The sequence below is a fragment of the Selenomonas sp. genome, assembly GCF_057272215.1.
The window spans coordinates 47,712-105,382 of the sequence record NZ_DBHIUY010000009.1; the positions used below are offsets into that span (position 1 = coordinate 47,712).

Consider the following 57,671-nt stretch of genomic DNA (forward strand, 5'->3'; position numbering starts at 1 on the left):
GGCATGTTCCTCGGTGTGCGTGCGGTTCGCGACCGCATTGCGGCGGATGTCGATGCGGCGCTTGCTGACGGCAAGGGCAGCGCGGACCTCCAGGCTGCTTTGAAGGACTGGAAGGACAACATGGCAGAGGGCGAAGGCACGCGCGAGCGCGCTGACAAGCTGACGGAACTTCTCGAAAAGGAGAAGGGCACGGACGAGCTTCTGAACAAGATTTACGATGAGCGCGACTACTTCGTGAAGCGTTCGCAGTGGATCTTCGGCGGCGACGGCTGGGCTTACGATATCGGCTACGGCGGCGTCGACCATGTGCTCGCTTCGGGTGAGGACGTCAACATCTTCGTGTTCGATACGGAAGTTTATTCGAACACGGGTGGTCAGGCTTCGAAGTCCACGCCGGCGGCTGCGATTGCAGAGTTCGCTGCGACGGGTAAGAAGACAAAGAAGAAGGATCTCGGCATGATGGCGATGTCCTATGGTTACGTCTATGTCGCGCAAATCAACATGGGCGCCGACCACAACCAGGTCTTGAAGGCGATCAAGGAAGCCGAGGCTTATAAAGGACCTTCGCTCATCATCGCTTATGCGCCGTGCATCAATCACGGCATCCGCATCGGCATGGGCTGCAGCCAGGAAGAGGGCAAGCGTGCCAACGCCTGCGGCTATTGGGCGAACTATCGCTTCAACCCCGAGCTCGTCGGCACGGACAAGAATCCGTTCATGCTCGACTCGAAGGAGCCGGATTTCAGCAAGTTCCAGGAATTCCTGCAGGGCGAAGTCCGCTACGCTTCCTTGAAGCGCAGCTTCCCAGAAGCCGCCGACGCGCTCTTCGAGAAAACGGAGAGCGATGCAAGGGCAAGGATCGAAGGTTACAAGAAGCTCGCCGGCAAGTAAGAAAAGCGAGATTCGCTATATACGAAAAGGAGCTGCCGCACAATTGTGCGGCAGCTCCTTTTCGTGTATAAGCAGTTTTTACAGCTTGAATTTCACTAACACCTGTTCAAGCGCATCGAGTACGTCGTTGATATTTTCTTCCGTGATGATGAGCGGCGGCTGGAATGCCATGACGTTTCTGGCGACGCCGTTTTTGCCGACGATGAAGCCGCGATTCTTGAGCTCTTCGAGCACCATATCAAGCTCATCCGGGGCGGGGCTTTTGTCGCTGTGGACGAACTCGGCGCCTGTCATGAGACCGAGACCGCGAATATCGCCGATGATCGGGTGACGTCTCTGAATCTCCTTTAGACCCTTGCGCAGCTGGTCGCCGCGCGTCTCGGCATTTTCGGCGAGGCGATGCTCCTCGATGTAGTTGAGGACAGCGAGGCCTGCTGTGCTCGAAACGGGGTTGCCGCCAAGGGTCGAGGCGCCGGGTTTCGTGTAGCTGTCGGCGACCCTGGCGCTCGCGATGAAGGCGGAGATGGGCTGCCCGTTGCCGAGCGCCTTAGCGACGCACATGATGTCGGGCACGATGCCTGCGTGTTCGATGGCGAACATCCTGCCTGTACGCGCAAAGCCTGTCTGCACCTCGTCGGCGATGAAGAGACCGCCGTAGGTCGAGATGATTTCTTTGACGCGCCGGAAGTATCCTTCAGGCGGCACGATGATACCGGCGTTGCCCTGAATGCTCTCGGCGATGAAGGCGGCGGGCTTGCCGCTCGTCGCCGTCCGAATGATCGTTTCGACCTCATCGGCACAGGCAAGACCGCATTCAGGATGCGTCTTACCGAGCGGACAGCGGTAGCAGTAAGGGTTCGGTGCGAACTGGATGCCGCCGACGGGGTTCGGATCGGTGCGCCACATGCCGATGCCCGTAAGGCTCATCGTGAGCTTTGTGCGCCCGTGCAGACCGTTTCGGAGCGCGATGAACTCGCTGCTTCCCGTGTGAATGGTCGCGAGCAGAGCCGCGCCCTCCGTCGCTTCCGTTCCCGTCGAGCAGAAGAAGCTTTTCTGCAGGTCGCCGGGCGTGACCTCGGCGAGTTTTTCGGCGAGGTTCACGAAGTTTTCTGTCAAATAGATGTTGCAGACGTGCTGCAGCGTTTCGACTTGCGCGGTGACTTTCGCCGTGATCTCAGGGTTGCAGTGACCGCAGTTGATGACGGAAACGCCGGCGAAACAGTCGAGATACTTCCTGCCCTCGCTGTCGAAAAGGTACTGCATGGAACCGCGCACAATCTGACGCGGTTCTTGATAGAAGTGCCCGAGACAGGGCATGATGTACTTCTTTTTCTTTTCAAGGATGGCGTCAGCGCCGATATATTTTTTCAAACGATTACCCCCTTAGATGGAGTCTTTCGATTCGCGGAAACGATAGATGCCGATGCCGAAAGCGCGCGGACTCTTCGCAGCAAGCGCAGCGAGCGCGGACTCATCGAAAGCCTTTTCCCCGCGTGAGAGCGCATCGAGCGCCGTGCGGTATGTATTTGTGACGAGCGCGACGAGCGTAGGAGCGTAATCCTGCGCCTCGATGCGGTAGGAGGCGATGCCGTTGAATTTCCCAAGGTACGGATAAAGACACAGATCTTTCGCGAAGTATAGATGATTGCGCCCGAACTGGTCGATGCGGATGGCATGAACCTCGCCCGCTCTGTCGCGCAGTGCGTAATGGCGGTCGAGAAATTCGGGATTCTTCAGCGGATCGTAGCTGCCCAGGGACATCTCGGGCAAATTGTGATCGAGGATCATGGATTCGTAAGAGCCGTGCACGACCGTTTCGATGGGGAGTTCCGAGGCTTCGACGAGGCTTCGGAGCTGTTCAAAAGAAAGTTCGAAGGATGATGCCGCCATGACGAGACCGTTTTCCTTGAGGAACTTCGCGGCGAGATGGTTGAAGAGGTTGAACGAGAGATCGGCCTGCACGGGCAGGTTTGTGATCGTCTGGGCGAGGCGCAGGGAGCCGAGGTTGCTGACGAGAATACCGGCGGGCTGCAGGCGTTCAAGCGCCGCGAAGAATTGCTCAAGCTCGCCGCATTCGCGGCGCATCGTCGTGCGCGGCGTATTGACGAAGACCTTTGCGCCCGATCGATTCGCCGTTTCGATGATGGATTCGATGTCCGTGAGCCGCCACGGCTTCTGGGGACGGAAAGCTTCGCCGCCGACGTAGACGGCATCGGCGCCGCTCTTGATGGCAGCGCGTGCGCTTTCTATGTCGCCGACGCGCACCGAGAGACGGCGATGGGGAGCATTCTCGCGTGCGATGGGGCGTTCCGCTTTTAAGATGTCGTCTTGAAATCCCGGCTCTTTCACCGATTCACTGAAGAAACGCGGCTCGCGCTTGCCGTCAAAGCCGATGTCGCGTGCTGTCGTAGAGCCGAGGGCGAACGTCGTCGTGAAGTCGCGCGCACGGTTGTTGAAGAGATCGTGCCAGCCCGCTTCATCGATCCGGTAGCCGAAAGGATCGGCAATGTAGCTGTCGATCGCCCGGCGATAGGTGCGTACGATGCGGCGGATGAATTCCGCCGGACGCATGCGTCCCTCGATCTTGAAGGAGTGGACGCCCGCTTGAATCAGCTCGGGGATGTTGCGGTACATGCACATGTCCTTCAAGGCAAGCTTGTACGGGCCTTCGCTTTCAGCGTCCAAGACTTCGCCCGTTTCCTCGTCGATGAGTTCATACGCCCAGCGGCAGGGCTTCAGACAGCGGCCGCGGTTGCCGCTCTGACCGAAGAGGACGCCCGAATGGATGCATTGACCGCTCTCGGACATGCACATGTCGCCGTGCATGAAGTATTCGACTTCGAGCCCCGTACGTTCCTTGAAGAGACTGAGCTCGGAGAGTGTCATCTCGCGCCCGACGACAATGCGCGTGATGCCGTATTCCTTGAGTTTTTCAATCGCCGCTTCGTTGTGCGTGTTCATCATGACCGAGGTATGCAGCGGTATGTCGATGCCGAGTTCCTTTTTCAGCGCAAGCACGGCGAAGTCCTGCACAAGGATCGCGTCGGGGCGGATCTCCTGTAGGTAGAGCAGATATTCGCGCAGTGCGGGAAGCTCTTCCTCGCTGATGAGATTGTTCAGCGTGATATAGAGCTTGACGCCGTGCTCGTGCGTAAAGTCGACGGCTTTTTTCAGCATCTTGTTGTCGAAATTCGTATCGCCGTGGTGCATGCGCATGTTGAAGTGCTTGCCGCCGAGATAGACGGCGTCAGCGCCCGCCTCGACGGCGGCGACAAGGGCGTCCCAAGTGCCTGCCGGTGCGAGAAGCTCCACGCAATTACGGGTTAATAGCATATTTTATTCTTGCTCCTTTGCTCATAATTTTTCCGTTTAACGTATAGTATACCATATTTCCAGTCTTTCTGGTGAATTTCAGTAAAAGATTTGCCTTTTCTTTGCGAGTGTAATATACTTTTATGGTAGTATTGATACAGTAACAGACGGTTGGGCGCGATGCCGCAAAGTGATTGAGGGGCGGCGACAGGAACCTTCGCCCCTTGGCGGGGGCGGAGGTTTTTGCTTTGCCGTTTTGCAGCTTGGGAGGTCATTTCATTTATGGAAGACAAGATAGCGAAGATTCGCGAGGACGCCGTCAAAGCCATCGAATCGGCAGGCGTGACGCTCGCGGAACTCAACGACATCCGCGTCAGGGTATTTGGCAAGAAGGGTGCGCTTACGGCGATGCAACGCGGCATGGGGCAGCTCGATCCTGCGGAGCGCCCGCGCCTCGGGCAGATCGTCAACGAGGCGCGCGCGGCGATCGAAAGCGCGTTGGAGAAGAAGCGTGCGGCGCTTGCCGAAGAAGCGCTTGCCGCGAAGCTTGCAGGCGAGAAGATCGACGTGACGCTTCCCGGACGGCGCGACCCTCTGGGGCATCTGCATCCTCTGACGGTCACGATGGAGCGCATCAAGAGCATCTTCATGGCGATGGGCTACAGCGTCGAAGAGGGACCGGAAATCGAGCGTGACCACTACAATTTCGAGGCGCTGAATCTGCCGAAGGATCATCCGGCGCGCGATATGCAGGATTCCTTCTACATCACGGAGGACATACTCATGCGCACGCATACCTCTCCCGTGCAGGCGCGCACGATGCAGGCGCACGAACCGAATTCGCCGATCCGCATGATCGCGCCCGGCAGGGTTTATCGCCGCGACGATTACGATGCGACGCATTCGCCGATGTTTACGCAGGTCGAGGGTCTTGTCGTCGACGAGGGCATCCGTTTCTCCGATCTCAAGGGCACGCTCGAAGACTTTCTGCGTCAGATTTTTGATGAAAAGGCTCGCGTGCGCTTCCGTCCGAGCTTTTTTCCGTTCACCGAGCCGAGCACGGAGGTTGACATCTCGTGCGTCATGTGCCACGGCGAGGGCTGCCGCGTCTGCAAGGGCACGGGCTGGCTGGAAATCCTCGGTGCGGGCATGGTGCATCCGAATGTCCTTAAGATGAGCGGCTACGATCCCGAGAAGGTCGCGGGTTTCGCCTTCGGCATGGGGGTTGAGCGCATCGCCATGCTTTCGTACGGTATCGACGATCTGCGGCTCTTCTACGACAACGATGTGCGCTTCTTGCATCAGTTCTGAGGGGGAGGAGAAATTTCATGCAGGTATCGATCGAATGGCTTCATGACTATATAGATTTCAAAGAGACGGCGGAAGAACTCGCCGACAAATACACGATGGCGGGCGTGCCCGTGGAAAATGTCGTGCGTGCGGACAGAGGACTGGACAAGGTCGTCACGGGACGCATCGAAAAGCTTGAACCGAATCCCGATTCCGACCATCTGCTCGTCTGCCAAATGAATGTTGGGCAAAAGGAACTCGTCACGATTCAGACGGGCGCGGACAACGTGCATGAAGGCGACATCGTTCCCGTCGCGCTCGTCGGCGCGCATCTGCCGAACGGCTTGAAGATTGCGAAGGGCAAACTGCGCGGCATCGTGTCGAACGGGATGCTCTGCTCCGCCGGCGAACTGAAGCTCGATGAATCGAAGCTGACAGAGGAGCAAAAGAGCGGCATTTACATCCTGCCGCCCGATACGCCCGTAGGGATTCCGGCGAGCGAGGTGTTGGGACTTGACGGCGTCGTTCTGGAATTCGAGCTTACGGCGAACCGCGGCGACTGCTTCAGCGTCTTGGGCCTTGTGCGCGAAGCCGCCGTGCTCACGGGAGGCGAGGCGAAGTTCCCCGAGATTCGCGTCGAAGAAGACGCCTCCGTCAAGGCCTCTGATCTCATCGAGATCGGCATAGCTGCGCCCGAACTTTGCAGCCGCTTCTCCGCGCGCGTCCTGCAGAACGTCAAGATCGCGCCGTCGCCCGCATGGATGGCGAAGCGGCTGGAAGATGCAGGCATCCGCGCCATCAACAATGTCGTCGACGTCACGAACTTCGTCATGCTGGAACTCGGTCAGCCCATGCACGCCTACGATTGGGCGCAGATCGCGGGGAAGAAGCTCACGGCGCGGCTTGCGGCAAAAGGCGAGGAGCTTCATACGCTCGACGATTCCTCGCGCCGCGCCAAGGGAACGGAACTTGTCATCGCCGATGCGGAAAAGGCCGCGGGTCTTGCCGGCGTCATGGGCGGTCTGGAATCGGAAGTCACCGACGCGACGCAGACCGTCGTCCTAGAGGCCGCCGCGTTCAACGGCGCGAGCATCCGCCGCACGAGCCGCGCCCTCGGGCTTCGCTCCGAAGCATCGGGGCGCTTCGAGCGCGGCGTTGACGTCGCGCATACGGTGCGTGCGCTCGATCGTGCAGCGCAGCTCCTGCAGCAGATGGGCGCCTGCACGGTTGCCTCGGGCGTCGTCGACGTATATCCTGCGCCGAAAGAGCCAGTAGAAGTCACGTTCACGGCACAGGCGGTTAATGTGCGTCTCGGCACGGAGATCGAAGGTGCGGAGATGAAGCGCATCCTCGAAAAACTCGGCTTCGCCGTGCGCGAGGCGGGCAGCTCGTACATCGCACGCGTGCCCTCGTGGCGCAGCGATGTGACCTTGATGGAGGACATCTCTGAGGAAGTCGCGCGCATCCACGGCTACGACAAGATTGCCGCGACGCGCCTGCGCGGCGAAGCCGTGCAGGGACGCCAGAGCGAGCGGCTCGCATTCATCGGCCGCATCAAGGAGATTCTCACAGGACTCGGCATGACGGAAACCGTGTCCTTCAGCTTCACGCATCCGAGCATGTTCGACAAGATGCAGGTGCCGCAGGCGAGCGCCCTGCGCCGCGCCGTGCCGATTATGAATCCGCTGACGGACGAATATCCGCTCGTGCGCACGACGCTCCTTTCCAGCCTCTTGGAAAACGCGCAGCGCAACTTCTCGCGCAAGAATGAAGATCTGCGCCTCTTTGAAGTCGCGCCGATCTTCGTGCCGAAGGAGCTGCCCTTGACGGAGCAGCCCGAGGAAATCGTGAAGCTCGCAGGGCTTCTTGCAGGCAGGCGTCATCCGGTCGGCTGGAATCAGGACAATGAAGCCGTCGACTTCTACGACGTCAAGGGCGTCGTGGAAGAACTCCTCGCGCGTCTTTCCATCGCCAATTATACGGTGGAAAGCGGCGAACACTTTGCGCTGCATCCGGGGAAGACGGCATTCTTTAAGAAGGGCAGGGAGGTCATCGCCGTGCTCGGCGAGGTGCATCCCGCCGTCCTGAAAGCGCTCGGCATCCACAAGAAAGCATATATCTTTGAGATGGACGTCGAGACCTTGCTCAAGTATCGCGCGAAGAACTTCCGCTATGAGCCGCTGCCGCGCTTCCCCGCGATCTCGCGCGACCTCGCATTGATTGTCGATGAAACTATGGAGGCTGCCGCACTCACGCGCACCATCGCGAAAAATGCAGGCAAGTTCTTCAAGGAGCTGCACCTCTTCGACGTTTATACGGGCGAACAGGTCGCCGAGGGCAAGAAGAGCATGGCATTCAGCGTCGACTTCCAGTCGGCGGACAAGACCTTGAAAGATGAAGAAGCCGACGAAGCCGTAGCGAAGATCTTGGCGGCGCTCCAAAAAGAGTGCGGCGCAGAGCTTCGCGGATAAAAAGACAGCGGGTGAGACGATGGAAAAAAATAAGGTAATCGTTGAGATATTCGGCGAAACGTATCCGCTCAAGAGCGATGAACCTGCCGACTATGTGCGCCGGCTTGCCAAGCTCGTAGATGACAACATGCGTGACGTCGCCAAAAAGACCCGTAGCTTTTCCGGCACAAAGATCGGCGTGCTCGCTGCTTTGCATCTTGCCGACGAATATTACAAGCTGAAGAAAGACTATGATGAGCTGCTGGCGCTCTTGGAAGAGCCGAAGGGGTAGAAACGGCAGAATGTGTGTAAACGCTTCGTTCGCTGCCAAAGGTATCGGTGTGCGCGACACGCTCTACGGATCCGAGCGCTTTAGTCTCGGCAACTATGCAAGGGTACAGCTTACATATCGCTTCTAAAAGGGAGATTGGCGAGGTACGCGTTAAGAGACGGCAGACAGCCCGACGGATCATCCGTCGGGCTGTCTGCATTTATCGAGATAGCAGCTGCGTTTTGAGCTTTCGATATGCTCGCGTATAGTATGCGCCGTTTTGTGCTTCTCTGTGGTCGAAGCCGTAGGCGCGGCGGCTGATTGCGAGGATGGGAGGCGCTTGGATGCGCTTGGCTACGGCGAGACCGCTGAAGAGGTTCCACCAGCGTTCGAGGTCGGCGATGAAGTCTTTGGGCGTCCGGAAGCGTTTTTGCACCAGACCTTTTTCACAGCCGATTTGCTGCTCAAGCGTGCCGTTGGCGTACCAGTTGAGGATGTCTTCCGGCGTCGCTTTTTCCCATCGCTCGACGAAAGCGCGGAATAGATAGTCGTGATAAGGGTAGTGCAGGGGATCGCCCTTGCCTTCGTCAACGTTTTGCGCGTCAGACAACTCGGCGCTCGGCACGATGTCTATCGTCGTCTGCGGTACGACTTCGCGGCAGAAGATGTGCTCGTTCATATAGCGTGCGAGGTCATAGATCTGATGTTTCCAAAGGTCGGCGAGAGCGGCGAAAAAACCTGCTTGATCGCCGTAGAGTGTCGAGTAGCCGACGGTCGTCTCCGCCTTGTTCGCGTTGCAAGAGAAGCCGCCGCCAAAGGCTGCGGCGATGGCGGCGAGAACGCGGGAGCTGCGGTCGCGCGCTTGGATATTTTCGGCGAGAAACGAGGATATGGGCAGCGTTTTCTTTTCATCGCCGGCAAGGAACTCGATGGGGGTCGTCTCAATCTGGTCGATGGTGTGCCGCACAGATTCTTCGATGGGGAATACCGCGTAAAAGCAGCCGAGATTTTCGGCGAGCGTGCGTGCCAGATCCTTTGTCGTCTGCGAGTTGAAGCGGCTTGGCATATTGACGAGCAGGACGTTTTTGGCGCCGAGAACGCTCACATAAAGGGCGGCGGCTACGGCGGAATCGATGCCTCCCGAGGCGCCAATGACGACTTTTTCCATACGGATGCTTTCGAGAAATTTTTTGACGCCATAGGAAAGCGCAGCGTAGATCTGGGCGATGTCCGTTTTTTCTTTCTGTACGAGCGGGGGATGCGCGGCGATATCTCTGATGTCGATATGATGCAGATACTCTTCGTAGGCGGGGGCGGCGGCAATACATATTCCTTCTGCGCTGTAGACGGCGCTTGAACCGTCGAAGGTATAGACGGTCTTGCCGTTGTTCTGCAAGCCGACATTGTTGACATAGATGAGCGGCGCACCCGCCTCTTTCGCTTCGGCAGAGAAAAGACGATGGCGCTTTTCCCTTTTGCCGAGCGTGAAGGGAGAGGATGAGATGTTGATGTAGAGGTCAATGCCGCCGTACTCTTTGAGAAGTGCCATCGGCGACATTTCGTAGTTGTCGCTCCATCCATCTTCGCATAAAAGGCAGCCGATCTTCCAGCGCTTGCTGCGGATTTTCAGGGAAACGGGCGAGAGAAGGCTCTTGGGCGTTGTGCCCAGCTCACGTGCGAGCTTCTGCAGACTGAAGAAGTGGCGTGTATCATCGAATTCACGATAGTTCGGCATGAGCGTCTTGATGACGAAGGGATAGGGCGTCGCTTCGGGGTGGCATAACCGCCCTTCGCTGGCGATGAAGCAGGCGTTGTATTTGCGCGGTCTGCCGTCGTTGTTCTTCTTCGTCCAATCGATGGCGACGCTGCCGAAAATGACGGCGATGTCCGTAGAAGCTGCGATGATGTCGTCGGCGCATGTCTCGCAGTCTCGCAGGAAAGCGTTCTGCTCCCATGTGTCGCCGAGCAGATAGCCGGGGATCGCCATCTCCGGGAAGATGATGATGTCGGCGTGAGCCGCCTTGGCTTCTTCGATCCGGCGCAGCATATTTTCGGTATTGACGGCAGGTCGTCCGGGATGTATTTCCATCTGTGCAGATGCGATTTTCAGCAAGGGAAGCACCTCTTTCCAAGCATTCTCTTCAAAGTTTCAGCGATCATGCTGTCCTGGCGTTTTTATTTCATCATATCCCTTTTGCGGATGATCGTCAATCATCATACATATCTTCATGTTAGGAGATAGCGTATGGTATGGATATTTCAGCCATAGGAGTTCTCGTCAACCTATGGTATAATAAGACCTGTATCCGAAGCAGATGCAGGCTTCAGGAATCACTGATAATAAAGCGGACGTTTGTGCGTGTATCGTTTGTCTCCCGGATCGAAGCAGCGCATTTGTGCCAATCCGGGCGGCTTCATTTTATCAGCGCTTCCTTCAATTTGCGGGTGCAGAAACGGTGAGAGATATGAAGGGGAGCAAAAAGACGAATGCGGCACGCATTCTGGACGGATTGGCGATTTCGTACGAGCTGCAGGAGTTTCCTGTCGATCTTGCGGATCTGAGCGCCGTCCATGCGGCTGAGATGCTTGGAATGCCTGTCGAGCAGGTGTTTAAAACGCTTGTTTGCCGCACGGACAAGGCGGGTGTTGTCATGGCATGTATCCCGGGGGCGGCGGAGCTTGATCTCAAAGCTTTGGCGCAGGCGGCGAAGAGCAAGAAGGCGGAGATGGTTCATCTCAAGGAGGTACTGGCGCTCACGGGCTATCAGCGCGGCGGCTGCTCGCCGCTGGGGGCGAAGAAGGAGTATCCCGTATTCCTCGATGCTTCGGCGTATGCGTGGGAGACGATCGCCGTCAGCGCAGGCAGGCGCGGCGAGCAGATCGTACTTGCACCCGCTGACTTGAAGCGTGCCGTTCATGCGGCGGCGGCGCATCTGACGCGCTGAGAGAAGCGGCGCATATCGTTTGAGAGAAATGAATGGAGTGAAGGATTTGAAATACAGCAGTACGAGAGGCGGCGGCGCAAAAGTTGCGTCGGCGGAAGCGATCATTCAGGGGTTGGCGGCAGACGGCGGGCTTTTTGTGCCCGAGGAGATGCCTGCGGTTGATTTGGCCTTTATCGCGGAGTTTTCGCGTCTTTCTTATGAGGAGCGAGCAGCGCGCATTTTGGGGCTTTTCCTTACGGATTACACGGCAGAGGAGCTTGCTGGCTGCATTTCGCGCGCTTATGGCGGTGGGAAGTTCGACGATGTGCGCATTGCCCCCGTGCATATGCTCAAAGATTTTCCGATATTGGAGCTTTGGCATGGGCCGACGAGTGCGTTCAAGGATATGGCTTTGCAGCTGTTGCCGCAGCTTTTGCAGACGGCGCTCAAAAAGACGGGGGAGAGCGCTGAGATTTTGATTCTTGTCGCCACTTCGGGCGATACGGGCAAGGCGGCGCTTGAGGGCTTCGCCGACGTTGATCGGATCAAGATTCTCGTGTTTTATCCGACGGGCGGCGTGTCGAAGATTCAGAACTTGCAAATGTGCACGCAGAAGGGGAAGAATGTCTGCGTCGTCGCGGTCGAGGGTAATTTCGATGACGCGCAGAACGGCGTCAAGGAAATTTTCAGCGACAAGGCTTTTGGTGATAAGCTCGCCGCCAGGAACGTCAAGCTGTCGTCGGCGAACTCGATCAACTGGGGCAGGCTCGTACCGCAGATCGTCTACTACTTCAGCGCCTATGCCGACCTCGTGGAAAAGGGCGCGATTCAGGCAGGCGAGGAGATCGACTTTTGTGTGCCGACGGGCAACTTCGGCGACATCCTCGCGGGATACTATGCCAAACGCATGGGACTTCCTGTCGCGCAGCTCGTATGTGCGTCGAACAGCAATAATGTGCTGACGGATTTTCTGCAAACGGGCGTTTATGACAAGAAGCGCGACTTTTATAAGACGATTTCGCCGTCGATGGACATTTTGATCTCAAGCAATCTCGAACGACTGCTCTACCATGAAACGAACGATGCTGCGCAGATCAAGGACTGGATGCGTCAGCTTGCTTCTGAAGGCAGGTACGAGGTCGGCGCGGCTGTGCTGCAAAAGCTCAAGGAAACGTTCTGGGCAGGCTGGGTCGACGACGCCGCGACGAAGGCAACGATTCGCGAAGTCTACGCGAAGGAGCATTATGTGCTCGACACACATTCCGCTGTCGCGTACCGTGTGGCACAGGTATACAAGAAGGATACGGGCAGCAAGCGTCCGCTCGTCGTCGTCTCGACGGCAAGTCCGTACAAATTCAACGAGAGCGTCTTGGATGCGCTCGGGGCGGCGCGCGAAGGCCTTGACGAGTTTTCTCTGCTCGATAAGCTCGCGTCGTTGAATGAAAGCCCGATTCCGCAGGGGCTTGCCTCTCTGAAAGATGCCGCGATCCTGCACAAGACGACGTGTGAAAAGACGGTGATGCGTGCGATGGCAGAGAATTTCGCGAAAAAATAAGATGAAACAAGTGAAAATATTTATACAGCAAGGATTTGCTGCGGTCAAATATTTTCGTAACTTTTTGGAAAGCCAGTAGGAGGTAAGGGATGAAGGGGACATTTTTTGGCATCGGTGTAGGACCGGGCGATCCGGAACTTTTGACGGTTAAGGCGATTCACGCGATTGAAAAGGCAGATGTGCTTATCGCGCCCAAGACGGAAAAGAAGGATGGCAGCGTCGCACTTTCGATTGCACGCCCGTATTTGAAGAAAGATATCGAGATCGTCTACCAAGTATTTCCGATGGTTGCGAATTTTGCCGAGTCCACGGAAGCATGGGAAAAGAATAAGGCGGAAATTCTTGCGCTTTTGGAAACAGGCAAGAATGTGGCGTTCCTGACCTTGGGCGATCCGATGTTTTACAGTACGTATATTTATGTTTATCGTTTGCTTGAAGATGCGGATGTGCCGATCGAGACGATTCCGGGGGTGCCGGCGTTCTGTGCTATCGGCAGCAAGCTCGGCTATCCGATCGTCGAGGGCAACGATATCCTTTCCATTATTCCGGCGACGGCTTCACCGGAGAAGATTGCCAAGATACTGCCTGTGACGGATAATGCCGTTTTGATGAAGGTATATAAAAACTTTTCGGAAATCGCTGACATGCTTGGGGCGAATGGCTTGGCAAAGGGTGCAGTCATGGTGAGCCGCTGCGGTCTGCCCGATGAGGAGCGCATCGACGATATCGAGGAGCAGAAGAATAAAAGGGTCAATTATCTTTCGACGATACTCACGCGCCGCAGCTCTTGAGGGGGAAACAGAAAATGCGTAGAAATTTTTATATGGTGTTCACCGCTCTTTTCCTGCTTGCAGCTGCTGCACTTTTTGCTGGCTGTGGTGCGGAGAAATCGGCAAAGACGGAGCAAGGTGCGAGCTTTGCTGTGATTCAAGATGATATGGGGCGGGAAGTCAAACTCTCGAAGAAGCCCGAACGCATCGTTGCGCTTTCTGCGTCGTTCCTTGAGCCGCTCCATGCCGTAGGCGGCGACGTCGTCGGTCGTCCCGATTCCAAGACGAAGATGCCTGATTATGCGAAGGATAAGGCAAGCGTTGGTGAGGTTTACCAAATCGACGTGGAGAAAGTTCTCGCCTGCCAGCCCGATCTAGTTCTCATCAATAAGGGGATGAACGAAAAACTTATATCAACGCTTGAGGCAAACAATGTTCCATCCATTGTCATCGACATGAGAAGTTATGAGGATGTGAAGCGCGAGATTAAGACGTTCGCGCAAATCACGGGAGAAAAGGAGAAGGGCGACGCGCTCATCCATGAGATGGATGCGAAGATCGAAGGCGTGCTTGCGCGCGTGCCGCAGGAGAAGAAGCGCGTCGCCATTCTGCACAGTACATCGCAGGGACTCAGTGTGCAGCTCGACGGCAGCATCGCCGGCTCGATTGCCAAGGCGCTTGGCTGGGAAAATGTTGCAGCGGGCATGACGCCGCTGGAGAAGAATCCCGATGCAGCGCCCTACAGTATGGAAACGCTTGTCGAGCAGAATCCGGAGATCATCTTTGTCACAAGTATGGGAAAGATGGATGAGATTAAGAAGAACATGGAAAAGACGATCGCCGAAAGCCCTGCTTGGCAGAGCATTCCCGCGATCAAACAGGGGAAGCTTTATTATCTGCCGCAGGATCTCTTTCTCTTGAGCCCCGGGCTGCATTATCCCGAAGCGTTTGAAATGATGGCGAAACTCATCTATCCTGAGGTATTCCGATGAACGGCGTGGAGCAGGGAAAAAAACAGTCCGGCTCCTTCAAGCGGCGAATATCCATCGTGGTGATATTCGCCGTTTTGGCGTGTATCGGCTTCTTGCTGAGCGTCATGAAAGGCTCCGTCGAGATTCCCGCGGCGGAGATCTGGCAGACGCTTGTCTCGGGCGCAGAGGGGGTGCACGCGCAGATTCTCATGAATATCCGCTTGCCGCGCACGATTGTGGCGGCTCTCGTTGGCATTCATCTGTCGCTCTCGGGAGCCATACTACAGGCGATTATGAAGAATCCGCTCGCCGATCCGCACATCATCGGCATATCGTCGGGGGCGGGGCTTTCCGGCATCTTTATCTTGCTTGTCTTTCCGGGACACGAGGCTTTTGTGACGCCGGCAGCTTTTGTTGGGGCGATGGCGGCGGCTGTTGCCATATACTTGCTGGCATGGAAGAATGGCATTCGTCCGATTCGCATCATCTTGGCGGGTGTTGCCGTGTCGGCTTTTCTCGGCGCAGGCATTTCGGCTTTGATGATCTTTTACAGCGATCGAGTACATAGCGCTTTGATGTGGATGGTCGGCGGACTGTCAGCGCGCAGCTGGCCGCAGGTCGAGATGATCTTTCCGTATACGATTGTAGGTTTGGCGCTGGCGCTCGCTTTTTCGCGTCAGCTCAACATCCTGCTTTTGGGCGATGAGATTGCGAGAAGCCTCGGCCTTCGCGTGGAAGTCTCGCGCCTTTTGCTCACGGCGATTGCGGCGCTTCTGGCGGCGAGCGCCGTCGCTGTCGTCGGGCTTTTGGGTTTCGTCGGGCTTATCGTGCCTCATGCGGCGCGGCTCATGGTTGGCTCGGACTACCGCCTGCTCTTGCCTGCATCCGCGCTCCTCGGGGCGGCGATTGTGACCTTGAGCGATACGTTTGCGCGCACGGCGTTCGCACCTGTCGAGCTGCCCGTCGGCATTCTCATGGCGGCGCTTGGCGCACCGTTCTTCTTGTTTCTTTTGAGGAGGGAGCTTTGATGTCGCTGACGGTTCGCCATCTTTCCGTGGCGCTTGCGGGCAAGAGGATCTTAGAGAATTTGAATGTCGAGTTTCCTGCCGGAAAGCGCACGGCGATCATCGGACCAAACGGCGCGGGCAAATCGACGCTTCTGCGTGTGATTGCCGCTTTGAATCGCAAATATGAGGGCGAAGTGCTCTTGGACGGCAAGGACATTCATGCCATCGAGCGAAAAGCGCTGGCAAAGCGTCTCGCTATCCTGCCGCAGGGACTTGCCGCGCCGCCTGATCTTACGGTGGAGGCGCTCGTTGATTACGGGCGCTATCCATATCGCAGCTGGCGAAGCATCGGTCGTTCGAAGGAAGATCGGGAAGCCGTCGCTTGGGCTATCTCAGAGACAAGGCTTGAGGCGATGCGAAAGCGTCAGGTCATGTCTCTTTCGGGCGGTGAGCGTCAACGCGCATGGATCGCTATGGCGTTGGCACGTCAGCCCGAATATTTGCTGCTCGATGAGCCTACGACGTACCTCGATATTGCCCATCAGCTTGAGGTCATGGAAATCATCAAGCGTCTCAATCGAGAGCATGATATGACGGTCATCATGGTGCTGCATGACATCAATCATGCCTTGCAGTATGCCGATGAGATCGCCGTTATCAAGGACAAGCGCATATTCAGCACGGGGACGCCGCACGATGTGCTGAACATCAAAATGCTTGCCGATGTATTCGGCGTACGTGCCGATATTTTTACGAACAGCCAGGGCGCACAGGTATTGTCGCCTGTTTCACTCGTACGATAAAGCAAACGCCGAAGGAAAGATTTGCCCCAATTTTAACGGCGGTCTGTTTTTTCGACGAATTTCCCCTGTGATATTCCTTGCAGTTATGGTATAATGCCTAAAGAGAACTGGAGGAGGTAATCGCTTGGAAATTCGACAATTAGAGTATTTTTGCACGCTTGCCCATCTTGAAAACTTCACGCGCACGGCAGAGGCTCTCCACGTTTCTCAGCCGTCCGTCACGAAGGCGATCAAGTCGCTGGAATCCGAGATCGGTCTGACGCTTGTCGACCGCAGGCAAAAACATGTGTCCCTGACGCTTGAAGGAAGGGCGTTTCTTCTTCATGCGGAGGAAATCATGCAGGCGGTGGAGCGTGCGGAGCAGGATATGCTGCGCTTTCGTCCCGATGCGAAAAAAACGGTTCACTTCGGCTTGCCGCCGATGCTTGAGGCGTACTTGTTTCCGGATTTTTTTACGAAGTTTACGGCGGCCCATCCGGATATCAACCTCGATGTCTGTGAATACGTCGATTCTGTCGAGGTTCGGGCAAAGGTGGAGGAGGGGCTGCTCGACTTCGGTGTCGTGCTTTCTCCCGTCGCCAAGGCGCATCGCAACGAGCTGGCGGTTTTGTGCGACAAGATGGAGTTGTGTTTGCCGCTTGAACACGCGCTGACGGCGCTTGCGCATGTGGCTGTTGCTGATTTGCGGCGCGAAAAGTTCATCATGCAGCAGCCAAATACGTATCAATACGATACGGTTTATCGAAGCTGCGTGGAAAACGGCTTCACGCCGGAGATCCTGCTTTGTACGTCGCAGCTCAAGACGATCAAGCAGCTCGTTGCGAACAGTCTCGGCATATCCATCCTGCCGAATTTCGTGACGCGCAGCGAGACGATCTTCACACGCCGCCCGCTCGTGCCGGAGATGGGAGTTCAGGTCAATCTTTTCTGGAGTCCGCAAAAGCGTCTGAGTGATACGGGACGCAAGGTCGTTTCCTTTATGGAGGCGTATACGGCTACCGATGAGTTTAAGGAGCGGTTTCGCCAGTGAGGCGATGTACGGTACAGCGCGCATGGGCTGTCAGAATATAGGCTGGTGAAAAAGTTTTGCAGTTGAAACGCCTCGAAGCATACGGCTTCAAATCGTTTGCCGATAAAATCGAAATTGAGTTTCATCCGGGTGTCACGGCGATCGTCGGACCGAACGGCAGCGGTAAGAGCAACGTTACGGACGCCGTTCGCTGGGTGCTCGGTGAGCAGAATGTACGCGCTCTGCGCGGGTCGAAAGCGGAGGACATCATATTCACAGGCAGCGCGACGCGTCGGGCGTTAGGGGTTGCCGAAGCGTCGCTCTTCTTTGAAAACGAGGGGGATATGCCTGTCGATTATCGGGAAGTCGTTGTGACGCGACGTCTTTTTCGTTCGGGCGAGAGCGAGTTCTTCATCAACAAGTCGCGCTGCCGCTTGAAAGACATCAACAATCTCTTTGCGGATACGGGACTTGGGCGCGATGGCATGAGCGTCATCGGGCAGAACCGCATCGATGAGATCCTGAACAGCAAGCCGGAGGAGCGCCGCCTCTATTTCGAGGAAACGGCGGGCATCACGAAGTACCGCAACCGCAAGCGCGAATCGCTGCGAAAGCTCGAGGATATGCAGGGCAATCTTGTGCGTGTCAGCGACATCATGCAGGAGATCGAAGTGCAGCTCGGTCCTTTGGCTGAGAGCGCGGAGAAAACGCGCCGTCATGATGAGATGCAGGCAGTTTATAACCGCTGTGCTTTGACGGAGCTTTTTCAGCGTGAGAGTCTTCTCAAGAAGGAGCGTGAGGAGAGCGCAGGCAAGATGGAAGCGGCACGCGATGAAGCTATTGCCGCTGAAACGCAGGTGCGCTTGACCGAGGTAAAAAAAGAGGAATTGGGGCGGGCGATCCTGCTCTTGGATGAAAAGCTGCAAGAGCAGGCGGAAAAGAACAACGCTCTTCGAACACAGATTGAGCAGGCGAGCAGCGAGATCGCTATTCTGAAGGAACGTGCGCATCAGCACGATGCTCTAAAAGAACGCTTGGAGAAGCAGCGCACAGATTTTGAAGCCGCCGCCAAAGATGCAGGCAAAGAGAAAGAGCGGCTATTTTCTGTGGAAAGGGAACTTCTCGAAAAGCATCAAGCGATGGATGCCGCAATCGCTAAAGATCGCACATCGCTCAAGACTTTGGGTGAAAAGCTGCGCGAGATGAAGGAGACGCATCGAACGACGGTAGAAAAGAGGGACACTGTGCAGCACGATATGCTCGCACGGGAGAATGACCTTCTCTTGATCGAGCATGAGTTGGCGCAGTGCTCGACGAGCGGCGCGGAACGTGTCGATGAGCTGAGGAAAGCGGCGGCGGCTGTCGCCGCTCTTGCCAGTGAAGCGAAAAACGTCGGTGAAGAGCGGCGGCGCATCGAGGAAGAGCAGCGGAAGCTGCAGGAAGAGCGCACGCAGAAAATGCGCGAAAAAGAGCGGCTTTCCGAGAAAGTTCGCACGCTCTCCCTTGCGGAGAGCCGTGCGAAGGAAGAGCTTCGTGCAGATGAAAATAAGCGCAGATTTCTGTGCAATATGCAGGCGTCATACGAGGGTTTCGCGCGTGCGCCGAAAGCTGTGCTGCAGGCGAAGGAGCCGTGGCAAAAGGGCGTCGCGGGAGCCGTCGCCGAGCTGATCTCCGTGCCGCACGATTACATTCGTGCCGTCGAGGTCGCTTTGGGCAGCAGTCTGCAAAACATCGTGACGGAGGATACGGATACGGCGAAAGCTGCCATTGCTTTCCTGAAGCGCGCACACTTGGGGCGCGTGACATTCCTGCCGCTTTCGACGCTCGTCGTGCGCCGTGCGCACGATGAGGCGGCGAAGAAGGAAGCCGGCGCCGTCGGTTTTGCGAACGAGCTGGTCGGTGCGGACGCGAAATATCAGAAAGTCGTCGACTTCCTTCTCGCACGGACGCTTGTCGTCGATACGCTCGATCATGGTCTTGCGATTGAGAAAAAGATGGGCTGGCGGCTACGCATCGTGACGCTCGACGGCGAACTTTTAAATCCCGGCGGATCGCTCTCGGGCGGCGGCAGGCAGGGGCAGGAAACGAGCTTCCTCAACCGCGGCGGTGAGATTGAGCGCTTGGAAAAGCGTGTGGCAGACGGCAGTAAAAAACTCGCGGCGATCTCTAAAGAGCGCGGTCTTGCAGAAACTTCAACAGAGGAGATCGCCGCAGCGCTCGAAGACGCAGTGAGCGCTTGGCAGGAAAAGTCTGTACTGGCGGCAGAACTGCGCGTCAGAGATGAGCGCATGGCCCTGGCGCGCGCGGAGAAGGAAGAGGTACAGCGAACGCTCGAAAAGCTCGCTGAGGAGGCGGATCTGACCTTTGCCGCGGCGCAGGCGAAGAAGAACGACGCTGCACAAGAGGCGGCTGCCGCTCGCCGCCGCTTCGAACAGGTGGAGCGAGAAACGAAGGAAACGGAAGAGGAGCTGGATGATCTTGAACAGGACGTCGATGATCTCAGCAAGTATATCAATGAGAAGGAACTCAAGCGCGCTGTCTTGGAGCAGGAGAAGATTCGTGCACGTGAGCAGGCACTTTTGAAGGAGCGTGAAGAAGCGCGGGCGCACGAGCAGGCGCAGGCGGCTTTGAAAGAAGAAGCGGCTTTGGACGAAGAGCTTGGCAAGGGCGGTGCAAAGCGCGAAGAAATCGCCGTGCGCGTCGCCGCTTGGCAGGAAAAACATGTCGAAGGCAAAACGGTTTACGATAAGCTCTATCAAGAGAAACTTGAGCGTCAAGCGGAAAATCAAGAGAATGACAAGGCGGCAAGAGAAGCCGGACAGCGGCTGAATCAGCTGCAAAACAAGCTGCATCAGATGGAAATTGCCGCTGCCGAAGTGCATGTAAAGATTGAGCAGGTACAGGCGGAGCTTTTGGAGCAGCACGGGCATACATGGGAGACGGCGGCGGCGGAAGCGCTCGATCTGACGCCAGCGGACCTCAAGAAGAAGATGCAGGATGTTTCCCACGCTCTTGCGGCGCTCGGTCCTGTCAATCCCAACGCCATACGCGAGCACGAGGAGCTTTTGGAGCGTCATGAATTCATGGGTAAGCAGGCGGCGGATCTTGAAGCCGCGCGTGAAAATCTCATGGCGATGATTCATGAGATGGATGTGACGATGACGCGTCAGTTCAAGGAGGCGTTCCAAGAGATTCGCGGCTATTTCGCCGATATTTTTGTGCGCCTTTTCGGCGGCGGCAAAGCAGAGCTTTTTCTGACCGACGAGAAGGATGTGCTTCATGCGGGCGTCGAAATCGAGGTGCAGCTGCCGGCGAAGAAGCGGCAGAATCTCTCCGTTCTTTCAGGCGGCGAGCGTGCTCTGACCGTTATTGCGCTGCTCTTTTCCTTCCTGCGCTATCGTCCTGCGCCCTTTTCCGTGCTCGATGAGATCGACGCGCCGCTCGATGAGGCGAATGTTTCGCGTTTCGGCAAGTTCCTTGGCGAATTTGCTGAACATACGCAGTTCATCGTCGTTACGCACCGCAAGGGGACGATGGAGGCTGCCGATTTCATGTACGGCATCACGATCGAGGATGCGGGTGTGTCGCGCGTCCTTTCCGTGCGCCTTGACGAAGCGATTTGAGCACGCGAATATAATAGGAGGTATTATGGGATTCTTTGATCGATTGAAAAAAGGGCTCGCCAAAACGCGTGAGACTTTTACGAATAAAATTGAAAAATTGATCATCGGCTATGCCGACATCGACGATGATCTGCTCGATGAGCTGGAAGAAACTTTAATCATGTCCGATGTCGGCGTCAAGACGACGGAACGGCTCATGGCGGACGTACGAAAGGGCATCAAAAAGAAGGAAATCCATACGCCGGAGGACTTGAAGCCGTTCCTTGCCGAGAAGATTTCCGAAATTCTTTTGACCGGTTCGGACGAAACGCGCATCGCCGTGTCACCGCCGACGGTGCTTCTTGTCATCGGGGTGAACGGCGTCGGCAAGACGACGACGATCGGCAAGCTCGCCGCTTATTACAAGGAGCAGGGCAAGTCTGTCATGCTCGCCGCTGCCGATACCTTCCGCGCCGCTGCCATCGATCAGCTGCAGATCTGGGGCGACCGTACGGGCGTGCCCGTCATTCGTCACGAGGAAGGTTCCGATCCCGCCGCTGTCGCTTTTGACGCGGTCAAAGCGGCGCGTGCGCGCGGCATCGACGTCTTGATCATTGACACGGCGGGGCGGCTGCATACGAAGTCGAACCTCATGGAAGAACTCAAGAAGATCAACCGCGTGATTCAGCGTGAGATTCTGGAAGCGCCGCACGAAACGCTGCTCGTCTTAGATGCGACGACGGGGCAGAATGCGATCAGTCAAGCGGATCTCTTTCAAAAGGCGGCGGCGATCACGGGCATCGTTTTGACGAAGCTCGACGGCACGGCGAAAGGCGGCGTTGTCATCGGCTTAAAATCCGAGCTTGCCATGCCTGTGAAGTGGATCGGCGTCGGCGAAGGCGTTGATGATTTGCGGCCCTTTGTTGCCGAGGACTTTGCGCGTGCGCTCTTTGCGCTGGACGCATAGGATAGTCAAAAGGTATGGAGAACGTATTTTTGCGTTTGACATTACAGTCCATCTATAATAAACTTGTACTGTTATTGACAAGTCGTATTTAGGAGGACATCGGACGAAAATGAGTGTAAATGAAAAGTTGAGGAATATCGCGATCATTGCTCACGTTGACCACGGAAAGACGACGTTGGTTGACGCTATGCTGCGGCAGAGCCATGTGTTCCGTTCCAATGAGCAGGTGGCGGAGCGTGTCATGGATTCGGGGGACTTGGAGCGTGAGCGTGGTATTACGATTCTTTCCAAGAACACCTCGATCCTCTACAATGATGTGAAAATCAACATTGTCGATACGCCGGGTCATGCGGACTTCGGCGGTGAGGTGCAGCGCGTGCTTAACATGGTGGACGGTGTGCTGCTGCTCGTCGATGCTTTTGAGGGTCCGATGCCGCAGACGAAGTACGTTTTGCGGAAAGCGCTTGAGCAGAAGCTCAAGCCCATCGTCGTTATCAACAAGATCGACCGTCCCGATCAACGCGTCGATGATGTCTACGATGAAGTTCTTGAGCTGTTTATGGAACTTGACGCCGATGATGAGCAGCTCGATTTTCCGTGCATCTATGCGACGGCGCGTGAGGGAATAGCGAAGTACAATATGGAAGATGAGAACGACAATCTCGTACCCCTGTTGGAAACGATCATCAAGGATATTCCCGCGCCCTCGGGCGATGCGGACGGTGCGCTGCAGATGATGGTCACGACGCTTGAAGCCGATGAATATGTCGGAAAGGTTGCCGTCGGTCGCATCATTCGCGGCAGAATCAAGGCGAATCAAGGCGTTGCGCTCTTGAGCGGCGACCATGAGGCGAAGGCGCGCATCGGTAAGATTTTCGTCTATCAAGGGTTGAAGCGCGTCGAGGTGCCGGAGGCACAGATGGGCGACATCGTAGCGCTCACGGGTCTCGGCGACGTCAGCATCGGCTATACGGTAGCAGACGCTGAGCATCCCGAAGCTTTGCCGACGATCAACATCGACGAGCCGACGCTTTCCATGACATTTGGCGTCAATACGAGTCCTTTTGCGGGCAGGGAAGGGCAGTTCGTGACCTCGCGCCATCTGCGCGATCGTCTCTTTAAGGAGATTGAAACGAACGTCAGTCTGCGCGTCGAGGAGACGGATTCCGCCGATGTATTCAAGGTATCGGGACGCGGTGAGCTGCACCTGTCGATCCTCATTGAGACGATGCGCCGCGAGGGCTACGAACTGCAAGTCGGCAAGCCGGAGGTCGTCTATAAGACGATCAACGGACAGAAATGCGAGCCGATGGAAAATCTCACGATCGAGGTGCCGCAGGAGTACATGGGCGCCGTCATGGAGTCCTTGGGTACGCGCAAGGCGGAGCTTTCCAATATGACGGAGGTTTCGGGATATATGCGCATGGAATTTGTGATTCCGGCGCGCGGACTCATCGGTTTCCGATCGGAACTTTTGACGAATACCAAAGGCAACGGCATCATGAATCATGTGTTCTGCGGCTATGTCCCCTTCAAGGGCGATATTCCCGGACGCACGCGCGGCTCGCTTGTGGCTTTTGAACAGGGAGAAACGACGGGCTACGGCATATTCACGCTGCAGGATCGCGGTACGATGTTCATTTCGCCGGGACAGCAGGTCTACGAGGGCATGATCGTCGGTGAAAATTCGCGTGAGCTTGACATCGATATCAATCCCTGCAAGAAGAAGAATGTTTCCAATATGCGCACGTCTTCTTCCGATGAGGCGATTCGCCTTGTGCCGCCGCGCATATTGAGTCTTGAGCAGGCGCTTGAGTACATCAACGAGGACGAGCTTGTTGAAGTCACGCCGGAGCATGTCCGCCTGCGTAAGGCGATTCTCGACCGCACAGCTCGCGGACGCGCAAACAAAAATGCGCGAAAGTAAGCGCTGAGACGAGAATTTTCAATGGGCGCATGAATCTTGTGCGCCCATTAGGAAAACTTTTTTTACAGGCTTAATTTTTTTTAGAGGATTTCCGAAGAATATAGCGAAGATAAAGGTATGATTCATTAAGAGTTTTCCAATCGTTTGTTCGGTTTAGTTGTGGCTATCATGGAGTTTTACGCTGGAGGCGGAGTGCGGTGGATTTTTTTAAGAGGGTGACGGATTTCCTTATGCCCGTAGAGGAAGAAGAGGTCGTCAAAGAAGAATCGGCAAGAAATGAGGAGCAGGAACACGTACGCGTGTCGGATATGGAAGCCTATGAAGAGCGCAGGGTTTCCAACGGTGCGCCGATTTCGTATGCATCAGCGGAGCCGCCGATGTATAAGCCTGTGCAGGAGCGGCGTCAGTCCTTTCACGCAGCATCGACGCAGGCGGTGCGTACGCATGTGACGATGCAGCAGGAGCGTCCGAAGCTGACGGTTCATACGACGCAGATTCCTTCGCTTAACGTGAAAATCTATGTGCCGCGCAGCTTTGATCAAGTGCCGGAAATCGCCGACGATTTAAAGTCGGGCAGGGCGGTGCTTGTAAACTATGAGCGTGTTGAGCTTGAAGAGCAGCGTCGCATCTGTGATTTTATCAACGGCGTGTGTTACATCATGAACGGCGAAGTCAAACGTGTTTCCACGGCGATGGTGCTTTATGCGCCGGACGGTGTGAACGTCTACGAGGCAGAGCCGATTCCTTTGCAGGATTGACGAGACACAAGCGCGTTGGAACTTTTCGTTCATGGAGGAATTGCGGAAAATCCTTCGGGCAGGGCAGTCAGGCTTGATTGCCCTGTCTTTTTTTTGGAAAAGAGGAGAATACGATGAAAAACAGTGATATTTTACAGAGTGTGATGAAAGAATTTCGCGCGTTGGCAGTTATTCCACGTCCTTCGGGGCATGAAAAGGCGGTGAGCGATTATCTCTTGACGCATTTGAAAGAGATGGGGCTTATGGTCGTACAGGATGAGCGAAATAATATCATTGCCGACCTTCCTGCAGCATCTGGCAGGGAAAACGCGCCGCGCGTCATTTTGCAGGGGCACATGGATATGGTTTGCGTCGCTGCGCCGGGTGTGGCTTACGAGCCGCTGAAAGATGCCATCAAGCTTGTGGAGGACGGTGATGTTCTGCGTGCGGATGGAACGAGCCTTGGCGCGGACGATGGTATCGGCGTCGCTGTCATTTTGCACATCCTGCGTCATCTGAAGGATCATGGTCCCGTACGGGCGATCTTTACAGTCGATGAGGAGCGCGGCATGACGGGCGCTATTCATCTGGATGAAACGTATTTGAAAGACGCGCAGTATCTGATCAACTGTGACTCGGAAAATTTGGATGAGCTTTGCGTCGGCAGTGCAGGCGGCGTCGATCTGACATTTTCGCGCACGCTGAAACTTGTTGCAGCAGCGAAGGAAAAGGCATGGCGGCTCTCCGTCGGCGGACTGCAGGGCGGACATTCGGGCGAGGAGATCGGTGAGGGGCGCGCCAATGCGCTGCGTCTTTTGTCGTTGTCTTTGGCTGGTTTTAGTGAAGCAGGCGTTGATTTTTCGCTTGCGTCGCTTGCAGGCGGCAAAGCGAAAAATGCGATTGCGTCGGATGCGACGGCAATCATCGTGACGGCTGCGCCCGAAGAGAAACTGCGTGAGGTACTGATGCAGGAAGAGCAGACGTTTCGTCGAACGTACAGCGTGACGGAGCCTGCCCTTCATCTTTCGCTCGTCGAAGCGCCGCCTGCAGATCAGGTCATTGCAGCGGACGATGCGGCGAATCTGCTGCGCATCCTGCGGCTTTTTCATACGGGAGTCTATCAAATGTCTGCTGTCACGCCGGGTATGGTGGAAACGTCATCAAATCTCGGCGTCGTGCGTATGGAAGGCGCTGAGGTTGATATCACCTTTTATCCGCGATCGAGCGTAGAAGGAAAACTCTTTGAATTTTGCCGCATGGCAAAGGATTTGGCGGAGCTTACGGGATTTGCGCTCCATATCGGCACGCTTGCTCCGAGCTGGGATGAGGATAAGGACAATCCGCTTGCGAGGGTCATTACGGAGATTTTTGAACAGCAGCAGGGCAAGCCGATGAAAGTTGAAACGATTCATGCAGGACTCGAATGCGGCTGGTTTTATCGTAAGAATCCGCAGATGAAATTCGTTTCTGTCGGCGTTACGACGCACGATATTCACAGCCCGAAGGAAAGTTTGGAACTGCCGACGGTAGCCCCTTTGGTCGAGCTTCTTTCCGCCGCATTGACAAAACTCGCCGAGCAGTGATGCTCGGCGAGTTTTGCGTATTCATCCTTGCGTTTTTTTCGGCGCTGTAATGCCCAGCGTGAGCAGGTTCAGCATGGGCGCTTTTTCGCCGATGGAGCGAACGAGCACGGCGGCTGCAAGTGAGAATACAACGGTCGCGAGATAAAAGACAATGGCTTTCGGTGCCGTCAAGATGATGCCTTGCTTTTCGAGTATGAGCATCATATAGCCGATGAAGAATGGATGGACGAGATAGACGAAGTATGAGTGTCTGCCGAGAAGAGAAAGCAGACGATTGAGCCCTTTTGGATACTTCTGTTCGGTGAATATGGTGAAGAAGAAAATGGAAGCAGCCAAGGTGTAGACGACGCCGAGCGGGCAAAGTTGGTGCGCCGTATTGATGGCGTCCATTTGCGTGTAGCCGCGAAAGGCGAGCAGTGCATAGTAGTAGCCAAGCAAGCCGGTGAGGGATGCGGCGAAGAAGAGCCGGATGCTTTTCGGATGGCTGCGCATAAACGATTGGAACGCATCAAAGTGTACGGCGAGATAGCCTCCGATGATAAAGATGAAAATATAATGAAGCACCCAGTAGTTGAGACGATAGAGCAAGAAGCTCTTCAGCACGGGATTTTCCATGCCGTAGACCATCGTGTTGAATTCGACATTGAAGCTGGAAAAATAGTTGAAAGCGATCTGTAGTATGAAGAGGAGAAACAGCCCTTTGCCGTTGATCTTCCTTACGAGCGGAATCCAAAGCGGCATGAGAATATAAAACCAGATGAGAAGCACGAGGAAGTAAAGTTGGTATTTTGCATTGCCGAAGAAGAGCAGGGAAGCGAGAGAAAGCGGTGCAGGGAAACCGACCGCATAAAGCCAGCCGTCATGTATGAGATAAAAGAGCGACCATACGAGGTAAGGCAGGACGACGGCGCGTGAGCGCTTTTGCAGGAATTGGCAATAGTTGAAAGGTTTGTCAATATCTATATGATAAAAAATGCCAAAGGCAGAAATGAAGAAGAATATAGGTACGCTGAACCGCGTGGCTATCTCGAAGAGCGCCGTCAGATGCGCATTGGAGACAGGATTCATCAAATACTGCGAGCCGACGTGAATGCCGATGACGCCGAGCATGGAAATGCCGCGAATATATTCGATGGCTGCGAGGTGTTGCTTTGGCATGAGGGAACCTCCCTTTTATGATGTGTATTCTACTATATATTTTTTTTTGCTTCTTGTAAAGGAAGCAGAGGACTTGACGCAGATTCGACGCTCCTGCATAGAATTATTCGCAGTGTATCCGGGAATATGCTATAATGGTAAAGAATTTTTGACGAAAGCGTGCCTGCGGAAATTCCGTGGTGCGATTTATTTTGTATGGCGCGTTGCGTCATGCGGACGAGGAGCAATGAAATGACGAGAAATGATTTGTGCTGGTGCGGCAGCGGCAAGAAGTATAAGAAGTGCCATATGGATTTCGATGAGCGTCTTCGCTCGATGAAGTTCGACATCTATCGCGGGCAGGTGCGCCCGCCGCACAGCATCATCAAAAATGAAGCGGACATCGAGGGTATCCGAAAGAGCGGCGTTGTCAATGACGGGGCGCTCGACCTCATGACAGAGATGGTGCAGCCGGGCATCGATACGGCGACGCTCGATAAGGCGGCGCACGACTTTATCACCGATCACGGCGGCATTCCTGCGTGCCTGAACTTTGAAGGTTTTCCTAAGAGCGTCTGCATCTCGATCAATGATGTCGTTTGTCATGGCATACCGTCGAAAAAGACGGTGCTGAAGGAAGGCGACATCGTGAATGTTGACATCACGACGATTTTGGACGGCTATTACGCCGATGCGTCGCGCATGTATATCGTCGGCGGCAAGACGACGCCGGAGGCGGCGCGGCTTGTCGAGGTGGCGAAGGAGTGCATGAACCTTGGCATTGAGGCGGCAAAGCCGTGGCACTTCCTCGGCGACATCGGTGCAGCGTGCGATGCGCACGCACGCGCCAACGGCTGCTCCGTCGTGACGCAGCTCGGCGGACACGGCGTGGGCAAAGATTTCCACGAGGAACCTTTTGTGCCGCATGTGGGTGAGGTCGACACCGGAATGCTCCTTGTGCCGGGTATGGTGCTGACGGTGGAGCCGATGATAAATGCAGGCAAATACAAGGTGACGGTAGACAAGAAGGATGGCTGGACGGTGCGCACGAAGGACGGCTCCCTTTCGGCGCAGTGGGAAAAGACGATTCTTATTACGGAAACGGGAACGGAGGTACTTTCGAGTTGAACTTTTTAGAACTTCGCTGCCCGGAACATCTGGTCAATACTCTCGCACGCCAAGGCATACGCGAGGCGACGCCCGTGCAGGAGCAGGCGATCCCCGTCGTGCGCGCGGGACGCGACGCCATCGTGCAGGCGCAGACGGGCACGGGCAAGACGCTCGCTTTCTTGCTGCCGCTCGTTGAGCGTATCAAGGGCAATGTGCCGGTCGCGCAGGCGCTCGTCGTCAGCCCGACGCGCGAGCTTGCCATGCAGACGGCACGCGTCGCCAAGACGCTTGCCGATGTTGCGGGCATACGCACGGCGCTGATCTATGGCGGGCAGGACATCGAGCGGCAGAAGGATAAGCTCCGCCAGAGACCGCAGCTCATCATCGCGACGCCGGGCAGGCTTCTCGATCACCTGCGCCGCCACTCGGTCGATCTCTCGCAGGTCAACAAGATCGTCTTAGATGAAGCGGATGAGCTCATGCGTCTCGGCTTTGTCGAGGATGTGGAAACGATGCTCGAAGCGTTGGCAGGCGATCACCAGCTCATGCTCTTTTCGGCGACGATGCCTGAGCGCATACGGGCACTTACACGCCGTTATATGAAGGCGCCGTGTGAGATCACGGTGCAGCCCGAGCGCGTGACGCTCGACAATATTGAGCAGGTCATCGTCGATACGCGTGAAGAGACGAAGCTCGACAAGCTCTGTGAACTTTTGAACAAGTATCAGCCGTACCTGGCGATGGTTTTCTGCCATACGAAGCAGAAGGTCGCGCATGTGACGCTGGAACTCGCGGGGCGCGGCTACCTTGTCGACGAGCTGCACGGCGATCTCACGCAGACGCAGCGCAACCTCGTGATGCGCCGCTTCCGCGAGGCGAAGCTGCAGATCCTCGTCGTCACCGACATCGCGGCGCGCGGTCTCGACATCGAGGGCGTCACGCATGTATTCAATTACGATCTGCCGCAAGACGCCGAATGGTACATCCACCGCATTGGCAGGACGGGCCGTGCGGGGGCGAAAGGGCTTGCCGTCACCTTCGTCAATGCGCATCAGTACGATCAGCTTCGTCGCATCGAGGCGGGCATCAAGGTGCGCATCGCCAAGCAGCGGTCGGAACGGCTCGGCGGCAGCGTGTGCAGAAAGGCTTCGAAGAAGGCAGCGGCAAGACAGGAAGGCGCAGAAAAGCGTGCTGCATCGACGAAAAGCGCTGCACCGCCGCCTAAGCGCGGCAAGGCAGCGCAGCGTGCGCGCCGCGTCGCCAAAAAGCGTGACGGTCGCTCGGCAGCACGTTCCAAGGGCGGTGCAAAAACGAATGTGGGCAAGCGTTCGCATCTCGGCAAACGATAAGAAGAAGGGGAGATATGCCCCGAGCGGCAGCGGAAAACGCTGCCGCTTTTTCGATAGAACTTTCTTTCTTCTGAGTGTCGGCTGTGGCAGGAAAATCGCCTTTTTGACAGAATAAAGCAATATGTTCAATATAAAGCAATAAAGTTCATGCGCAAGATGGAAGAGGGGGCTATTTCTATGATTGGAATCAAGAATGTCATCGCCATTATCTGTGGCGGCGGACCTGCACCGGGCATCAACAGTGTCATTTCCGCCGTGACCATCGAGGCGGATCGCCACGGCTGGGATGTGCTTGGTATCTATGACGGCTTTTCGCGTCTTGCACGCGGCGAGAAGAAGTATGTGCGTCTCGATATGGAGCGTGTGAACCGTATCCATTTGACGGGCGGCTGCATCTTGCAGATGTCGCGTTACAACCCGACGAAGAAGGAGTCTGATTTGCGCACGGTCGTCGATACTTTGACGGAGCTTGGCGTCACGCACGTTGTGACCATCGGCGGCGACGACACGGCATACAGCGCTATGGCGGTATCGAACTATGCGCGTCAGATCGGCAAGACGATCAACGTCGTTCATGTGCCGAAAACGATCGACAATGATCTGCCGCTGCCCGAAGGCATCCCGACCTTTGGCTTCGAGACGGCGCGGGCTTTCGGTACGGAAGAGATCGAAAACCTCATGGAGGATGCGCGCACGAGCAACAATCGCTGGTACTTCACGATCGCTATGGGGCGCACGGCAGGACACCTAGCACTGGGCATGGGGCGCTCGGCAGGCGCAGCGCTGACGATCATCCCTGAGGAGTTTGCTGCGGAGTCGATTCCTTTGCAGCAGGTCGTTGACATCATCACAGGCTCGATCGTCAAGCGCTATCTGACGGGGCACAACTACGGCGTCGCCGTCATCGCCGAGGGCGTCATCGAGAAGATCGCACAGGAGGATTTCCAGAAGCTCGGCAACCTTGTGCTGGATGAGCATGGTCATATTCGCTACGCGGAGTTGGACTTCGGCGAAATTTTGAAGCAGGCGGTGCTCGCCGAGGTCAAGAAGATCGGCATCAAGATCGCCATCGTAGACAAGGAAATCGGCTACGAGCTGCGCTGTGCCACACCGATCGCCTACGATATCGATTATGCGCGTTCTTTGGGCTATGAGGCGGTACAATTCCTCATGCGCGGCGAAACCGGTGCGCTGATCACCTTGCAGGATAATCAGGCGAAGCCGCTCTTCTTCGACGAGATCAAAGATCCTGAAACGGGCAAGACGCGCGTGCGCAAGGTCAACATCGAGTCCGTTCACTACAAGATCGCACGCGGCTTCATGATGCGTATGGAGAAAGCGGATCTTGACGATCCCGGTCTTGCCAATGCTTATCACATGGAAAAAGAGGAGTTCAAAGAGAGGTACGCCTATCTTTTTGAATGAACAGTATGAAAGGTTGATGAAAAAGTCGTCGAAGCTGCGGGTTTCGGCGACTTTTTCTTTTTATGCCCTTTACAAATCGTTTCACTCATAGTATAATTACTTCTTGTCAGCCATACATTTGTGGGGATGGCAAATATCGCGGGATGGAGCAGTTGGTAGCTCGTCGGGCTCATAACCCGAAGGTCAGAGGTTCAAGTCCTCTTCCCGCAACCAATGCAAAGTGCAGCGAGAGCTGTCTTGATACATGGGTAGGTGCCCGAGTGGTTAAAGGGAACAGACTGTAAATCTGTCATCTTCGGATTACGATGGTTCGAATCCATCCCTGCCCACCATTTTATTTTCATCGCGGGATGGAGCAGTTGGTAGCTCGTCGGGCTCATAACCCGAAGGTCAGAGGTTCGAGTCCTCTTCCCGCAACCAAAGAAGTTTACGGATGCTCTTTTGATGAGAGACGATGAGCATCGAAAGATATATTCATGAAATGAAAAATAAGAGGGTTCAGAGCTCGTATGATGAGATTCTGAGCCCTCTTCATATTATAAGGATCTTATCTATAGACGATTCGTGTATGGTTGTATAAATGCAGCGTTTTATGTATAATGTACCCATAGTAGTTGGAGAACCGTGGAGGGAAAGCGATGCAACGATATACATCTCTGCTCCTCGTGGCGTTCATGCTGGTTCTTTTGATCGCGACGATTTCGGATAATTTGGCAGGACATGCGGACAGGACGAGGCGGGAGAAACCGCTGCAGTCGATCACGGTCTATACGACCTTGCCGCCGGAACATGCGGGTATGCTTGCCGAGGGCTATGAAAAGTCAAAGAACGTTCGGGTGAATTTTGTGCCCGTAAGTTCCGTCGAGGTTTTGCAGAAGCTGCATCAAGACAGTGTGGGCGGACGCACTCGGGCAGATCTTGTACTGGCTGATCGGAGTACGTTGGAAAAGGCGGCGGCGAATGGCGGACTGCAGCCATATATTTCGGAGAATACGGACTCGATCGGCGCGTCATTTAAGGATGCAGAGGGACGATGGACAGGCATCTGGTATGATCCCGTCGTCTTTTGCGCGAATCGCGACTATGTACGAGCCGTACCGCGCGTGCCGAATACATGGATGGAGCTTGCTTCGATGCCGGAAGTGCGCGTCGGCATCACAGATTTTCTCGCAGCGGATGCATCGGCGAATCTCTTCTTTTCGATGATGTCGCAGTTCGGTGATCAGGCGACGTATCATATTTTGCGCGGCATACAGCCCAAGGTCGTACAATATTCGAAGTATCTTTCGACTCCGGTGCGCATGGCAGGCATGGGAGAGGTTGATCTCTCCGTCGCCGTGCAGAGCGAGGTTCTGCGCTATATCCATCAAGGATATCCGCTGCAGGTCATCTATCCGGAGGATGGCACGGCATACACGCTGACGGGTGTGGGGCTTATCGAGGGAGCGAAGAACGAAGCGCAGGCAAAGGACTTCGTAGAGTGGCTGTTGAGCGATGAAGCGCAGCTCGTTCTGCAGAGCAGGGAGTTCTTCTTTGTGCCGCTCAATCCGGTGACGATCGCTTATAAATCGTTTCCGGGAAAAGATGTCGTATTGTTTTCTCGACCGCAGGATTTCAGTCAGAGCGAGCGTCACGACCTCTTGGATCGCTGGGTGAAGGAAGTGCGTTTGCAATGAATGAAGGGAGGGACCTTTCGGTCCCTCCTGTTGTGCTTCAAGGAACTTGAAGGGGGAACCTTTTTGAAAGCAGGATTTATCAGTCTCGGCTGTGCTAAGAATCTCGTTGATACGGAGGTCATGCTTGGCATTTTGCAGGATAACGGCATAGAGCTTACGCCCGATCCCGCAGAAGCGGAAATCATCATCGTCAATACCTGCGCTTTCATTCGGTCGGCGAAAGAGGAATCCATCACGACGGTGCTGAATATGGCAGAGTACAAGGATACGGGCTGCTGTCGATCCTTGATTATTGCGGGCTGTCTGGGTGAACGCTACCATCAGGAACTGCTCGATGACATGCCCGAAGCCGATGCCATCATCGGCACGGGCGCATGGAATCGCATCATGGAGGCAGTGCGTGAGACGCTTGCCGGCAATCGCATCGTCTTGGCAGGGGAAAATGAGATCGTTTATGACGAAAAGACACCGCGCATCTTGACGACGCCGTCGTATTCTGCCTATGTGAAGATCGCCGAGGGCTGCGACCATCGCTGTGCTTTCTGTGCGATTCCTTTGATTCGCGGCCGCTTTCGCAGCCGTCCGATGGACGATATTGCGCGAGAGGTTGCGCGTCTCGCTGCATCCGGCGTCAAGGAGATCATTCTCGTTGCGCAGGATTCGACGTATTACGGCAAGGACATTTACGATAAGCCATCTTTGGCGCAGCTTTTGCAGGAGCTTGTGAAGATCGAGCAGGTCGAATGGCTGCGCGTGCTGTACTGCTATCCGAAGAATTTCACGGATGAGCTGATCGAGACGATTGCAGAGGAGCCGAAGATCTGCAAGTACGTCGATTTGCCATTACAGCACGCGCACAATTCTATCTTGAAGTCGATGCGCCGTCCCGATACACAGGAGGATGTCGTGGCGCTCCTCGAAAAGATTCGCACACGCATACCGAATGTCGCGATTCGTTCGACGTTCATCGTGGGCTTTCCGGGCGAGACGGACGCACAGTATCAAACGCTGCGCCGCTTCCTTATCGAGCAGCGCTTCGAGAAAGTGGGGATCTTTACCTACTCGCAGGAGGAGGACACGCCTGCGGCTTCGATGCCTCGTCAAGTGCCGGAAGATGTGATGCGCGAGCGCTATCACGATCTCATGAGCGTGCAGTGTAAGATTTCGGAGGAGATCAATCAAGCGCTGGAGGGCACGGAGCTTGATGTGCTCGTTGAAGGCCGCGATGAGGAGCAGCCGAACCTTGCCTTTGGACGTTCATATCGCGAAGCGCCGGGCATCGACGGGCAGATTTTCATTGAAGGCGATGCGGCAAGCCAGCCGGGCGATATCGCACGCGTGCGCATTGTACAAGGATTTACCTACGATGCGGTCGGTGAGCCGGTCGATTGAGTACGATATGCGAATGGGAAATGCAGGGCAGAAAGGTGGAGATGTTTCTATGGAAGAGGGATTTACCGATGAGGAAGAGCCCCTAGAGGTGATCGTCGGACGTATGCTGCGTGAGCGCAGCAGGACGATCGCCTGCGCCGAATCGTGTACGGGTGGTCTTTTGACGAGCCGTTTGACGGATGTCGCAGGCAGTTCCGCGTATGTGATGGGTTCGGTCGTTTCCTATACGAATGAGGTCAAGGCATCTCTCGTCGGCGTACGGGTGGAGACGCTGCGAGCTTTCGGCGCTGTGTCGGAGGAGACGGCGCGTGAGATGGCGGAGGGGATTCGCCGCGCAATTCCTGCCGACATCGGCGTGGGTGTCACGGGCATCGCAGGACCGGGCGGGGCGACGGCGAAAAAGCCCGTGGGGCTTGTCTGCATCGCTGTCGCTGCGGAGAATGCGACGTGTGTAGAGCGCTATGTGTTCAGCGGCGTGCGAACGGAGGTCAAGCGTCAGTCGGCGGAAGCAGCGCTTCGTATGGTGAGAGATATGCTTTTGAGAGAGTAAGGGAAAGGGGATTTTTTTGATGAAACTGAGGAAGATTTTGGGCATCGCTTTTGCATTTTGCACGATGTTTGCAGCGGCGGCAGCGCCGCAGACAGCGGGTGCAGAGCCGTATACATATACGAACAAGGAGGCGGGCTACAGCATCATGTGTCCGACGAAGCCGCTCGGCGTCCTGCCGGCAAGCGTTTTGCAGGCGGGCGAAGAAGGCAGTGTGCTCGTCTTTGCCAACGAGGGCTATCGGATCAACAAGGCGTGGATCATCATCCCGGATGGCTTCGCCAAGGAAGATTTGCCTGATCTTACGAAGCTCTCACAGAAGGATGAGCAGCTTCTCTTGACAAAACTGAAGGAAAACAGCGCGTATGCGCTTGTCGATATCCTGCCGATCACGGCAAAGACGAAGGGCGTTTTCGCCGTGACGTCAAAGACCATCATGGTGGATACGGATGGCGACGGTGAGCTTGATACCGAAGCGACGGCGGATACGCAGATGGCGGTCGTTTTCCTGCGCACAGAAAAAGGACGCGCCTTCAAAGTTGAGTTGATTGACAATCCTGAGATCACAGCGAAAAATGTCTCAGAGTTCCGCGCAGGCGTATCGACGCTGAAGGATTTGTGAGTTTAGGAACGTGTGTTGACTTTTTGACTTTTATATAGTACACTAAACGCACGGGATGGACGGCGCACAGCGCTTTGCCTCCCGTGCATCTTTGTGTAAAGGGGTTTTTCAACATGGCAAAAGTACAGCATGAATTTCAGGCAGAAACCAAGCAGCTTCTCGACTTGATGATTCATTCCATCTATACGAATCATGAGATTTTTCTGCGGGAGCTGATTTCCAACGCATCGGATGCGCTCGACAAGCTGCATTTCGCCGCTTTGACAGACAGTACGTTGCGCGAGGGGGCGGATAGTGCGGAGATCTTCCTCGTGCCGGACGAGGCGTCGCATACGCTTTCCATCTCCGATAACGGCATCGGCATGACAGAGGCGGAAGTCGTCGAGAACATCGGTACGATTGCAAAATCGGGCACGAAGGCGTTTTTAGAGCAGCTCAAGCGCACGAAAGAAGAGAATGCGGCGGTCGATGAAAAGGAACTGATCGGTCAATTCGGCGTGGGTTTCTACTCGGCGTTCATGGTCGCGGAGAAGGTCACAATCCTCACGCGCAAGGCAGGCGAGGCGCAGGGCATTCGTTGGGAGTCAACGGGGGACGGCACTTACAGCATCGAGGAATGTGACAAGGAAAAGCACGGCACGACGATCGTCATCACGCTGGCAAAGGACTATTACGGTTCGGAATCTGAGGAAAATTTTCTCGACAAGTATAAGCTCGAAGGCTTGGTCAAGAAGTATTCGGACTATGTGCGTTACCCGATCAAGATGAGCTTTGAGATCGAGGAAACGCCGAAGGATGAAGACGGTAAGCCGATTGAGGGAGCGGAGAAGACGAAGCGGACGGAGGTGCGCACGCTCAACTCCATGACGCCGCTTTGGACGAAAAATAAGAGCGACATCAAGCACGAGGAGTACAATGAATTCCTCAAGAACCAGTTCCACGAGTGGGAAGATCCGATGGAGATTTTCCATACGAAAGCGGAAGGTGCGGTCGAGTATACGGCGCTGCTCTTCATTCCGGCGCACGCTCCGTTCAACCTCTACCATACGGACTTCGAGCCGGGCGTGCAGCTCTACTCGCGTCATGTATTCATCATGGATAAGTGCAAGGATCTCCTGCCCGACTATCTGCGTTTCATGAAGGGGCTTGTCGATTCGCCCGATCTTTCGCTCAATATCTCGCGTGAGCTTCTGCAGCAGAGCCGTGAGCTCAAGACCATCGGCAGGAATCTTGAGAAGAATATCTTAAAGACGTTGGAACGCACGCTGAAAAACGAGCGCGAAAAGTATGAGAAGTTCTGGGCGGAGTTCGGCAAGTCGCTGAAAATCGGCATTTATAATAGTATTTACAGCGGCGAGAACACGGCGGACAAGCTCAAAGACTTGCTGCTCTTCCTCAGCTCGAAGGAAGGTAAGTTCACGACGCTCAAGGAGTATGTCGCGCGTATGCCCGAGAGTCAGAAGGAAATCTACTATGCGACGGGTACGGACAAGGCGACGATCGAGAAGCTGCCGCAGATGGAGCTTCTGCGTGAGAAGGGCATCGAGGTTCTCTACTTGACCGATCCCGTGGACGAGTTCACCATCGAAACGCTGCGTGAGTACGAGGGCAAGAAGTTCCACTCGATCAGCCGCGGCGACCTTGATCTTGACGATGCCGAGTCGCAGGAAGCGAAGAAGGAGACCGAAGACATTCAGAAGAAGAACGACGATCTCTTGAAAGATGTCAAAGAGGCATTAGGGGATCGCGTGGCGGAAGTCAAGCTGACCGCGCGGCTTAAATCGAGCGCCGTCTGCCTCGTGGCGGATGCGATGGGGCCGAGCCTTTCGATGGAGCACACGTTCTCCGAGATGGATAATCCGATGTTCAAGGCGCGTCGTATCTTGGAAATCAACCCGCGTCACGACATCTTCGCGCGTTTGCAGACCTTGCACGAAGCGGGCAAGGATACGGAGGATTTCAAGGATTACTGCGACCTTCTCTACACGCAGGCATTGATTATCGAGGGTATTTTGCCGGAAAATCCCGTGGAGTTTGCCAATAAACTCGCGAAACTGATGGCGAAGTGAGGAAAGTCCGCATCATAGAAAAGTCCCTGAGGATTTCTCGGGGACTTTTTTGCGTTTCGGCGGAATCATTCCCCAGAAAGACGCAGATGTGTTATAATAGAAAGCGTGTGACAACAGTTCTTATATGGATGGTGAGAAGATGAAGGTTACAAAGAAAGATTTGGCGGATGTTGCTGTCTTATCGCGCCTTTCGATTGCAGACGCAAAAGCGGATAAGTACCTCGGGCAGCTCGACGCTTTTTTGCAGTATGTCGAGAATCTTGAAGGCGTGGATACGGAAGAGGTGCAGCCGACGACGTATGCTCTGCCGATGCAGAATGTTTTCCGCGCCGACGAGGTAAAGCCGTCGCTCATGCGCGAGGCGGCGCTTTCCAATGCGCCTTTGGCAGAGGACGGCTATTTCAAAGTGCCGAAGATACTGGAAGGCTGAGGAGGAAATTTGGTGAAACTTTACGATAAAGCGGCGCATGACCTTCATGATTTGCTGCAAAAGAAGGAAATCTCCTCGACTGAGCTGACGAAGGACGTGCTTTTACGCTTAGACGAGGTCGAAGAAAAGGTCGGGGCGTATCTGACCGAGCTGCGTGAGTCGGCGCTCGTGCAGGCGGCGCACGCCGATGAGAAGATCGCACGCGGAGAGTCGCTCGCCTTTTTGGAGGGCATTCCCGGCGCGATCAAGGACAATATATGCACGAAGGGTGTCAGGACGACGTGCGCTTCCAAGATTTTGGAGAACTTCGTACCGCCCTATCATGCGACGGTCATGGAAAAGCTCGCGAAAGAGAATCCCGTCATTTTGGGAAAACTCAATATGGATGAGTTTGCGATGGGCGGCTCGACGGAAAACTCCGCTTACAAAAAGACGCACAACCCGTGGAACCTCGATTGCGTGCCGGGCGGCAGCTCGGGCGGCAGCGCGGCGGCGGTGGCTGCCGGTACGGCGGTCTGGGCGCTCGGCTCCGATACGGGCGGCTCGATTCGTCAGCCGGCGTCGTTTTGCGGCGTTGTCGGCATGAAACCGACGTATGGCCGCGTTTCGCGCTACGGACTCGTCGCGTATGCATCGTCGCTCGATCAGATCGGTCCCGTGACGCGCGATGTGACGGACTGTGCGCATGTATTGAACGTCATCGCCGGACACGATGCGATGGACTCGACATCGAGTGCCGCGCCCGTGCCCGATTATACGAAGGCATTGATCGAGGACGTGAAGGGGCTTAAAATCGGCTTGCCGAAAGAGTATTTCGTCAAGGGGATGGACGCCGATGTGGAGCAGGCGGTTCGCAAGGCGATCGCAGACTTTGAAGCGATGGGCGCAGAGGTCACGGAAATCACGCTGCCGTATACGGAGTATGCGATCTCGACATACTATCTGATCGCGCCGGCGGAAGCCGCGACGAACCTCGAACGGTACGACGGTGTGAGCTATGGTGCGCGTGTCGATGGTGCGGACATCGTCGAGATGATGACGAAGACGCGCAGCGAGAAGTTCGGCGAGGAAGTCAAACGCCGCATCATGATCGGCAACTACGCGCTTTCTGCGGGCTATTACGATGCGTATTACCTCAAGGCGCTGAAGGTGCGCACACTCGTGCAAAAGGACTTCACCGACGCCTTCGAGAAGGTCGACGTCATCATGGCGCCGACGGCGCCGACGCCGGCTTTCAAGATCGGTGCGATGGTTTCCGATCCGTTGAAAATGTATTTGCAGGATATATGTACCGTGCCGTTGAACCTTGCGGGTCTGCCGGGCATCTCTGTGCCTTGCGGCTACTCGGCGAAGGGGCTGCCCATCGGCCTGCAGATCATCGGCAAGGCGCTCGCGGAGGAGACGATCCTGCGTGCCGCTTATGCCTATGAGCAGACGCATTCTTTTCACAAAGACCGAGCGAAGATCGGAGGGGCAGAGGGATGAATTACGAAGCAGTCATAGGGCTTGAGATCCATAGCGAACTCAAGACGAATACGAAAATTTTCTGCGGCTGCGCCACGAAGTTCGGCGCCGAGCAGAACACGCAGGTCTGCCCCGTGTGCTTGGGGCTGCCCGGCGTGCTGCCCGTGCTCAACAAGCGCGTCGTCGAGTTCGCCATCAAAGCGGGACTTGCGCTCAACTGCACGATCAACAAGTACAGCAAATTTGACCGCAAGAACTATTACTATCCCGATCTGCCGAAGAACTTTCAGACCTCGCAATATGATCTGCCGATTGCCGAGCACGGCTATGTCGATATCGAAACGGAAAACGGCACGAAGCGCATCCGCATCCTGCGCATCCACATGGAGGAAGATGCAGGCAAGCTCGTCCATTCGGGCGCGACGATCACGGATTCTCTGACGTCGAACGTCGATTACAACCGCACGGGCGTACCGCTCATCGAGATCGTTTCCGAGCCGGATATGTCAACGCCGGCAGAAGCACGCGCCTATATGGAGAAGATCAAGTCGATCCTCGAATATATCGACGTTTCCAACTGCCGCATGGAGGAAGGCAATTTGCGCGCCGACCTCAATATTTCGCTTCGCCCCGTCGGAACCAAAACGCTCGGAACGAAAGCGGAGATGAAGAACATCAACTCCTTCAAAGCGGTCGAGGATGCGCTTTCCTATGAGATCGAGCGGCAGGAAGAAATCCTCGAAGACGGCGGGCATATCGTGCAGGAAACGCGTACATGGGATCCCGAGCGCGGCATCACGAAATCCATGCGCTCGAAGGAAGAGGCGCACGACTACCGCTACATGCCGGAGCCGGATCTCGTGCCTATCGTGACGACGGCAGAGGAGATCGAGGCATACCGCAAGGCCTTGCCCGAGCTGCCGGACGCACGTCGCGAGCGCTATGGGAAAGCGTTTGGTCTGTCGGATTATGATGCGGGCATCCTCACGGCATCGCGCCCGCTGGCAGAGTATTTCGAGGCGTGCCTTGCGGGCGGCGCGGACGCGAAAAGCGCGGCGAATTGGATCATGGGCGATCTCGCGAAGAACCTCAACGCCGAGGGCAAGACGATTGAAGAATCGCCGGTCGAAGCCTCGCGCCTCGCGCAAATGATTGCGCTCATCGAAAAGGGAACGATCTCGTCGAAGATCGCCAAGAAGGTTTTTGCCGAGATGTGGACATCGAGCGATGCGCCCGAGAAGATTGTCGAGGATAAAGGGCTTGTGCAGATCACGGACACGAAGGAGATCGAAGCGATCGTCGATGCCGTCATCGCCGCCAATCCGAAGCCTGTCGCCGATTATAAGAGCGGCAACAAAAAGGCGGTCGGCGCTCTCGTCGGTCAAGTCATGAAGCAGTCGAAAGGCAAGGCAAATCCGCAGATGGTCAATCAGCTTCTCGCGGATAAATTGCGCTGATACGTTTATGATGGTTTTGGAAAGCAGCCGTTTTTGCGGCTGCTTTCCTTTTTGCAGGGAAAAGGGAGCTTTCCGCGAATAAAATAAAGGAAACGCTGATAAAATGAAGTTGCCCAGATTTGCACAGATGCGCTGTGCCGATGGCGGTCAACGTCAGCCAATCATGCGGCGCACTTCGCGCTTCTAAAAGTACATCATGGATGATTTTCGCGACAGCAGAAAGGTGATCGCCATGCAATATAAAGCTGTGATTTTCGATCTCGACGGTACGCTTGTCAACTCCTTGGACGACTTGGCGGACAGCGTGAATCTCATGCTGGAAGGCTACGGATTTCCAACGCATGTAGTGGAAAAGTATCGATATTTCGTCGGCAACGGTTCCAAAAAACTCATGGAGCGGACATTGCCTGCGGCAAAGGCGGCAGACGCTGCCTTCGTTGAAGAAGCGCTCGCGAAATACAAGGCGATTTATCAAGAGCGTCTGTTGGAAAAAACGCGTCCTTACAAGGGCGTGCGCGAGCTTCTGAGCGCATTGAAGAGCCGTGGGATTCCGCTGGCAGTCTGCACGAACAAGCACAACGATGCGGCGCTGACCATCGTGAAGATTCTTTTTGCACCCGACACCTTTGCAAAAGTGCTTGGCGACCGCGCAGGTTTCCCGAAGAAGCCGGATCCTGTGACACCGTTGGAAATCGCCGCGCACCTCGGTATGAAGCCCGAAGAAGTCGCTTATTTGGGCGATACGTCCGTTGACATGGAAACCGCCGTGCGTGCGGGATTCCTGCCCGTCGGCGTGCTTTGGGGATTTCGCCCCGCGCAGGAGCTTGTGGAAAGCGGCGCGAAAGTCTTGCTCAAAGAACCGTTGGAACTTTTGGAGAACGTGGATTTTTGCGAGAACATGGGATGAATTTGAAGGAACGAGAAGCGATGAAAAAAGAAATCCCCGTACAGCAGGGAAAAACATACGAAATCACCGTCCGGACGCTCGGCACGAGCGGTGAAGGCGTGGGACGCGTGAAAGACTTCACCGTATTCGTGCCCGGCGCACTGCCCGGCGAGCGAGTGCTCGTCTGCATGGAAGACGTCAAGAAAACGTATGCACGCGGCAAGCTCGTGGAAATCTTGGAGAAAAGCCCCGAACGCGTCGAGCCTCTCTGTCCGATCTACGCATCCTGCGGCGGCTGTCAGCTGCAGCACCTTTCCTACGAGGGGCAGCTGCGCCTAAAAAGGCAGCAGGTTGTCGATGCAGTTGAGCGCATCGGGGGGCTTTCCGGCATCGAGATTTTGCCCATCTTAGGCGCGAAAGATCCTTGGTTTTATCGGAACAAGATGCAGTTTCCCGTCGGCAGGAAGCGGGGAAAGACCGTCATCGGCTGCTTCGCCAAAGGATCGCACGACATCATCGACACGCGCGACTGTCGGATTCAAAAAGAAGGCAACAACATCATCGTCAACGTCATGCGCGAGATCGTCGAGCGTTTGCGTATTCCCGTCTACGATGAGGACCGCCATACAGGCGTCCTGCGTCACGTTGTCGGCCGCATCGGGGAAAACGGCGAAGCCATGATCGTTCTCGTCACAGCGACGAAGGACTTGCCCAAGGCGAAAGAAATCACGCGCCTTTTACGAGAGCGCGTGCCGAATCTCAAAAGCGTGCAGCAAAATATCCAGACGTATCGCAATAATGTCATCTTAGGACGTGAAACCAAGCTCCTTTGGGGCAAACCGACGATTCCCGACTGCATCGGCAAACTGCGTTTTTCCATCTCGACGAGATCCTTCTTCCAAGTCCATACGGAGCAGGCTGCCGTTCTCTATGAAAAGGCGCTGGAATACGCCGATCTCAACGGCAAAGAAACCGTCCTCGATGCCTACTGCGGCACGGGCACCATCACCCTTTTCCTCGCACAAAAAGCCCATCGCGTCTACGGCATCGAAATCGTCAAACCCGCAATCGAGGACGCGAAAAAGAATGCGCGTGATAACCGCATAAAAAATGCCACATTCCTCGTCGGAGACGCCACGAAACTCATGCCGCGTCTCTACCAAGAAAACATCCGCCCCGACGTCGTCGTCGTCGATCCGCCCCGCGCCGGCTGCACGGAAACCGTCCTGAAAACCTTCGCCGCCATGCACCCCGACCGCATCGTCTATGTGTCCTGCAACCCCGCAACCCTCGCCAGAGATCTGGCACTTTTAGCAGGGTTGGGATATATGACGAAAGAGATACAGCCCGTGGATATGTTTCCGCAAACATCGCATGTGGAGTGCGTGGTATTGATGTCAAGAGATTAGAAGTAAACGTAGAGAAAAGGGCTTGAAATTAAGGGATTCCGAGGATATTGCCCATGTCAGGCGTATCTTCCGGAGTCCCTTTCTTATGCTCGCTGACAGTAGTTCTCGCACCAGGAAATCGGTATGTGTAACAAGAGAACTACTTTTTGCCCGTGGCGTAACAAGGCAACTACTGTTTTTGGGTTTTCGGAGGGTGAGTAACAAGGGAACTATTGTCAGTTCATCCGCAAACAATAGTTGACCAGAGAGAATAATAGGAGTAAAATAGATTGCGTAAATGCGCAATTACGCATATCGGAGTGAGGAGGGATTCTCAATGTCTAAAACCGATAATGATGTAAAAAAGACGCCTGATTCGGAGAAGAGAACAACTTTGAATCTTTCTGTAACTGTCGCGGATAAACAATTCTTGAAAATATATGCTGCGGAACATGGAATTACTGTAGCTGCAGTGATACATGAGTGTATCACTGAGTATCTTTCAAGAAAAAAGAAATAGGAACACGGATGGAGGTGTTTTTATGGCGGACAGATTAACGCCAGAACAACGCCGCAAGAATATGCAGCATGTCCGCAATAAGGATTCTGAAATAGAACTATTGTTACAGAAGGAATTATGGCGCAGAGGGCTTCGCTACAGAAAGAATGTCAAAAGCATTATCGGGTGTCCCGATGTTGCCTTTAAAGGATTGAAGATTGCGATTTTTTGTGACTCGGAATTTTGGCATGGATTTGAATGGGAGACGAGAAAATCCGACATAAAGAGTAATCGCGATTTTTGGATTAAGAAGATTGAAAGAAACATATCCCGGGACGAAGAGGTTAATGAAGCTCTTAGTTCTGAAGGATGGACTGTACTGCGATTTTGGGGTAAAGACATAAAGAAGAACTTGTCTGAGTGTGCAGATATCATAGAAAGAATTGTAAAGGAGAAAAGAAAATGCCTTACAGAACAATAGACCTCTGCGCAGGAATAGGAGGAATCCGAAAAGGATTCGAGAGAACCGGAGAGTTCGAAAATGTTCTCTCTTCAGAGATAGATAAATATGCCTGTCAGACATATATGCATCTATATGGTGAAAACCCGGAAAATGATTTAACTTCCGAGGAGTTCAAGACCTTGGTTGAGAATACGGAATACGATGTATTGCTTGCGGGGTTCCCGTGCCAAAGCTTCAGTAGACAAGGCTATGAACTTGGATTTGATGATGAAAAACGAGGTGTTATTTTCTCTCATATTGCTGAAATAATCCGACGCACTTCGCCGAGAGCAGTTTTTCTTGAAAATGTAGATAATCTGGTAAGGCATGATAAGGGGAATACGTTTCACACCATAATTGACATTCTGGAGAGACAATTAGATTACAAGGTGATCGGGGTTCATCGCGGAGTAGAGGGCGCACCACTCTATGATGGAAGAGATTTTGTAAGGAATTCCCGATATTTTGGAATACCCCAGAACCGTCCGAGAACATATATCATGGCTTTCAGCCGCGAGCATTTTGGTGATGCGGCAGACTATCTTCCGGAGGTACTTCCTGTAGAGAATCAATTAGTTATATACCGAGATTTGCGTGAGTTGTTGGAGCTTGGGGCAGATCCTAAGTATTACTTGGCATCCGGGTATTTCGATACCTTAATACGACACAGAGAAAGGAATAATAGAAACGGTAACGGATTCGGATACAAAGTAGTTAACGCAGAGACCATACCATATCCTGTTGCAAATACGATACTGGCTACCGGAGGCTCGGGAAAAGAGCGAAATCTGGTATATGATCCTCAAGATGATATTCCCGGAATGATTTATCCGACAAAAACCACACCGCTAAATGACAGCTGTGTCCGCTTTATGACTCCGAGAGAATGGGGAAAACTGCAAGGCTTCATAGGTTATGCTTTTATAGAAGACGGCGTAGAGACATTTTCTTTCCCGGAAGGAATGAGCGAAACACAGCAGTACAAGCAGTTTGGCAATTCGGTTACAATTCCCGTGATTCAAACAATGGCAGAATTCATGTTAAGATGCCTTGACATGAATTGAAAATAATAATCAGGAATAATTTCAAAATGTAATATTGGATTGCGGCGTTTAAACAGCGCTGCTTTTCTTTTTGGAGGAAAGAAAATAAAGAATATATTTTTAAAATATTTATAGAATGTATTGACAAATGTAGCTGTTTCGATGTATACTATTATCAAATAATAGTAGGAGGAAAATATCATGGCTGAGACTAAAAGGGAACGTTTTGTTAGGCTTGTGGAAGCGCGTACAAATAAAATACTTGAGATGATGAGACTGTTAGGTAATTGCTCAAGCAAAGCTAACTATGAGTATACAGATGATGATATAAAGCAGATTTTTTCTGCATTAGAGAAAGAACTTAAGAATACAAAGAATCGTTTTCTCGGGCTTGATGCAAAAGAGGAACGTTTTACATTGAAATAAGAGGTGACTGAAATGGGAAAAGTATGTTGGAACTTTCCTCTTCTTGGAACCGGCAGTCTCAGCGGAAGTAACGATGTTGCGATTACGATGTTTAAAGGCTCTGGAATCATGGACGGACTTGCGCGCGAGGTGTGCCAGAATTCCTTGGATGCCCGTGATGCTGACATCGCCGCAGACGAACCGGTAAAAGTGAAGTTTAAGCTGTTCGAACTTGAAAGAGACCGTTTTTCAATGTTCGAAGAATTCAGGCAAGCATTGCAAGGCGCATATGATTATTGGAATAACAGCCCGGTAAAGACACAGAAGATCATAGACTTCTTGGATACCGTGTCTAAGTACTTGGCAATGAAAAAAATCCCGGTACTGACTATGAGTGATTACAATACCATCGGCCTGAATGGCGTTAAACCGGCTCTGGGTGAAACGTCATATTGGGAGTTGCTTGTTAATACAGAAGGTATTTCCATTAAGCAGAACCAAAATAGTGCCGGATCATTTGGTATCGGCAAGAATGCGCCTTTTGCTTATTCCGGGCTTAGCACGGTTTTCTATAATACGTTGGCTAAGGACGGCGGTCGTGCATTTGAAGGCGTGACTCATCTTGTTACTACTCAAAAAGAGTACAAGGGCGATATGCGACCGACTCATCCGTCCGGAAAGTATCTATATCTGGAAGACGAATATACAGGGAGACCAATACTTCCGGAAGACAAGTGTTCACTTGCGGCAATTGAAGAATTTAACAGAACCGCGACAGGAACTGACGTGGCTATTTTCGGATTTAAAACTGAAGAGTATGAAAACTGGGAAGAGGCAGTAACGGTTGCCGTTCTTAAAAACTTTATCCTTGCGATAAAGGACGGAAAGCTTGAAGTAGAAATTGAGTCTCCGTCAAAACGGTATACTGTGTCAAAGCAGTATCTGGAAGAACTACTCTATAAGAGGTTTAAAGATAATGTACCGTTGAAGTGGACGCGGCAGATTTATGAGACCGTGACAAAAACTGAGCCTCAAACAGCAACCATCGCTGAAAAAGATGATCTCAGTATCTATGTTCGCTATGATGACGGGTATTCTGCTGCATTGTCGAGATTCCGCTCGACGGGAATGCTGATCAACACAACAACAGAGTCTCTTCCGCACTACTCGGTAGTCATTATAGTAAATGATGTCGGAGAGATGACACTGAGCAAAACGCTGAGAGAGGCTGAGCCGCCGCAGCATACGGAATGGAAGGCGAAGAATATCACAGATAATCGAACCCTACATAACCTTGCAGCGAGATACATCAGGAATATTACCAAGGCAGTTCAGAAGGTTCTTGATGAATTTGAACGTGCCGATATAACGGACAGGATGGATGCCGGGATAGGAAACTATCTTCCGGATGCCTCAGAGGGAGCATCGGAAGAGGGAACAGACGGTCTCCGTACAGATGTAAAAATCAGTGAAATATCTTCGTATGAAGGAAGAGTCTTTTACAATCACCAGTATGAGAGTGCTTCTTCCAGCGAAGGATCAGAAACTCAGAAGTCTGGAATTAAGACTGGAAAAAAGAAATGTAAGAAACGGCAGAAGGATAAAATTCCGGTTGTCAAACCTACAGATAAAGGCGGTAAAGGTGTTTCTGCGGGGGCAGGTAAGGTTAAAATATCCTCGCTCAGTTTGTCCGATCATAGGACCTTCTATATGGCGGGCAACAAATACCATATGTTTATCAATGCGCCAAAAGGATATGATAGAGTTTACATTCAATTCTATGCCGGGCGCGATGATGATAAACAGGATGCAGTCAGCATAAAGAACGTAAAGGTTGACGGTATGTCTTTGATGGAAGTTCATGGAGAGAAAATCGGCCCGATCCCGATTAAAGAAGGCAGAAATAATCTCTATATTGAATTTGAAAATAATGAGATCATGGCAGTAATACCTGTCTTTACAATGGAGGTGACATCGGATGAGAAATAGAGCAATTGAGTATCCGCACCCGGTGTTAAATGAATATACAAGGGATTATCTCAACAGCAGATTTGCGATAGATGTTCTCTCTCACACAGACAACGGCTCGGAAATCATTATCGAACTGGAATGTCAAATTGATTGTGACGGGCTTGTGCAAACCATCTCGGCAGGGGATGCGAAAGCAATTTTAAGACTAACCTGCTACAGAACTTCTTTGAGAGAAACATACGACTTAAATTCGTCTGGATCCACCATAATCAGGATATCAAAGAAAAATGTGGCAGACAGTGTTGACTTACAGGCGATGATTGTTGCTGCACGGGAAATCAACAAATTCAGGCTTCCCGAGTTTAATACGGATTATTTCGGAAGCATTGAATTTAAAATCAGAAAGGGAGATGTCCTCGCCAACGAACCGGGTTTGAAGATTAAACTAAATACAATGCTTGAGAAAAATATGGCCGGCATTGTGCAAGTTCGCGGCGATCTCAATGCCACTAATATGAATGTGCATTTTGCTGAAGTGTCTGAGGAGCGTCCGGATCTGACTGATTACATTGTAATAACTCTTCCTGATATGGATTATAAAAATTATGCACGTATGATGACCAAAAAACATCTGAAGAATGGTGTTGAAAGGTTTGTTCAGGCATCGGTTATTCTCCCCGCAATCACTGAAGCAGTGGGGAAACTTCGAGCTGAAGAAACTACTGTCGGAGATGATGGGGACACAATAACGCATTTTAAGGGGACCGTATGGGCTGATTCGATTTATGCGGCACTGATAAAGTATGGTATTACGGACTTGTTAGAGAATCAGATGTCTGATTACGAAATTGCGAATATTTTATTGGGAAACGTTACCAGTGATTCTATCAGTAACTTGATGCAGAAGCTGACTGAGTGGTCTACTATCAGAGAGGATGATCCGACCTTATGACTTTAATCTATTTTACTAAGGATGCGTATAAACTCCTCAAGAAGGATTTGGTCAATAATAAAGGAAATTACTATAGTGAGGATCCTTGGCTTGAAGAGTATTTCGCAACTGCCAAAATCGATGAATACTTCAAGACATCTTCCGTTGTTGTACCAAATATTAATCTGATGTATTCAGGGGATGATGACGAGGCAAAAAATCAAGATGACCTGAATAATATCAGACTGCTTTATGGAGCTTTTAAAGATAAAATCACACCACTCCAAGCTTCCGATCCGATGCTGTGGTCTGCACTTTGCCATATAACATATAAGGAATATGTGCTGAAGCGCTGGAAAAAGGACGATGGAACGGTTCGTATTGATCAAAGATTTTTTGCTACTGAGGGAAGATCGTCCCTGTGTTATTACAATGCCATATCACGTCTTTGGTGGTCAGGCTACCTGACTTATGATGAAGAACGAGAAAAAAGCAATCCATATCATTTGACTGAAACTCTGTTTTCCGCGCAGCAGATTCAAAAGGACTTATTCGACCAGTCTATGAGTATGAATAAGACCGTTGTTAAAGGTTTACTTATGGCATTGAAACGGATACAGGAAGAAACCGGAAATGCAAGTACCCCGGTATTCAGACAGTGCTGTGATTCATATCTGAATCATTATGGCGCTGTTTCGGTGCTTGATTCACTTGCCGCAGAGGACATTGAAGAGATTGCATTTGAGTTTATGAAAAAGAACGTTAAGGCTAAGCGTAAATAATAGCCGAAGTGATATTGTCAAGATCGGTTGACACATTTCCCACAAGGAAATGAAATCCGTTAATTGTAAAATGAAATCGGACACTTAAAAAGAACAGGCAGGAGTACCTGTGGTAGAATGTTTTTGACAGAAAACAAAACCGAAAGGAAGCATCCTACATGTCCAAGAAACATTCTACCACAACTACGCGAAACTTAAGACAGTGTACAACTACATCGATCTCGGGATCATCTGCATAAAGAGCATGGATCTGCCGCTTCGCGTGAGAAGGAATAACAAGCGCCATCATCGCCGCCAAAATCGTCGGATTTTGGGAGAGCCTAGAGACTCATCCGGATGCGGTGAACGAGCGTCAGGAGTTTGGTCACTGGGAGATCGATAAGCTTGTCGGTCAGCGCACAGTCGGTGAAGTGCTGCCCACCTTAGATGAGCGAACGACCCGTCGCCGCTACATCATAAGGAGTTTTGGCAAGACAAAAGCCAGTGTAGCGACTGGGCGGGTTCTTCTGCACCAGACGTATGGTGATAATTTTCATTTGCATGTAAATTTTACCACAAAAAGCGGTTCGCCGATTCGAAAGAATTTGCGAACCGCTTTTGTTATTTCGGGTGTTTTATTTCACACATCCAATGTCACAGCATGAGCTAGGTAATCGAAGAAAATGAAGAAAATTTTTATTGGATGACAGCTATGCAGATCTATTAAACAGCCGCAAATTGCAGGGAAAGATTGCAGTTTGCGGCTGTTCGAGATTTTCAAGCACATTTTATGGCACGGGAATCAAGCGGGAGCAGGTTTCGTGACCGTCGTGCAGGAGATTCGTGCGTAAGTTGTGCAGATGTGAGAAGAGCGGTGTGAAGAGGATGCGCATCTTGAAGCGCAGGAAGGAATGGGATGTGCAGCCGAAGATGGGGATGCGATTGAGCGCGTAATGGTCGTCGTTTGGGTAGTCAAGCCCGTAGTTGACGGTGAATGCCGTGCGGTAGCCGGCTTCTTTTATGACGCGCTGTACCTCGTCGTTATATGCGCCGCAAGGATAGGCGATGGATGTGACACTCTTTTGGAGGTGTTCTTCGATTGCTCGTTTTGAATCTACAGCTTCATGGTACAGCTCTTCGGGTGAACCGAGTTCGCTGAGTGCGACGTGAGTCATCGTGTGGCATTGGATGTCGATGGAGCCGGAGTCCTGCATTTCCTGGGCGATTTCCCATGTGAGATAGTTTGGATAGACATTGAGATAGTCTGTGATGATGTAGATTGAGCCTTTAAGTCCATATTTTTGCAAGATTGGGTATGCGTTGTTGTAGTTGTCTATATAGCCGTCATCGAAGGTGATGAGGATAGGATGATCCGGGAGAGATGCACCGTTTTCTAGGTGATCGGCGAGTTCATCTGCCGTAATGGTATGGTAGCCATTTTCGGCAAGATATTTCATCTGCGCATCAAATTCAGCGGTGCTCAAGGTCAGAGCGTTGTGGTCGCGGTCATTGATCTGATGGTAGTTAAGCACGGGAATGCCGCCTTGATAGCTTGTAGATGAGAGAATGGCTGCGGAGAGCAGGAGCATGAGGAGAACAGCGAAGAGAATCTTTTTCTTTGATATACGCACGGGAAAACACATCCTTCATTGAGTAGCGTTTGACAAGTTTTTTAAAGAAGCACGGATAAAATAGAACTCTCCGATTTGTCGATGCCAAGAGGCAAGAAGATGTGCCGAGACGACGAAACGGCGTGTAGAAGGCACGATTCTAAACAAGAGGAGTCGTATTTGATAGCTTCTAGTTCCCTATCATATAGCAGAGCGTTTTTTCTGTCAAGAATATAGGAAATGCGGATAAGGGAAGCATGGATAAAATGAAATCGCCCAGATGAGGATCTGTCGACGACGAGAGGATGGTAGAGATCTGTGAAGATGAGTGGCTGAATTTATCCGTGATTTTTATGGAAAACGGAGGAAAATTTTGTTGACAAATAGGAGCGATGTTGCCATAATGTATACATGTTTACAACAGGAATGAGCGTTGGGAGGATTTCAGATGAGACATGTGCTTTCCATACTTGTGCGGAATCAGTCCGGCGTGCTCGTTCGTGTTGCGAGCATGTTTTCGCGGCGGGAGTTTAATATCGACAGCCTATCGGTCGGTGTAACGGAAACCGCAGAATTTTCCAGGATTACCGTCGTCGTGCATGGCGATGAGGAGCTTATTGACCAGATGATGAAGCAGCTCGAAAAGCTGCCCGATGTCGTCGAGGTGCAGGCGCTTTCGCCGGAAACGTCGGTTTTCCGCGGCACGACGCTCATCAAGGTCAAGGCGGACGATACGAATCGGCTTGATGTGCTCAAGATGGCGGAGATTTTCCGTGCGCATGTCGTCGATGTACAGCCGACGACCTTGATTTTCGAGATCACGGGGGATGATGAGAAGGTCACGGCTTTCTTGCAGCTTCTCTCACCCTACGGCATCTTGGAGACGATCCGCACGGGGTTGATTGCCCTAGAGCGCGGCGAACATACCATTTATGAGAATTGCGAGGAGAGAGAGTACTATGGCAAAAACTTACTATGATCAAGACGTGAACTGGGAAGTCATGAAGGGCAAGACGGTTGCTGTCATCGGTTACGGCAGCCAGGGACATGCACATGCGTTGAATCTTAAGGAGAGCGGCGTCAACGTTGTCATTGGTCTTTACGAAGGATCGAAGTCTAAGGCCGCCGCCGAGTCCCATAATCTCAAGGTTTTGCCGGTCGCTGAGGCGGTCAAGCAGGCGGATGTCACGATGATCTTGATTCCGGATGAGAAGCAGGCGGATGTTTACAAGAACGAGATCGCACCGAATCTCAAGCCCGGCAGTGCTCTTGCTTTCGCACATGGATTCAACATCCATTTCCAGCAGATCGTTGCGCCGGCGGATATCGATGTGTTCATGGTCGCGCCGAAGGGACCGGGTCATCTCGTGCGCCGCACGTTCACGGAAGGCGGCGGCGTCCCTGTCGTCTTTGCTGTCTATCAGAATCCGACGGGAAAGTGCTTCGACGTTGCGCTCGCTTATGCGCGCGGCATCGGCGGCACGCGTGCAGGCGCGATCGAGACGACCTTCAAAGATGAGACGGAGACCGATCTCTTCGGCGAGCAGGCTGTCCTCTGCGGCGGTGTATGCGCACTGATGCAGGCAGGCTTCGAGACGCTCGTCGAGGCGGGCTATAAGCCGGAGATGGCGTACTTCGAGTGCTTCCATGAGATGAAGCTCATCGTCGATCTGCTCTACGAGGGCGGTATGGCGAAGATGCGCAAGTCGATTTCCGATACGGCGGAGTACGGTGATTACATGGTAGGTCCGCGCATCGTTACGCCTGCGGTCAAGGCGGAGATGAAGCAGGTTTTGAAGGAGATTCAGAATGGTACGTTCGCACGCAACTGGCTTCTCGAAAATCGTGCTGCCGGCCGTGCGAATTTCCTCGCTGAACGCCGCATCCATGCCGAGCATCAGATTGAGAAAGTCGGCGCAGAACTGCGCGGCATGATGAGCTGGCTCAAGGATCAGAAAGAGCTTCAGTTCTGATTTTGGACGACCATAATTGTTGAATCTTGGAACGGCTTACACTCCTTTATGGTATAATGAGGTGTAAGCCGTTTTCTTTCGACTTATCCAGGAGGAAATTTCATGGGAATGAATATGACGGAGAAGATTCTCGCGCGTCATGCAGGACTTTCGCATGTCGAGCCGGGGCAGCTGATTACCTGTCAGCTTGACATGGTGCTCGCGAATGACATTACGGCGCCGCCGTCGATCAAGGAATTCGAGCGCATCGGTCGCCCTGTGTTCGACAACGAGAAGATCGCGCTCGTGCCCGATCACTTCCAGCCGGCGAAGGACATCAAGGCGGCTGGACTTGGCAAGATCGTGCGCGACTTCGCGAGAAAGCATAAGATCAAGAATTACTTTGAGATCGGCCGCGTGGGCATTGAGCATGTCATTCTGCCTGAGTTCGGTCTTGTGGGACCGGGTATGCTGACGATCGGTGCGGATTCGCATACCTGTACGTATGGCGCCTTGAACGGCTTTTCGACGGGCGTCGGCACGACCGATCTCGCCGTCGGCATGGCGACGGGGCGGGCTTGGTTTAAAGTGCCCGAAACGATCGAGGTGCATTTGACGGGCGAGAAGCCTGCCGATGTCAATGGCAAGGACGTGATCTTGACGCTCATCGGCATGATCGGCGTCGACGGCGCGCTCTACAAGTCGCTGGAATTCACAGGCGACGGTGTCGCCGCTCTGACGATGACGGATCGTTTGACGATTGCCAACATGGCGATTGAAGCGGGCGCGAAGAACGGCATTTTCCCCTTTGATGAAAAGACGAAGGAATACGTCGAAGACCGCGTCAAAGGCGCGTATGAGCCTGTGGCATCGGATGCTGATGCGAAGTATTGCCGCACCGTCGAAATCGACCTCTCGTCGCTGCGTCCCGTCGTCGCTTTCCCGCATCTGCCGGGCAACACGAAGCGCGTCATGGATATCGCCGAGCCGATCAAGATCGATCAAGTGGTCATCGGCTCCTGTACGAACGGACGCTTGGAGGATCTTGAGATTTCCGCAGGGCTATTGAAGGGGCGTGAGGTGCATCCCGATGTGCGCTGCATCGTGATTCCGGGCAGTCAGGCGGTTTATCAGGATGCGATGCACCTCGGCTATATCGATGCCTTCATCGATGCGGGCTGTGCCGTCGCTGCGCCGACGTGCGGCCCTTGCCTCGGCGGCTACATGGGTATCTTGACGGCGGGCGAACGCTGCGTTTCTACGACGAACCGCAATTTCCGCGGGCGCATGGGGCATGTCGACAGCGAGGTCTATCTGGCAGGTCCGCATGTGGCGGCTGCGAGCGCCATCTTGGGCAGAATCGCCGCGCCAGAGGAGGTAAAGTGAGATGAGTTTGCAAGGAAAAGTCTGGCGCTACGGCGACAATATCGATACGGACGTCATCATTCCCGCGCGCTATCTGAACAGCTTCGATCCGAAGGAGCTGGCGGAGCACTGCATGGTTGACATTGATGAGAGTTTCGCAAAAAACGTGCAGGAAGGCGACATCATGGTCGGCGGCAAGAACTTCGGCTGCGGCTCGTCGCGCGAGCACGCGCCCGTCGCCATCAAGGCATCGGGCATCCCCGTGATCATCGCGGCAGATTTCGCGCGCATCTTCTATCGCAACGGCATCAACATCGGCTTGCCGCTCCTGGAAATCGGCGATGATGTGGAGAAGATCAGCGCGGGTGATGAGCTGCGCGTCGATACGGAAACGGGAAAGATCGAGAATCTCACGACGGGCGACGTCTTTCAGGCGCATCCTCTGCCGGGATTCGTGCAGGAGATCGCCGAAGCGGGCGGCTTGATCAACTACATCAAGGAAAAGGGGGCGCTCTGATGGCAAAGAAGATTGTGGTGATACCGGGCGACGGCATCGGCAGAGAAATCACGGATGCAGCCGTTGCCGTGCTGAAAAAGACGGCGGAAAAGTTCCATCTGGCGCTCTCCTATGAGGAGCATGATGCGGGCGGCACGGCTTACGACAAGCACGGCACGCCGCTGCCGGAAGCGACGCTCGCCGCCGCGCAGGCGGCAGACGGCGTGCTCTTCGGCGCTGTCGGCGGCGATAAGTGGGATGCCGTAGAGCCTGCTCTGCGCCCGGAAAAAGCGATTTTGGGTCTTCGGAAGGGGCTCGGTCTTTACGCGAACCTGCGTCCCGTGAAGGTCGCTGACGCGCTCGTCGAGTATTCGCCGCTGAAGCCCGAGCTTGTCAAGGGCGCTGACCTCGTCATCGTGCGTGAACTGATCGGCGGCATCTACTTCGGCGAGAAGTGCGAGTCGGAGATCAAGGACGGTCACGAGAGGGCATGGGATCTTGAAAACTATTCCGTGCCCGAAGTCGAGCGCATCGCAAGGCTCGCGTTCGAGACGGCGAAGCTGCGCCGCAGCCATGTCACGAGCGTTGACAAGGCGAACGTGCTCGCGACCTCGCGCCTCTGGCGGCGCACGGTGGCTGAGGTCGCGAAGGACTATGCAGATGTCGAGCTTACGAATCTCTATGTCGACAACTGTGCCATGCAGCTTGCCGTGCGTCCGACACAGTTCGATGTCATCGTCACGGGCAATCTTTTCGGCGACATCCTGTCGGACGAGGCGGCGGTTGTCGGCGGCTCCATCGGCATGATGCCGTCGGCGAGCATCGGCGAAAAGACGAGCCTCTTCGAGCCGATTCACGGCTCTGCACCCGATATTGCGGGCAAGGGCATCGCCAATCCCGTCGGCACGATTCTCTCGGCGGCGATGCTGCTGCGCTATGCGCTCGCCGAAGAAGAAGCGGCGCAGGCGATTGAAAGCGCCGTCGATGCGGCGCTCGCCGATGGCTGGCGCACGGCAGACCTATGGAAGGACGGCTTCAAGAAGGCGAACACTGAGCAGATGGCAGAAGCGGTGCTCACGCATATATAAGCGCGGGCAGGAAAGGAGAGGCTTTGCATGAGAGGCGCGAAAGCAGTTGTCGAATGTCTGAAGGAGCAGGGCGTCGACACGATCTTCGGCTATCCGGGCGGCATGAACCTGCCGCTCTACGATGCGCTTTACGATGAAAAAAATATTCATCAGATCGTCACCTCGCACGAGCAGTGCGCAGCGCACGCCGCCGACGGCTATGCGCGTGCGACAGGCAAGGTCGGCGTCTGTCTTGCGACATCGGGGCCTGGCGCGACGAATCTCGTGACAGGCATCGCCACGGCATTCATGGATTCCATCCCCCTGGTGGCGATCACGGGGCAGGTCGATACGGGACTTCTGGGGCGCGACGCCTTTCAGGAAACGGATATCCTCGGCATCACGATGCCCGTGACGAAGCACAATTTCAAGGTCAAGGACGCGGCGAAACTCATACCGACTCTGCGCGAAGCGTTTGATATCGCGCGCAGCGGCAGGCCCGGACCTGTGCTCGTCGACATTCCGCGAGACCTCTTCTTTGCCGACGTGAAGTACGAAAGCTACATCTATGAGGAGAAGAAGCCCGGAAGGCCCGACGCGGACTTCCTCATCTGTGCGGCGGAGGCGGCGGAAGCGATTCGTCGTGCGAAGAAGCCGATCATCATTGCGGGCGGCGGCGTCGTTTATGCGGGCGCATCGAAGGAGCTTACGACTTTTGCCGAGCGCTACGGCATCCCCGTTGTGCAGACGTTGATGGGACTTGGCTCCATGCCGCGATCGCATCCTTTGTGCGTCGGTTTCGCCGGTATGCATGGGCGCAAGGCGGCGAACAACGCCATTGCCGAATCCGATGTCATCATCGCCGTCGGCAGTCGATTCGGCGACCGCCAGACGGGAAATGTCGTCAAATATATGAAGGGGACAAAATTCATTCACATCGATATTGATCCGGCGGAGATTGATAAGAACATTCCAAGCTCCATCGGTCTTGCGGGCGATATGAAAACGATTCTGCGCCTCTTGATGAAGCCGGAGCCGCTTTCCTGCACCGAGGAATGGCTCAAACATATCCGTCACTGGGACGAAGCGTTCGCCTATGATTACGAAGTCGATACACTGACGGCGCCGTGGGCAATGCATCATGTAGCGCTCGCTACGGCAGGCAAGCCGTACTCGTTTGCGACCGATGTCGGGCAGCATCAGATGTGGGCGGCGCTTCACCTGCGAATCGAAGAGCCGAGATCGTGGCTTACCTCGGGCGGTCTCGGCACGATGGGATTCGGCCTGCCCGCCGCTATGGGGGCGCAGGTCGCCTATGGCAAGAGCCGCCGCGTCATTCATATCGCAGGCGACGGCGGTATGCGCATGACGGGAAACGAGCTGTATACGATCGCAAGGCTTAAGCTGCCTGTGATCTCACTCGTCATGGACAACTCTGCACTCGGCATGATTCGCCAACTGCAAAAGGTCATGTATAAAGAGCGCTATATCGCCTGCGAGCTTGGTCATTCGATGGACTTCGTCGCCTATGCCAACAGCTTCGGCATCACAGCCGAAACTGTGCAGACGCAAGAGGAGTTCGTTCGCGCCTTCGGACGCGCTACACAGGCCGACGAGCCGCGCGTCATCGTGCTAAAACTCGCGAAGAGCTTCGTCGAGCCGATGATCAAAGGCGGCGCCAGGCTCAATGAATTTGTCGAATTTAAGTAGAAGAAGCCTCATCCTGTATGCTGTAAGGGATGAGGCTTCTTTTTATGTTGCTTTGTCTGCATTTTGTCTGCATATCGTATTTGTCTGCATGATTTGAGCGAAAACATCGACGGTTGATTGCTGTAGTTTCTTCGTGTTGTGCGCATAGAGGTCTTCCGTGATACTTACGTTCTTGTGCCCAAGTCGGTGGGCGACACCTTTCGGAGATGCGCCCGCCTCAATCAGGACGGTGGCATGAGTGTGTCGGAAAGAGTGCGCGTTGAGACCTGCTTTGTGTAATGCCTGCATGACTGTAGGGCGGCTGACAGGGCGGCCTTGGGGCGTAGTGCAGACCATCA

General features: G+C 53.9%; 50 protein-coding genes and 3 tRNA genes (1 of these 53 only partly in view). 46 read left to right on the top strand and 7 right to left on the bottom strand.

Annotated features, from left to right (window positions below; all coding sequences use genetic code 11):
- The coding region (locus ACO5Z0_RS08955; RefSeq protein WP_485650010.1) for a thiamine pyrophosphate-dependent enzyme at window positions 1-891 on the top strand (891 nt) is incomplete at its 5' end.
- Between the two features lie 78 nt (window positions 892-969).
- Here the strand turns inward: ACO5Z0_RS08955 and ACO5Z0_RS08960 are convergent.
- On the bottom strand, window positions 970-2,208 hold the full coding sequence (locus tag ACO5Z0_RS08960; RefSeq protein WP_485650070.1) for an aspartate aminotransferase family protein: 1,239 nt from the start codon (window positions 2,206-2,208) through the stop codon (window positions 970-972).
- Window positions 2,209-2,274: 66 nt separating this feature from the next.
- Window positions 2,275-4,224 (bottom strand): peptidase U32 family protein, encoded by a 1,950-nt coding sequence (locus ACO5Z0_RS08965; protein ID WP_485650011.1) that lies wholly within the window; start codon window positions 4,222-4,224, stop codon window positions 2,275-2,277.
- A gap of 261 nt (window positions 4,225-4,485) precedes the next feature.
- On the opposite strand from ACO5Z0_RS08965, the gene pheS reads away from it, so the two are divergent.
- The 3 genes from pheS to ACO5Z0_RS08980 are packed head-to-tail and all read left to right on the top strand — an operon-like array spanning window position 4,486 to window position 8,235.
- A complete protein-coding gene (pheS, locus tag ACO5Z0_RS08970; protein ID WP_485650012.1) occupies window positions 4,486-5,514 on the top strand; it encodes a phenylalanine--tRNA ligase subunit alpha in 1,029 nt (342 codons plus the stop codon).
- A gap of 17 nt (window positions 5,515-5,531) precedes the next feature.
- On the top strand, window positions 5,532-7,964 hold the full coding sequence (gene pheT / locus ACO5Z0_RS08975; RefSeq protein WP_485650013.1) for a phenylalanine--tRNA ligase subunit beta: 2,433 nt from the start codon (window positions 5,532-5,534) through the stop codon (window positions 7,962-7,964).
- Between the two features lie 19 nt (window positions 7,965-7,983).
- A complete protein-coding gene (locus ACO5Z0_RS08980) occupies window positions 7,984-8,235 on the top strand; it encodes a cell division protein ZapA (RefSeq protein WP_442673053.1) in 252 nt (83 codons plus the stop codon).
- Window positions 8,236-8,434: 199 nt separating this feature from the next.
- Here the strand turns inward: ACO5Z0_RS08980 and nadE are convergent, their stop codons facing one another.
- Window positions 8,435-10,327 (bottom strand): NAD(+) synthase, encoded by a 1,893-nt coding sequence (gene nadE / locus ACO5Z0_RS08985; protein ID WP_485650014.1) that lies wholly within the window; start codon window positions 10,325-10,327, stop codon window positions 8,435-8,437.
- 352 nt (window positions 10,328-10,679) lie between these two features.
- Here nadE and ybaK point away from each other — a divergent pair, with 352 nt between their 5' ends.
- The 12 genes from ybaK to pepD all read left to right on the top strand — a co-directional run bounded on the left by ybaK (window position 10,680) and on the right by pepD (window position 26,069).
- The gene (gene ybaK / locus ACO5Z0_RS08990) at window positions 10,680-11,159 is read left to right on the top strand and encodes a Cys-tRNA(Pro) deacylase (RefSeq protein WP_485650015.1); all 480 of its coding nucleotides are present in this window, start codon (window positions 10,680-10,682) and stop codon (window positions 11,157-11,159) included.
- Window positions 11,160-11,187: 28 nt separating this feature from the next.
- Window positions 11,188-12,693: a threonine synthase gene (gene thrC, locus ACO5Z0_RS08995; protein WP_485650016.1), complete on the top strand. Its 1,506-nt coding sequence runs from the start codon at window positions 11,188-11,190 to the stop codon at window positions 12,691-12,693.
- An 89-nt stretch (window positions 12,694-12,782) separates the two neighbouring features.
- A complete protein-coding gene (gene cobI, locus ACO5Z0_RS09000) occupies window positions 12,783-13,484 on the top strand; it encodes a precorrin-2 C(20)-methyltransferase (protein ID WP_442673049.1) in 702 nt (233 codons plus the stop codon).
- Between the two features lie 14 nt (window positions 13,485-13,498).
- Window positions 13,499-14,455: an ABC transporter substrate-binding protein gene (locus tag ACO5Z0_RS09005; protein ID WP_485650017.1), complete on the top strand. Its 957-nt coding sequence runs from the start codon at window positions 13,499-13,501 to the stop codon at window positions 14,453-14,455.
- Window positions 14,452-15,462 (top strand): FecCD family ABC transporter permease, encoded by a 1,011-nt coding sequence (locus tag ACO5Z0_RS09010; protein WP_485650018.1) that lies wholly within the window; start codon window positions 14,452-14,454, stop codon window positions 15,460-15,462. Before ACO5Z0_RS09005 ends, ACO5Z0_RS09010 begins: the two co-directional genes overlap by 4 nt.
- The gene (locus ACO5Z0_RS09015; protein WP_485650019.1) at window positions 15,462-16,244 is read left to right on the top strand and encodes an ABC transporter ATP-binding protein; all 783 of its coding nucleotides are present in this window, start codon (window positions 15,462-15,464) and stop codon (window positions 16,242-16,244) included. Before ACO5Z0_RS09010 ends, ACO5Z0_RS09015 begins: the two co-directional genes overlap by 1 nt.
- Before the next feature lie 124 nt (window positions 16,245-16,368).
- Entirely contained in the window at window positions 16,369-17,274 is a 906-nt protein-coding gene (locus tag ACO5Z0_RS09020) for a LysR family transcriptional regulator (RefSeq protein ID WP_485650020.1), read from the top strand.
- A 56-nt stretch (window positions 17,275-17,330) separates the two neighbouring features.
- Window positions 17,331-20,876 (top strand): chromosome segregation protein SMC, encoded by a 3,546-nt coding sequence (gene smc / locus ACO5Z0_RS09025; protein WP_485650021.1) that lies wholly within the window; start codon window positions 17,331-17,333, stop codon window positions 20,874-20,876.
- A 25-nt stretch (window positions 20,877-20,901) separates the two neighbouring features.
- Window positions 20,902-21,822: a signal recognition particle-docking protein FtsY gene (gene ftsY, locus ACO5Z0_RS09030; protein ID WP_485650022.1), complete on the top strand. Its 921-nt coding sequence runs from the start codon at window positions 20,902-20,904 to the stop codon at window positions 21,820-21,822.
- A gap of 109 nt (window positions 21,823-21,931) precedes the next feature.
- A complete protein-coding gene (typA, locus tag ACO5Z0_RS09035) occupies window positions 21,932-23,749 on the top strand; it encodes a translational GTPase TypA (RefSeq protein WP_485650023.1) in 1,818 nt (605 codons plus the stop codon).
- Window positions 23,750-23,946: 197 nt separating this feature from the next.
- The gene (locus ACO5Z0_RS09040) at window positions 23,947-24,507 is read left to right on the top strand and encodes a cell division protein SepF (RefSeq protein ID WP_442676021.1); all 561 of its coding nucleotides are present in this window, start codon (window positions 23,947-23,949) and stop codon (window positions 24,505-24,507) included.
- 113 nt (window positions 24,508-24,620) lie between these two features.
- Complete coding sequence (gene pepD, locus ACO5Z0_RS09045; RefSeq protein ID WP_485650024.1) at window positions 24,621-26,069, top strand: beta-Ala-His dipeptidase; 1,449 nt, start codon at window positions 24,621-24,623, stop codon at window positions 26,067-26,069.
- A 21-nt stretch (window positions 26,070-26,090) separates the two neighbouring features.
- On the opposite strand, the gene ACO5Z0_RS09050 is transcribed toward pepD, so the two are convergent.
- On the bottom strand, window positions 26,091-27,227 hold the full coding sequence (locus tag ACO5Z0_RS09050; protein WP_485650025.1) for an acyltransferase: 1,137 nt from the start codon (window positions 27,225-27,227) through the stop codon (window positions 26,091-26,093).
- Window positions 27,228-27,458: 231 nt separating this feature from the next.
- Between ACO5Z0_RS09050 and map the strand changes: the two genes are divergently transcribed.
- The 14 genes from map to gatB all read left to right on the top strand — a co-directional run bounded on the left by map (window position 27,459) and on the right by gatB (window position 40,747).
- Window positions 27,459-28,334, top strand: a complete 876-nt coding sequence (gene map / locus ACO5Z0_RS09055; protein ID WP_485650026.1) for a type I methionyl aminopeptidase — start codon at window positions 27,459-27,461, stop codon at window positions 28,332-28,334.
- On the top strand, window positions 28,331-29,665 hold the full coding sequence (locus ACO5Z0_RS09060) for a DEAD/DEAH box helicase (RefSeq protein WP_485650027.1): 1,335 nt from the start codon (window positions 28,331-28,333) through the stop codon (window positions 29,663-29,665). Before map ends, ACO5Z0_RS09060 begins: the two co-directional genes overlap by 4 nt.
- A 177-nt stretch (window positions 29,666-29,842) precedes the next feature.
- Window positions 29,843-31,090: a diphosphate--fructose-6-phosphate 1-phosphotransferase gene (gene pfp / locus ACO5Z0_RS09065; protein WP_485650028.1), complete on the top strand. Its 1,248-nt coding sequence runs from the start codon at window positions 29,843-29,845 to the stop codon at window positions 31,088-31,090.
- 137 nt (window positions 31,091-31,227) lie between these two features.
- A tRNA-Met gene (locus ACO5Z0_RS09070) sits at window positions 31,228-31,303 on the top strand.
- A gap of 33 nt (window positions 31,304-31,336) precedes the next feature.
- Window positions 31,337-31,422: transfer RNA gene (locus tag ACO5Z0_RS09075), tRNA-Tyr, on the top strand.
- A gap of 12 nt (window positions 31,423-31,434) precedes the next feature.
- Window positions 31,435-31,510, top strand: a tRNA-Met gene (locus ACO5Z0_RS09080).
- A gap of 218 nt (window positions 31,511-31,728) precedes the next feature.
- A complete protein-coding gene (locus ACO5Z0_RS09085) occupies window positions 31,729-32,766 on the top strand; it encodes an ABC transporter substrate-binding protein (protein ID WP_485650029.1) in 1,038 nt (345 codons plus the stop codon).
- Between the two features lie 63 nt (window positions 32,767-32,829).
- Entirely contained in the window at window positions 32,830-34,158 is a 1,329-nt protein-coding gene (gene rimO, locus ACO5Z0_RS09090; RefSeq protein ID WP_485650030.1) for a 30S ribosomal protein S12 methylthiotransferase RimO, read from the top strand.
- Between the two features lie 49 nt (window positions 34,159-34,207).
- Window positions 34,208-34,708, top strand: a complete 501-nt coding sequence (locus tag ACO5Z0_RS09095) for a CinA family protein (protein ID WP_485650031.1) — start codon at window positions 34,208-34,210, stop codon at window positions 34,706-34,708.
- 19 nt (window positions 34,709-34,727) lie between these two features.
- The gene (locus ACO5Z0_RS09100; protein ID WP_442673026.1) at window positions 34,728-35,327 is read left to right on the top strand and encodes a hypothetical protein; all 600 of its coding nucleotides are present in this window, start codon (window positions 34,728-34,730) and stop codon (window positions 35,325-35,327) included.
- A 113-nt stretch (window positions 35,328-35,440) separates the two neighbouring features.
- Window positions 35,441-37,396, top strand: coding sequence for a molecular chaperone HtpG (htpG, locus tag ACO5Z0_RS09105; RefSeq protein ID WP_485650032.1), 1,956 nt, complete (start codon window positions 35,441-35,443; stop codon window positions 37,394-37,396).
- Between the two features lie 139 nt (window positions 37,397-37,535).
- Window positions 37,536-37,826: an Asp-tRNA(Asn)/Glu-tRNA(Gln) amidotransferase subunit GatC gene (gatC, locus tag ACO5Z0_RS09110; protein ID WP_485650071.1), complete on the top strand. Its 291-nt coding sequence runs from the start codon at window positions 37,536-37,538 to the stop codon at window positions 37,824-37,826.
- A gap of 12 nt (window positions 37,827-37,838) precedes the next feature.
- Window positions 37,839-39,311 (top strand): Asp-tRNA(Asn)/Glu-tRNA(Gln) amidotransferase subunit GatA, encoded by a 1,473-nt coding sequence (gatA, locus tag ACO5Z0_RS09115; protein WP_485650033.1) that lies wholly within the window; start codon window positions 37,839-37,841, stop codon window positions 39,309-39,311.
- Complete coding sequence (gene gatB / locus ACO5Z0_RS09120; RefSeq protein ID WP_485650034.1) at window positions 39,308-40,747, top strand: Asp-tRNA(Asn)/Glu-tRNA(Gln) amidotransferase subunit GatB; 1,440 nt, start codon at window positions 39,308-39,310, stop codon at window positions 40,745-40,747. The genes gatA and gatB overlap by 4 nt, the downstream gene beginning before the upstream one ends.
- Here the strand turns inward: gatB and ACO5Z0_RS09125 are convergent.
- Window positions 40,716-40,985 carry a hypothetical protein gene (locus ACO5Z0_RS09125; protein WP_485650035.1) on the bottom strand — a complete coding sequence of 90 codons (270 nt, stop codon included), beginning with the start codon at window positions 40,983-40,985 and terminating at the stop codon, window positions 40,716-40,718. The genes gatB and ACO5Z0_RS09125 overlap by 32 nt on opposite strands.
- Here ACO5Z0_RS09125 and ACO5Z0_RS09130 point away from each other — a divergent pair.
- From ACO5Z0_RS09130 to ACO5Z0_RS09175, 10 genes are all read left to right on the top strand, one after another.
- On the top strand, window positions 40,980-41,654 hold the full coding sequence (locus tag ACO5Z0_RS09130; protein WP_485650036.1) for an HAD family hydrolase: 675 nt from the start codon (window positions 40,980-40,982) through the stop codon (window positions 41,652-41,654). The genes ACO5Z0_RS09125 and ACO5Z0_RS09130 overlap by 6 nt on opposite strands.
- 20 nt (window positions 41,655-41,674) lie before the next feature.
- A complete protein-coding gene (rlmD, locus tag ACO5Z0_RS09135; RefSeq protein WP_485650072.1) occupies window positions 41,675-43,042 on the top strand; it encodes a 23S rRNA (uracil(1939)-C(5))-methyltransferase RlmD in 1,368 nt (455 codons plus the stop codon).
- 316 nt (window positions 43,043-43,358) lie between these two features.
- Window positions 43,359-43,541: a hypothetical protein gene (locus ACO5Z0_RS09140; RefSeq protein WP_314642554.1), complete on the top strand. Its 183-nt coding sequence runs from the start codon at window positions 43,359-43,361 to the stop codon at window positions 43,539-43,541.
- Window positions 43,542-43,563: 22 nt separating this feature from the next.
- The gene (locus tag ACO5Z0_RS09145; protein ID WP_485650037.1) at window positions 43,564-44,001 is read left to right on the top strand and encodes a very short patch repair endonuclease; all 438 of its coding nucleotides are present in this window, start codon (window positions 43,564-43,566) and stop codon (window positions 43,999-44,001) included.
- On the top strand, window positions 43,983-45,086 hold the full coding sequence (dcm, locus tag ACO5Z0_RS09150; protein ID WP_485650038.1) for a DNA (cytosine-5-)-methyltransferase: 1,104 nt from the start codon (window positions 43,983-43,985) through the stop codon (window positions 45,084-45,086). The genes ACO5Z0_RS09145 and dcm overlap by 19 nt, the downstream gene beginning before the upstream one ends.
- Before the next feature lie 180 nt (window positions 45,087-45,266).
- Entirely contained in the window at window positions 45,267-45,491 is a 225-nt protein-coding gene (locus ACO5Z0_RS09155) for a hypothetical protein (protein WP_485650039.1), read from the top strand.
- Between the two features lie 12 nt (window positions 45,492-45,503).
- Entirely contained in the window at window positions 45,504-47,459 is a 1,956-nt protein-coding gene (locus ACO5Z0_RS09160) for a hypothetical protein (RefSeq protein WP_485650040.1), read from the top strand.
- Window positions 47,449-48,393, top strand: a complete 945-nt coding sequence (locus ACO5Z0_RS09165; RefSeq protein WP_485650041.1) for a hypothetical protein — start codon at window positions 47,449-47,451, stop codon at window positions 48,391-48,393. Before ACO5Z0_RS09160 ends, ACO5Z0_RS09165 begins: the two co-directional genes overlap by 11 nt.
- Entirely contained in the window at window positions 48,390-49,154 is a 765-nt protein-coding gene (locus tag ACO5Z0_RS09170) for a DUF6339 family protein (protein ID WP_314642541.1), read from the top strand. The genes ACO5Z0_RS09165 and ACO5Z0_RS09170 overlap by 4 nt, the downstream gene beginning before the upstream one ends.
- Window positions 49,155-49,495: 341 nt before the next feature.
- Complete coding sequence (locus ACO5Z0_RS09175; RefSeq protein ID WP_485650042.1) at window positions 49,496-49,798, top strand: hypothetical protein; 303 nt, start codon at window positions 49,496-49,498, stop codon at window positions 49,796-49,798.
- Between the two features lie 123 nt (window positions 49,799-49,921).
- On the opposite strand, the gene ACO5Z0_RS09180 is transcribed toward ACO5Z0_RS09175, so the two are convergent.
- Window positions 49,922-50,722: a polysaccharide deacetylase family protein gene (locus ACO5Z0_RS09180; RefSeq protein ID WP_485650073.1), complete on the bottom strand. Its 801-nt coding sequence runs from the start codon at window positions 50,720-50,722 to the stop codon at window positions 49,922-49,924.
- Window positions 50,723-51,191: 469 nt separating this feature from the next.
- Between ACO5Z0_RS09180 and ilvN the strand changes: the two genes are divergently transcribed.
- The 6 genes from ilvN to ilvB all read left to right on the top strand — a co-directional run bounded on the left by ilvN (window position 51,192) and on the right by ilvB (window position 57,333).
- Window positions 51,192-51,722 carry an acetolactate synthase small subunit gene (gene ilvN, locus ACO5Z0_RS09185; protein WP_485650043.1) on the top strand — a complete coding sequence of 177 codons (531 nt, stop codon included), beginning with the start codon at window positions 51,192-51,194 and terminating at the stop codon, window positions 51,720-51,722.
- Window positions 51,703-52,716, top strand: a complete 1,014-nt coding sequence (gene ilvC / locus ACO5Z0_RS09190; RefSeq protein ID WP_485650044.1) for a ketol-acid reductoisomerase — start codon at window positions 51,703-51,705, stop codon at window positions 52,714-52,716. The genes ilvN and ilvC overlap by 20 nt, the downstream gene beginning before the upstream one ends.
- 102 nt (window positions 52,717-52,818) lie before the next feature.
- On the top strand, window positions 52,819-54,081 hold the full coding sequence (gene leuC / locus ACO5Z0_RS09195; protein ID WP_485650045.1) for a 3-isopropylmalate dehydratase large subunit: 1,263 nt from the start codon (window positions 52,819-52,821) through the stop codon (window positions 54,079-54,081).
- 1 nt (window position 54,082) lies between these two features.
- Window positions 54,083-54,577, top strand: a complete 495-nt coding sequence (locus tag ACO5Z0_RS09200) for a 3-isopropylmalate dehydratase small subunit (protein ID WP_006192243.1) — start codon at window positions 54,083-54,085, stop codon at window positions 54,575-54,577.
- Window positions 54,577-55,644 (top strand): 3-isopropylmalate dehydrogenase, encoded by a 1,068-nt coding sequence (gene leuB, locus ACO5Z0_RS09205; RefSeq protein ID WP_485650046.1) that lies wholly within the window; start codon window positions 54,577-54,579, stop codon window positions 55,642-55,644. Before ACO5Z0_RS09200 ends, leuB begins: the two co-directional genes overlap by 1 nt.
- Before the next feature lie 27 nt (window positions 55,645-55,671).
- Window positions 55,672-57,333: a biosynthetic-type acetolactate synthase large subunit gene (gene ilvB, locus ACO5Z0_RS09210; protein WP_485650047.1), complete on the top strand. Its 1,662-nt coding sequence runs from the start codon at window positions 55,672-55,674 to the stop codon at window positions 57,331-57,333.
- A 42-nt stretch (window positions 57,334-57,375) separates the two neighbouring features.
- Here the strand turns inward: ilvB and ACO5Z0_RS09215 are convergent, their stop codons facing one another.
- A protein-coding gene (locus tag ACO5Z0_RS09215) for a tyrosine-type recombinase/integrase (protein WP_485650048.1) crosses the window boundary here: on the bottom strand, window positions 57,376-57,671 show its end. Its footprint extends 928 nt past the window's final position; only the last 296 of its 1,224 coding nucleotides appear in the window; its start codon lies beyond the right edge, outside the window; its stop codon occupies window positions 57,376-57,378.

Bases quoted from the DNA above. Each gene is read 5' to 3' on its own strand.
- ACO5Z0_RS08960 (WP_485650070.1), bottom strand. From the start codon at position 2,208: ATGCCCTGTCTCGGGCACTTCTATCAAGAACCGCGTCAGATTGTGCGC.
- ACO5Z0_RS08965 (WP_485650011.1), bottom strand. From the start codon at position 4,224: ATGCTATTAACCCGTAATTGCGTGGAGCTTCTCGCACCGGCAGGCACT.
- pheS (WP_485650012.1), top strand. From the start codon at position 4,486: ATGGAAGACAAGATAGCGAAGATTCGCGAGGACGCCGTCAAAGCCATC.
- pheT (WP_485650013.1), top strand. From the start codon at position 5,532: ATGCAGGTATCGATCGAATGGCTTCATGACTATATAGATTTCAAAGAG.
- ACO5Z0_RS08980 (WP_442673053.1), top strand. From the start codon at position 7,984: ATGGAAAAAAATAAGGTAATCGTTGAGATATTCGGCGAAACGTATCCG.
- ybaK (WP_485650015.1), top strand. From the start codon at position 10,680: ATGAAGGGGAGCAAAAAGACGAATGCGGCACGCATTCTGGACGGATTG.
- thrC (WP_485650016.1), top strand. From the start codon at position 11,188: ATGAATGGAGTGAAGGATTTGAAATACAGCAGTACGAGAGGCGGCGGC.
- cobI (WP_442673049.1), top strand. From the start codon at position 12,783: ATGAAGGGGACATTTTTTGGCATCGGTGTAGGACCGGGCGATCCGGAA.
- ACO5Z0_RS09005 (WP_485650017.1), top strand. From the start codon at position 13,499: ATGCGTAGAAATTTTTATATGGTGTTCACCGCTCTTTTCCTGCTTGCA.
- ACO5Z0_RS09010 (WP_485650018.1), top strand. From the start codon at position 14,452: ATGAACGGCGTGGAGCAGGGAAAAAAACAGTCCGGCTCCTTCAAGCGG.
- ACO5Z0_RS09015 (WP_485650019.1), top strand. From the start codon at position 15,462: ATGTCGCTGACGGTTCGCCATCTTTCCGTGGCGCTTGCGGGCAAGAGG.
- ftsY (WP_485650022.1), top strand. From the start codon at position 20,902: ATGGGATTCTTTGATCGATTGAAAAAAGGGCTCGCCAAAACGCGTGAG.
- typA (WP_485650023.1), top strand. From the start codon at position 21,932: ATGAGTGTAAATGAAAAGTTGAGGAATATCGCGATCATTGCTCACGTT.
- pepD (WP_485650024.1), top strand. From the start codon at position 24,621: ATGAAAAACAGTGATATTTTACAGAGTGTGATGAAAGAATTTCGCGCG.
- ACO5Z0_RS09050 (WP_485650025.1), bottom strand. From the start codon at position 27,227: ATGCCAAAGCAACACCTCGCAGCCATCGAATATATTCGCGGCATTTCC.
- map (WP_485650026.1), top strand. From the start codon at position 27,459: ATGACGAGAAATGATTTGTGCTGGTGCGGCAGCGGCAAGAAGTATAAG.
- pfp (WP_485650028.1), top strand. From the start codon at position 29,843: ATGATTGGAATCAAGAATGTCATCGCCATTATCTGTGGCGGCGGACCT.
- ACO5Z0_RS09085 (WP_485650029.1), top strand. From the start codon at position 31,729: ATGCAACGATATACATCTCTGCTCCTCGTGGCGTTCATGCTGGTTCTT.
- ACO5Z0_RS09095 (WP_485650031.1), top strand. From the start codon at position 34,208: ATGGAAGAGGGATTTACCGATGAGGAAGAGCCCCTAGAGGTGATCGTC.
- ACO5Z0_RS09100 (WP_442673026.1), top strand. From the start codon at position 34,728: ATGAAACTGAGGAAGATTTTGGGCATCGCTTTTGCATTTTGCACGATG.
- htpG (WP_485650032.1), top strand. From the start codon at position 35,441: ATGGCAAAAGTACAGCATGAATTTCAGGCAGAAACCAAGCAGCTTCTC.
- gatC (WP_485650071.1), top strand. From the start codon at position 37,536: ATGAAGGTTACAAAGAAAGATTTGGCGGATGTTGCTGTCTTATCGCGC.
- gatB (WP_485650034.1), top strand. From the start codon at position 39,308: ATGAATTACGAAGCAGTCATAGGGCTTGAGATCCATAGCGAACTCAAG.
- ACO5Z0_RS09130 (WP_485650036.1), top strand. From the start codon at position 40,980: ATGCAATATAAAGCTGTGATTTTCGATCTCGACGGTACGCTTGTCAAC.
- rlmD (WP_485650072.1), top strand. From the start codon at position 41,675: ATGAAAAAAGAAATCCCCGTACAGCAGGGAAAAACATACGAAATCACC.
- ACO5Z0_RS09140 (WP_314642554.1), top strand. From the start codon at position 43,359: ATGTCTAAAACCGATAATGATGTAAAAAAGACGCCTGATTCGGAGAAG.
- ACO5Z0_RS09145 (WP_485650037.1), top strand. From the start codon at position 43,564: ATGGCGGACAGATTAACGCCAGAACAACGCCGCAAGAATATGCAGCAT.
- dcm (WP_485650038.1), top strand. From the start codon at position 43,983: ATGCCTTACAGAACAATAGACCTCTGCGCAGGAATAGGAGGAATCCGA.
- ACO5Z0_RS09155 (WP_485650039.1), top strand. From the start codon at position 45,267: ATGGCTGAGACTAAAAGGGAACGTTTTGTTAGGCTTGTGGAAGCGCGT.
- ACO5Z0_RS09160 (WP_485650040.1), top strand. From the start codon at position 45,504: ATGGGAAAAGTATGTTGGAACTTTCCTCTTCTTGGAACCGGCAGTCTC.
- ACO5Z0_RS09165 (WP_485650041.1), top strand. From the start codon at position 47,449: ATGAGAAATAGAGCAATTGAGTATCCGCACCCGGTGTTAAATGAATAT.
- ACO5Z0_RS09170 (WP_314642541.1), top strand. From the start codon at position 48,390: ATGACTTTAATCTATTTTACTAAGGATGCGTATAAACTCCTCAAGAAG.
- ACO5Z0_RS09180 (WP_485650073.1), bottom strand. From the start codon at position 50,722: ATGCTCCTGCTCTCCGCAGCCATTCTCTCATCTACAAGCTATCAAGGC.
- ilvN (WP_485650043.1), top strand. From the start codon at position 51,192: ATGAGACATGTGCTTTCCATACTTGTGCGGAATCAGTCCGGCGTGCTC.
- ilvC (WP_485650044.1), top strand. From the start codon at position 51,703: ATGGCAAAAACTTACTATGATCAAGACGTGAACTGGGAAGTCATGAAG.
- leuC (WP_485650045.1), top strand. From the start codon at position 52,819: ATGGGAATGAATATGACGGAGAAGATTCTCGCGCGTCATGCAGGACTT.
- ACO5Z0_RS09200 (WP_006192243.1), top strand. From the start codon at position 54,083: ATGAGTTTGCAAGGAAAAGTCTGGCGCTACGGCGACAATATCGATACG.
- leuB (WP_485650046.1), top strand. From the start codon at position 54,577: ATGGCAAAGAAGATTGTGGTGATACCGGGCGACGGCATCGGCAGAGAA.
- ilvB (WP_485650047.1), top strand. From the start codon at position 55,672: ATGAGAGGCGCGAAAGCAGTTGTCGAATGTCTGAAGGAGCAGGGCGTC.